Origin of the sequence: Martelella radicis, assembly GCF_014196625.1 — a bacterium.
GTDB classification, from domain to species: Bacteria; Pseudomonadota; Alphaproteobacteria; order Rhizobiales; family Rhizobiaceae; genus Martelella; species Martelella radicis.
The window spans coordinates 1-50722 of the sequence record NZ_JACIDZ010000024.1 but is presented as its reverse complement, the minus strand read 5'-3'; the positions used below and the strand labels follow the sequence as shown (position 1 = coordinate 50722).

General features: G+C 61.3%; 48 protein-coding genes and 1 other annotated feature. Of the genes, 28 read left to right on the top strand and 20 right to left on the bottom strand.

What is annotated here, in order from left to right:
• Positions 1 to 425 precede the first annotated feature (425 nt).
• Positions 426 to 932 carry an antirestriction protein ArdA gene (locus tag GGR30_RS22170; protein WP_183491274.1) on the top strand — a complete coding sequence of 169 codons (507 nt, stop codon included), beginning with the start codon at positions 426 to 428 and terminating at the stop codon, positions 930 to 932.
• A 33-nt stretch (positions 933 to 965) separates the two neighbouring features.
• On the opposite strand, the gene GGR30_RS22165 is transcribed toward GGR30_RS22170, so the two are convergent.
• Positions 966 to 1148, bottom strand: coding sequence for a hypothetical protein (locus GGR30_RS22165; protein ID WP_183491272.1), 183 nt, complete (start codon positions 1146 to 1148; stop codon positions 966 to 968).
• Positions 1149 to 1394: 246 nt separating this feature from the next.
• Here GGR30_RS22165 and GGR30_RS22160 point away from each other — a divergent pair, with 246 nt between their 5' ends.
• From GGR30_RS22160 to GGR30_RS22150, 3 genes are all read left to right on the top strand, one after another.
• A complete protein-coding gene (locus tag GGR30_RS22160) occupies positions 1395 to 1670 on the top strand; it encodes a ribbon-helix-helix domain-containing protein (protein ID WP_183491270.1) in 276 nt (91 codons plus the stop codon).
• A gap of 6 nt (positions 1671 to 1676) precedes the next feature.
• Positions 1677 to 1994 carry a type II toxin-antitoxin system RelE/ParE family toxin gene (locus GGR30_RS22155; RefSeq protein ID WP_183491268.1) on the top strand — a complete coding sequence of 106 codons (318 nt, stop codon included), beginning with the start codon at positions 1677 to 1679 and terminating at the stop codon, positions 1992 to 1994.
• Positions 1995 to 2151: 157 nt separating this feature from the next.
• On the top strand, positions 2152 to 3042 hold the full coding sequence (locus GGR30_RS22150; RefSeq protein ID WP_183491266.1) for a hypothetical protein: 891 nt from the start codon (positions 2152 to 2154) through the stop codon (positions 3040 to 3042).
• 43 nt (positions 3043 to 3085) lie between these two features.
• Here the strand turns inward: GGR30_RS22150 and GGR30_RS22145 are convergent, their stop codons facing one another.
• The 6 genes from GGR30_RS22145 to GGR30_RS22120 all read right to left on the bottom strand — a co-directional run bounded on the left by GGR30_RS22145 (position 3086) and on the right by GGR30_RS22120 (position 10922).
• The gene (locus GGR30_RS22145; RefSeq protein ID WP_183491264.1) at positions 3086 to 4378 is read right to left on the bottom strand and encodes a relaxase/mobilization nuclease domain-containing protein; all 1293 of its coding nucleotides are present in this window, start codon (positions 4376 to 4378) and stop codon (positions 3086 to 3088) included.
• Positions 4375 to 4797: a hypothetical protein gene (locus GGR30_RS22140; protein ID WP_183491262.1), complete on the bottom strand. Its 423-nt coding sequence runs from the start codon at positions 4795 to 4797 to the stop codon at positions 4375 to 4377. Before GGR30_RS22140 ends, GGR30_RS22145 begins: the two co-directional genes overlap by 4 nt.
• Before the next feature lie 288 nt (positions 4798 to 5085).
• Entirely contained in the window at positions 5086 to 6546 is a 1461-nt protein-coding gene (locus tag GGR30_RS22135; protein ID WP_183491261.1) for a mannitol dehydrogenase family protein, read from the bottom strand.
• A 98-nt stretch (positions 6547 to 6644) separates the two neighbouring features.
• The gene (locus tag GGR30_RS22130; protein WP_183491259.1) at positions 6645 to 9020 is read right to left on the bottom strand and encodes a glycoside hydrolase family 31 protein; all 2376 of its coding nucleotides are present in this window, start codon (positions 9018 to 9020) and stop codon (positions 6645 to 6647) included.
• 19 nt (positions 9021 to 9039) lie between these two features.
• Complete coding sequence (locus GGR30_RS22125; RefSeq protein WP_210288141.1) at positions 9040 to 10350, bottom strand: TRAP transporter large permease; 1311 nt, start codon at positions 10348 to 10350, stop codon at positions 9040 to 9042.
• A 14-nt stretch (positions 10351 to 10364) separates the two neighbouring features.
• The gene (locus tag GGR30_RS22120) at positions 10365 to 10922 is read right to left on the bottom strand and encodes a TRAP transporter small permease (RefSeq protein ID WP_183491256.1); all 558 of its coding nucleotides are present in this window, start codon (positions 10920 to 10922) and stop codon (positions 10365 to 10367) included.
• Between the two features lie 218 nt (positions 10923 to 11140).
• On the opposite strand from GGR30_RS22120, the gene GGR30_RS22115 reads away from it, so the two are divergent.
• From GGR30_RS22115 to GGR30_RS22085, 7 genes are all read left to right on the top strand, one after another.
• Positions 11141 to 12133 carry a TRAP transporter substrate-binding protein gene (locus GGR30_RS22115; RefSeq protein ID WP_183491254.1) on the top strand — a complete coding sequence of 331 codons (993 nt, stop codon included), beginning with the start codon at positions 11141 to 11143 and terminating at the stop codon, positions 12131 to 12133.
• A gap of 79 nt (positions 12134 to 12212) precedes the next feature.
• Positions 12213 to 14021, top strand: coding sequence for a glycoside hydrolase family 2 protein (locus GGR30_RS22110; RefSeq protein ID WP_183491252.1), 1809 nt, complete (start codon positions 12213 to 12215; stop codon positions 14019 to 14021).
• The gene (locus tag GGR30_RS22105) at positions 14006 to 14773 is read left to right on the top strand and encodes an FCD domain-containing protein (protein WP_183491250.1); all 768 of its coding nucleotides are present in this window, start codon (positions 14006 to 14008) and stop codon (positions 14771 to 14773) included. Before GGR30_RS22110 ends, GGR30_RS22105 begins: the two co-directional genes overlap by 16 nt.
• Positions 14774 to 14885: 112 nt before the next feature.
• On the top strand, positions 14886 to 16046 hold the full coding sequence (gene uxuA / locus GGR30_RS22100) for a mannonate dehydratase (RefSeq protein ID WP_183491248.1): 1161 nt from the start codon (positions 14886 to 14888) through the stop codon (positions 16044 to 16046).
• A 237-nt stretch (positions 16047 to 16283) separates the two neighbouring features.
• A complete protein-coding gene (locus tag GGR30_RS22095; protein ID WP_081725756.1) occupies positions 16284 to 16427 on the top strand; it encodes a DUF1127 domain-containing protein in 144 nt (47 codons plus the stop codon).
• 369 nt (positions 16428 to 16796) lie between these two features.
• Positions 16797 to 16940 (top strand): DUF1127 domain-containing protein, encoded by a 144-nt coding sequence (locus GGR30_RS22090; protein ID WP_183491246.1) that lies wholly within the window; start codon positions 16797 to 16799, stop codon positions 16938 to 16940.
• A gap of 392 nt (positions 16941 to 17332) precedes the next feature.
• A complete protein-coding gene (locus tag GGR30_RS22085) occupies positions 17333 to 17542 on the top strand; it encodes a cold-shock protein (RefSeq protein ID WP_138749904.1) in 210 nt (69 codons plus the stop codon).
• A gap of 98 nt (positions 17543 to 17640) precedes the next feature.
• Here GGR30_RS22085 and GGR30_RS22080 read toward each other — a convergent pair whose 3' ends face one another.
• From GGR30_RS22080 to GGR30_RS22070, 3 genes are all read right to left on the bottom strand, one after another.
• On the bottom strand, positions 17641 to 18495 hold the full coding sequence (locus GGR30_RS22080; protein WP_183491243.1) for a universal stress protein: 855 nt from the start codon (positions 18493 to 18495) through the stop codon (positions 17641 to 17643).
• 11 nt (positions 18496 to 18506) lie between these two features.
• Positions 18507 to 20009 (bottom strand): SulP family inorganic anion transporter, encoded by a 1503-nt coding sequence (locus GGR30_RS22075; protein ID WP_183491241.1) that lies wholly within the window; start codon positions 20007 to 20009, stop codon positions 18507 to 18509.
• Positions 20010 to 20079: 70 nt separating this feature from the next.
• Positions 20080 to 20135 (bottom strand) — a sequence feature (sul1 is cis-regulatory element that is thought to sense ions involved in sulfur or methionine metabolism; They are found in Alphaproteobacteria).
• Between the two features lie 137 nt (positions 20136 to 20272).
• Positions 20273 to 20884, bottom strand: coding sequence for a TetR/AcrR family transcriptional regulator (locus tag GGR30_RS22070; protein ID WP_183491239.1), 612 nt, complete (start codon positions 20882 to 20884; stop codon positions 20273 to 20275).
• 111 nt (positions 20885 to 20995) lie between these two features.
• Between GGR30_RS22070 and GGR30_RS22065 the strand changes: the two genes are divergently transcribed.
• The 4 genes from GGR30_RS22065 to GGR30_RS22050 all read left to right on the top strand — a co-directional run bounded on the left by GGR30_RS22065 (position 20996) and on the right by GGR30_RS22050 (position 25200).
• Complete coding sequence (locus GGR30_RS22065) at positions 20996 to 21715, top strand: SDR family oxidoreductase (RefSeq protein ID WP_183491237.1); 720 nt, start codon at positions 20996 to 20998, stop codon at positions 21713 to 21715.
• A 401-nt stretch (positions 21716 to 22116) separates the two neighbouring features.
• Positions 22117 to 23061, top strand: a complete 945-nt coding sequence (gene ligD, locus GGR30_RS22060; RefSeq protein WP_183491235.1) for a non-homologous end-joining DNA ligase — start codon at positions 22117 to 22119, stop codon at positions 23059 to 23061.
• A gap of 131 nt (positions 23062 to 23192) precedes the next feature.
• Positions 23193 to 23672 carry an NUDIX hydrolase gene (locus GGR30_RS22055; protein WP_183491233.1) on the top strand — a complete coding sequence of 160 codons (480 nt, stop codon included), beginning with the start codon at positions 23193 to 23195 and terminating at the stop codon, positions 23670 to 23672.
• A gap of 49 nt (positions 23673 to 23721) precedes the next feature.
• Complete coding sequence (locus GGR30_RS22050) at positions 23722 to 25200, top strand: inorganic phosphate transporter (protein WP_183491231.1); 1479 nt, start codon at positions 23722 to 23724, stop codon at positions 25198 to 25200.
• Between the two features lie 43 nt (positions 25201 to 25243).
• Here GGR30_RS22050 and GGR30_RS22045 read toward each other — a convergent pair whose 3' ends face one another.
• Together GGR30_RS22045 and tlpA are read right to left on the bottom strand one after the other, a co-directional pair.
• On the bottom strand, positions 25244 to 29842 hold the full coding sequence (locus GGR30_RS22045) for an autotransporter domain-containing protein (RefSeq protein ID WP_183491229.1): 4599 nt from the start codon (positions 29840 to 29842) through the stop codon (positions 25244 to 25246).
• Positions 29843 to 30218: 376 nt separating this feature from the next.
• Positions 30219 to 30881, bottom strand: coding sequence for a thiol:disulfide interchange protein TlpA (gene tlpA / locus GGR30_RS22040; RefSeq protein ID WP_183491227.1), 663 nt, complete (start codon positions 30879 to 30881; stop codon positions 30219 to 30221).
• A gap of 23 nt (positions 30882 to 30904) precedes the next feature.
• Here tlpA and argH point away from each other — a divergent pair, with 23 nt between their 5' ends.
• The 4 genes from argH to GGR30_RS22020 all read left to right on the top strand — a co-directional run bounded on the left by argH (position 30905) and on the right by GGR30_RS22020 (position 36623).
• Positions 30905 to 32302, top strand: coding sequence for an argininosuccinate lyase (gene argH / locus GGR30_RS22035; protein ID WP_183491226.1), 1398 nt, complete (start codon positions 30905 to 30907; stop codon positions 32300 to 32302).
• A gap of 87 nt (positions 32303 to 32389) precedes the next feature.
• Positions 32390 to 32656, top strand: a complete 267-nt coding sequence (gene lptM, locus GGR30_RS22030) for an LPS translocon maturation chaperone LptM (RefSeq protein WP_183491224.1) — start codon at positions 32390 to 32392, stop codon at positions 32654 to 32656.
• 15 nt (positions 32657 to 32671) lie between these two features.
• Positions 32672 to 33934 (top strand): diaminopimelate decarboxylase, encoded by a 1263-nt coding sequence (gene lysA, locus GGR30_RS22025; protein ID WP_183491222.1) that lies wholly within the window; start codon positions 32672 to 32674, stop codon positions 33932 to 33934.
• A 127-nt stretch (positions 33935 to 34061) separates the two neighbouring features.
• Complete coding sequence (locus GGR30_RS22020; protein ID WP_183491220.1) at positions 34062 to 36623, top strand: TIGR02302 family protein; 2562 nt, start codon at positions 34062 to 34064, stop codon at positions 36621 to 36623.
• 72 nt (positions 36624 to 36695) lie between these two features.
• On the opposite strand, the gene GGR30_RS22015 is transcribed toward GGR30_RS22020, so the two are convergent.
• The gene (locus tag GGR30_RS22015; RefSeq protein WP_138749918.1) at positions 36696 to 37055 is read right to left on the bottom strand and encodes a response regulator; all 360 of its coding nucleotides are present in this window, start codon (positions 37053 to 37055) and stop codon (positions 36696 to 36698) included.
• Between the two features lie 163 nt (positions 37056 to 37218).
• Positions 37219 to 37761, bottom strand: a complete 543-nt coding sequence (gene hpt / locus GGR30_RS22010; RefSeq protein WP_183491218.1) for a hypoxanthine phosphoribosyltransferase — start codon at positions 37759 to 37761, stop codon at positions 37219 to 37221.
• A gap of 243 nt (positions 37762 to 38004) precedes the next feature.
• On the opposite strand from hpt, the gene ftsE reads away from it, so the two are divergent.
• From ftsE to GGR30_RS21990, 4 genes are all read left to right on the top strand, one after another.
• Positions 38005 to 38664: a cell division ATP-binding protein FtsE gene (ftsE, locus tag GGR30_RS22005; RefSeq protein WP_183491277.1), complete on the top strand. Its 660-nt coding sequence runs from the start codon at positions 38005 to 38007 to the stop codon at positions 38662 to 38664.
• A 421-nt stretch (positions 38665 to 39085) separates the two neighbouring features.
• Positions 39086 to 40099 carry a cell division protein FtsX gene (locus GGR30_RS22000; RefSeq protein ID WP_183491276.1) on the top strand — a complete coding sequence of 338 codons (1014 nt, stop codon included), beginning with the start codon at positions 39086 to 39088 and terminating at the stop codon, positions 40097 to 40099.
• A 166-nt stretch (positions 40100 to 40265) separates the two neighbouring features.
• Positions 40266 to 40952: a YdcF family protein gene (locus GGR30_RS21995; protein WP_183491216.1), complete on the top strand. Its 687-nt coding sequence runs from the start codon at positions 40266 to 40268 to the stop codon at positions 40950 to 40952.
• 5 nt (positions 40953 to 40957) lie between these two features.
• Positions 40958 to 41752, top strand: coding sequence for a lysophospholipid acyltransferase family protein (locus GGR30_RS21990; RefSeq protein WP_183491214.1), 795 nt, complete (start codon positions 40958 to 40960; stop codon positions 41750 to 41752).
• Between the two features lie 6 nt (positions 41753 to 41758).
• Here the strand turns inward: GGR30_RS21990 and GGR30_RS21985 are convergent, their stop codons facing one another.
• The gene (locus GGR30_RS21985) at positions 41759 to 42301 is read right to left on the bottom strand and encodes a gamma-glutamylcyclotransferase (RefSeq protein ID WP_183491212.1); all 543 of its coding nucleotides are present in this window, start codon (positions 42299 to 42301) and stop codon (positions 41759 to 41761) included.
• A 49-nt stretch (positions 42302 to 42350) separates the two neighbouring features.
• Here GGR30_RS21985 and GGR30_RS21980 point away from each other — a divergent pair, with 49 nt between their 5' ends.
• Positions 42351 to 43349 (top strand): DUF2125 domain-containing protein, encoded by a 999-nt coding sequence (locus GGR30_RS21980; protein WP_183491210.1) that lies wholly within the window; start codon positions 42351 to 42353, stop codon positions 43347 to 43349.
• Between the two features lie 18 nt (positions 43350 to 43367).
• Here GGR30_RS21980 and GGR30_RS21975 read toward each other — a convergent pair whose 3' ends face one another.
• From GGR30_RS21975 to GGR30_RS21965, 3 genes are all read right to left on the bottom strand, one after another.
• Positions 43368 to 44297, bottom strand: coding sequence for a prephenate/arogenate dehydrogenase family protein (locus GGR30_RS21975; RefSeq protein ID WP_183491208.1), 930 nt, complete (start codon positions 44295 to 44297; stop codon positions 43368 to 43370).
• Positions 44294 to 45403 (bottom strand): histidinol-phosphate transaminase, encoded by a 1110-nt coding sequence (gene hisC, locus GGR30_RS21970; RefSeq protein WP_246414114.1) that lies wholly within the window; start codon positions 45401 to 45403, stop codon positions 44294 to 44296. Before hisC ends, GGR30_RS21975 begins: the two co-directional genes overlap by 4 nt.
• 124 nt (positions 45404 to 45527) lie before the next feature.
• Positions 45528 to 46271 (bottom strand): class I SAM-dependent methyltransferase, encoded by a 744-nt coding sequence (locus tag GGR30_RS21965; RefSeq protein ID WP_183491205.1) that lies wholly within the window; start codon positions 46269 to 46271, stop codon positions 45528 to 45530.
• Positions 46272 to 46357: 86 nt separating this feature from the next.
• Between GGR30_RS21965 and gloB the strand changes: the two genes are divergently transcribed.
• Both gloB and GGR30_RS21955 read left to right on the top strand, forming a co-directional pair.
• Entirely contained in the window at positions 46358 to 47128 is a 771-nt protein-coding gene (gene gloB, locus GGR30_RS21960) for a hydroxyacylglutathione hydrolase (RefSeq protein WP_183491203.1), read from the top strand.
• On the top strand, positions 47128 to 47565 hold the full coding sequence (locus GGR30_RS21955) for a cupin domain-containing protein (protein ID WP_183491201.1): 438 nt from the start codon (positions 47128 to 47130) through the stop codon (positions 47563 to 47565). The genes gloB and GGR30_RS21955 overlap by 1 nt, the downstream gene beginning before the upstream one ends.
• Before the next feature lie 6 nt (positions 47566 to 47571).
• Here GGR30_RS21955 and yddG read toward each other — a convergent pair whose 3' ends face one another.
• Positions 47572 to 48438, bottom strand: coding sequence for an aromatic amino acid exporter YddG (yddG, locus tag GGR30_RS21950; RefSeq protein ID WP_183491199.1), 867 nt, complete (start codon positions 48436 to 48438; stop codon positions 47572 to 47574).
• Positions 48439 to 48456: 18 nt separating this feature from the next.
• Complete coding sequence (locus tag GGR30_RS21945; protein ID WP_183491197.1) at positions 48457 to 49197, bottom strand: DUF3108 domain-containing protein; 741 nt, start codon at positions 49195 to 49197, stop codon at positions 48457 to 48459.
• A gap of 269 nt (positions 49198 to 49466) precedes the next feature.
• Here GGR30_RS21945 and rpmB point away from each other — a divergent pair, with 269 nt between their 5' ends.
• Complete coding sequence (gene rpmB, locus GGR30_RS21940; protein WP_106307561.1) at positions 49467 to 49763, top strand: 50S ribosomal protein L28; 297 nt, start codon at positions 49467 to 49469, stop codon at positions 49761 to 49763.
• Positions 49764 to 49858: 95 nt separating this feature from the next.
• Positions 49859 to 50494, top strand: a complete 636-nt coding sequence (locus GGR30_RS21935; RefSeq protein WP_183491195.1) for a VUT family protein — start codon at positions 49859 to 49861, stop codon at positions 50492 to 50494.
• Positions 50495 to 50722: the final 228 nt, after the last annotated feature.

Sequence of the window (50722 nt, the reverse complement as noted above, 5' to 3'; positions counted from 1 at the left end):
AGGAACTTGACCACAACCGCAGATCCGAAACATACCTAGCAGGCGGGTCAATTCTAGGTGGAAACGCCGGGTCAGTTCTCAGTGGCAATCAACACGCCGACTTTATCCCGCGTGTGTCACACGCTCTTGGGAACCCAGATTCCAGCTTAAACCGTCACATCCCACCTGATCCAATAGCCCTGATCCTGCCTGCCCGCTCCATTCGCTTTGCTCCCGTGTTGGCAGGACCGCCTTCGGCGTCGCAAGCGACAGGACTTTGGGGTGTTCTGTTTACGGTACTCCCGTCCTCTTAAATGGTCACCGTCCCGGAACGAAACGTTGCCTTTTTCACTCGTTTTGTCTCGGACGCTCGCCGCTGGGCAAGGGTTCAAGCGCGGGGTGAAAGGTTTCTCGCGCTGCTCAAACCCTAACCAATTGAGGCAGCAATGATCCTACTACATGCACAACCCTATGACATTTCCGCAAAAGGCTTCTATTTCGAAAGCGCTGAGGATTACGAGGTCAAGGCGGAAAACAACGAGAACGACTACGGCGAGCCAGTCGAGGAATATGAAATCCAGTTTATCGACGGTGAGGACATAGACTGCGCACTGGCAGAAGCGTGGAGCATCAATCAGGCCAATTTCGCCGCCTATCTGGAAGCTGCCGGGGATTGGGATGAAGACGACAAGCACCGCTACATTATCGCGGTTGACGAGTGCGGCTATTCCCACGAACAGGTAGCGGGCGATCCGAGCAGCATCGATATGACGCTCTATGTGGTTTCCTCCATGAGCGAATTGGCTGAGCAGTTTGTCGAGGAAGGGTTGTTCGACGAAATCCCCGATAGCCTTAAGTTTTACATCGACTATGAAGCCATCGCCCGCGACCTGTCGGCTGATTATTCCGAAATTACGATAGCGGGAACCAATTTCATTTTTCATTGCGCGTGATTGCGGCCAAGCCTAATGGCTTGGCCATTTTGTCTACGGGTCGCTTGATGGGCGAAGAGCCAGTTCGGCTTCGATGTTTCGCAGCGATGCCAGAGCGTTTTGATGATCTTGCGATCCACGTAGTGCCAATGCCTGCGCGTTGAATGCTTTGCGGTAAAGGCCGCACAGTTCATTTGTTGGAAGCGCTGCTGCCTCAAAGCGAGTGACGAGTTTCATATTTTCCTCCTTTTGATCGGAGGCCCCGAACCATTCAGGGCCTTTCGGCCCTCACGTCATCCTCGGCTCAAGGAAGGCCTGGATGGTTCGGCGGTAGAACGGAAACAAAGGAGAAAAGTGGAGCTGTCAAAGGGGTTGAAGACGCACTTGACGACTGAAATGCGCGTCTGGAGCGCGCTTAACGCGCAAATATTGACATCCGACTGGCATGCATGAGATCATAGGAATAATAGAAAGGAGGCCGTCATGGGACAAGCTGATGAAAGCAAGATGGTCAAACGGTTGAACACCACGCTTCCTGATCCGCTGGCGGCTTATGTCGGCGAGATCACTGGCAAGGGCGCATTGTATGAGACGCCGAGCGAATTTATCCGCGATCTGGTGCGCAGGCACATGGAGCGGGCGCTTGAGCAAGAACGCCACGATATCCGGTCTATGCTGGCACAATCCCTTCGGGAAAACGACTATGCGGACCTTTCCGCGAATGATTTCGATGATGCCCGCAGGGTTGCGAGCGAATAGGTGCCTATGTCCGGATTGAAGCGCAGCGCCTTATTCAAACGTCAGCTTTTGGAAATAACCCGAAGCTATCGGCAACGCGCTGGATCAGAGATTGCCCTCAAATTCGTTGATCAGGTCGAAGAAAGCACCCGCTTTGTCGTCTCCAAGCCGAAAGCTTGCCCCGTCTACACGCATTTGGAGGGAAAAGAATTTCGCAAGTGGGGCGTTCGTGATTTTCCGGTGTCGCTGTTTTTCCGGGTTGAACAGGATGGCGCCGTGATTCTGGAAGCCCTCTATGCGCATCGCATGAATATAGCTTCTCGGTTTCAGGGTGATATCGAATGATATCAGGATTTTTCATCCGATCTTGCAAGCAATGATTTTGATTGGATTTCAAGGCTCGTTGAGTATGGTGAGGAAGTAAATAGCGCGGCTTACAAGAGTTGCACCTGAAATTCGTTCAAACTCATTTTTGCCTGAAACAACCTTTGCGAAGAACCAGATGTCTAAATCCAGCTTTGTTGAGAAAGCCCAAGGCGAAACAAAAATATGTCAATCTTGTGGGGCCAAGATTGCTGCAGAATTTCCGATTTGTTCTTCCTGCGGAACTAGGCAACACCCTTTTTGGCGTCCGTTCTTTCGAATTTCCGGAACATTGGCGGCTATCTTGGTGGTGGTGTCTTTCTTTACGACTGCGGCTGCACTCGCTCCTCAAATGTGGGCCACATTTTTTCCTGATCCAGAACCGCATCTCCTACGTCTAGTTTTTGATTCGAGCGATATCGGAAAACGTAAGTTTGCCGGACTTGAACTGGCCAACACTGGGAACGTCGACGTCTATGTTATCGCGGCTGAATTTAGGCCAAGTGAGGCGGCGCTCGCAGATTTGGGTGATCTTTCAATAGCAATTCGCAAAACAATTAAGTCTGGCGAGATTTTGGACACGCGCATCGCGATGATTGGAACACATGTCGGCGCGCGTCGCGCACCTGCGCCAGTTCTTATTTTGCCGCAATACTACCCGGTTGTACGTGAACTGGTTCATGCATCTGGTCGCCCCCTGGATCGGTGCTTTATTCTGGCTCCGCAAAATGCATTTGTCGACGTCGGCTCCCCGGAAAATGGTGACTTTCGGTACGCTGAGGCTTTAACCCGCCTTGAAGGTCAACTGATATACTACGATCCAGAAGACCTTCGGAGCCGCTGCACTGCTCGGTTGCGCAACCTCTATCTAGAAGGTTCGATCTATTTGGAACAAGCATGCCTGGAGGCGATAGGTGGGCAGTCCGCAATGTTTCAAGCAATTGGCAAGGCACAGGAAACGGGCAGGCTTTCAAGGCCGGTGTATCCTATGACACGCAATCAATACGAGCCTCTCAGTCATTGCGAATAGTTTTCAAAACGACTTCCTCTCGACGCTACCCATGAAACTCACGTCATAGCTCCAATTCAGGTTTCGGCCCGCTATTGCGTTTCATTTCCTGGTTTTTGCGTTGCTGCACGAGTTCGCGTGCTTCCTCACCCATGGCGAGGTAGTCTATTACGTCGCGGCTGAGCCTTGAGAGCATTTTATGCTCATGTTTACGACGCAGTACGATCATGGCTTGCAGTGCGCGGCGTTCGGAAAGCTGTTTTTCAGTGATAGCCTGTTTCTCCTGACGGTCACGCTTCTGCGCCTCCGCAGCTTCCTTCTCGTTTTGTGCGCGGATTTTTCGGCTGTTGCCGGTGACCCAACTCCACAAGCCCTTCAGTCCGCGTGGCAGGCGAGCGGCACGCGTGCGCTCTTCTTCCTGCCAGCGTTCTGCATGTTGCTGTTTAAGTTCGGCGCGGGCAGCGCGATGCCGGTCCACCATATCTTTACGCTGGAAGGTCAGCGAAAGGCCTTTCTTTCGATATTTCACTTCCAGTTCCCGGATATAGGACTGCACCTGCTTGGTCATCTTCGCGGCAATCCACTGCCGGGTTTCATCGACGGTTAGAAGTTTAGGAGCTTCGCCTAGGCGCTGTTTGACTTCTTTGCTTTTCACACCAGTAAAGCGGGATAGCGAAAAGGCCTCGCCGCGATAATCCAGAACGACAAAGCCACGCCGATCACCATGTGCCAGAAAATAGCCATGCTCGAAGAGTGCGTTGCGCAGGGCGGATGCGGAATCGGATTTTTCCCAGCATTCCTGCATGATCTCTTTCATCCGCTTCGGATCATGGCCGAGCCGTTTGGCTTGCTGCCACTCCGCAAGCGTGAAGTTCAGCGGGCTGGGTGACCGAACGCGCTTGAATCCGTCAGGCATTTCCCACCCGTGTTCAATGTAGAGTTCACGAGCGATGCCGTTCAGCTTGTTCTTGTAATGCGGCAGGTTAATCGCCTTGAGTTCTCGAACATCAATCCGCGACCAGACCGCGTGGGCATGTCGTCGTCCTTCCTTTTCGTGAAACACGATAGCGCGGGGCTGATCTTCCAGTCCCAAGCGCTTCTCGATCCGGTTCACGGCAGCCTCAAACACCTCCACTGGTACGTTTTCGGTTTCAGGAGGGCTGAGTGAAAGTGAGAATAAATAATTCTGGCACCGTGTCCCTTTGGCTATGGCCTTTACCTCGTGCAATGCGCCATGCAGGCTGTCAGCGGCGAAGCCTCGCAGTTCGTGCAGCTCAACATGCTCATTGTCTTTCTCATTCATCAAATGCCGTGCCAGATTGGCGGCATTGGCCCTTTCGCTGGCTTTCAGGATCATGGACCCTCGCTTTCTAGCCCAAGGGCGACAATCAGCATTGATCGCATTTCCGCGATATTCGCACAGGCTGAACGCAAATCGCTTTCAGTGTCAGGATTTACAGGCAAGGAGCCGGTGTTGACGGCCTTTGCGAGCTGGTTGACATTGTTGCTGAGGCGCGAAGAACCAAGCGCGGACAGAACCCGCGCCAACTCCCGATGGTCTGCAACGGGATGGGTTCCACGTCGCCGGACCTTCTTCAAATCCTCCTGAAACAGCACCGCCTTGATATAGGTGCCGAGCGGAAGCCCATTTGCGGCATTTTCCAGTTTTGTGCGCTCTTCAAACGTCAGACGCAGCGAGAACGGCGTAGGAGTCTTGGGAGCGGACTCCTGCGGTCGACCGGAATATGTATTAAAATCAAGGTGCTGGTTCGTCATCGTCGCACCTCAGATCGTTTAGATCATAGTCTGCGAGATGGGCTTCCCATTCCTCTAAAACCTCAAAAAGAGAGTTCAAGTTCTCTCTTTCAAGGTGCACCATTTTTCCGTATCATTCTTTGACGAACGTGCAAGCGGCATCGATCTGTCGCGTTTGGCGTTCAGTTTCGGTCTTAACTTATCGAAACAATGCCTGAAGCGCTTGAATATGCCGCGGACAGCCAGAGGCAGTTCCGATGACACCACCGAAACTGCCTGTTCTCCAAAGCTGTTATTGTCAGGATATTCCTAGCCGAGTTGGGCGACCATTTTCCGTGCGCCGATCCTGCCAAGGCCTTCGAGGCTTTCGGCGAGGCTTTGCCTGAAGTCGACGCTTTCCCGGAGTATTTCGGGGAAAATGCCTGAGCCCGAGAGGACGCGCTCGACCTTCTCTCGCGACGATCCGCCATTGGCGAGCGTCTTCAGCCTGTCGGCCAGCGGGTCGCGCACGTCGATCGGTGCGCCCTTGTCATCCGTGCCGGCGACATAGCGGATCCAGCCGGCAACGAGCAGCGTGAGGCGCGGGCAGGGCGATCCGCTCTTCAGATGATGCGCGATTGATTCGAGCGCGCGTTGCGGCAGTTTCTGGCTGCCATCCATGGCGATCTGCCAGGTGCGGTGGCGGATCGCGGGGTTTTCGAAACGCGTGATCAGCGCATCGGCATAGTCATCAAGATCAATGCCTTCCGGAGCCTCAAGGGTGGGGATCTGTTCCTGGCCCATCAGGTCGCGGGCGGCCTTGCGGTAGGCCGGATCCTGCATGCATTCGGCAATGGTCTCATAGCCGCCGAGATAGCCGAGATAGGCAAGGAAGGAATGCGAGCCGTTCAGCATCCTGAGCTTCATGTTCTCATAGGGCACGACATCATCGGTGAAGGTCGCGCCGGCGCGGTCCCAGTCCGGGCGACCGGAAACGAAATCATCCTCGATCACCCATTGGCGGAAGGGCTCGCAGACAATGCCCGCGGGGTCTTCCGTGCCGATCCGCTCGGCAAGCAGACGGTAGCTTTCCTCGGTCATCGCCGGGACGATGCGGTCGACCATGGTGGAGGGGAAACGGCCGTGTTCCTCGATCCAGTCGGCGAGCCCCCTGTCGCGGGCGCGGGCGAAGTCGATGACGGCGCGGCGGGCGAGCTTGCCGTTTGAGGGGAGGTTGTCGCAGGAAAGCACGGTGAAGGGCTTCTGGCCGGCGCGCTTGCGGGCGGCAAGGGCCGCCACCAGCGTACCGACGACCGAGCGCGGCTGATCAGGGTTTTCGAGATCGGCCTTGATCGCCGGATTGTTGAAATCAAGCCCGCCGTCAGCGCCGAGCGTGTAGCCCTTTTCCGTGACGGTGATGGAAACGAGCGCGATCTTTTCATCGGCAATGGCGGCGATGATGCCCTCGGAGCCGCATTCTTCCATGTGCCGATGATCGACCACAGCGCCCGAAATGCGCGCCTTCTGCCCGTCGGCGGCATTTTCGACGACGCTGTAGAGATAATCGCGCTCGGCGAGCGCCTTCAGCGGCGCGGACGGGCCTCTCAGCTCGATCTCGCGATAGCCCCAGGTGCCGCCGGCGCGCAGAACGTCGTCGGTATAGACGGCCTGGTGGGCGCGGTGAAAGGCGCCGAAGCCGATATGGCACATGCGTGCCTCTATCTTCGAGCGATCGTAATCCGGGCGCAAAACATCGGCTGCGGCCTGATCAAGGAGCGGATTGGAGGACATGGCGGTTCCTTCCGTAAAACGGCGCATTGGGGCTGGCGCCGACGGCAATGGGAGGTGTGAAAAAAAGCGGGAGGGCATATGCCCTCCCGAAATGCCGGTCAGCGACCGACAGTCTTGCCGTTGGCGTCGGCCATGCCGTTCACGGCAATTGAGCGTTCTTCGCCTTCGGGCAGGAGTATCCGGACAGTCTCGTAAGGCGGCTTGTAGTCGCCTTCATGCTGCCAGTTGAGGGTAAGACCGGCATCATCGCCGGAAAGGGCGTAATGCGTCTGGCTGTGGCCCGCGGCCTCACGCCAGTTCACCGTGTCGCCGTCATCCTCATATTCCACCGATGTCGCCTCGAAGCGGCCGGGAACAGGAAAGACGGCGAGCGTGCGCGCCGTGTCGGCCTTGGCATTGGCGCGGTTTGCGCCATCGGAAAGCGGGATCACCGCACCGGCGCGGACAAAGAGCGGCATGCTGGCAAGGTCCACCGGAAGCGTCGCTTCCGTGCCGGGCGCGTGATATTCGCCCGACCAGAAATTCCACCAGCCGGTTTCATTCTTCGGCAGATAGACCGTCCGCTCGGCAGCACCCTTGTCGACGACATTGGCGACCAGGAGATCACGGCCAAGCATGAAGTCGTCGGTCTCCTCGAATGTCCGGGGATCGTGCGGATGGTCGAGGAAGGTCGGGCGCAGCATCGGCTCGTCGGCCGTGGTCGCAAGCCATGTCAACGTGTAGAGATAAGGCGTCAGCCGGTAGCGGAAGGCAAGCGCCTCGCGGATCAGCGGCAGAACTTCCGGATACATCCAGGCCTCATTGGCCGTACCGTCATCGTTCCACGAGTGGATGGTGAAGCGCGGATGGAAAATGCCGTTCTGGACCCAGCGGACGAAGAGTTCCGGCTCCGGCTTCGGGCCGGAAAAGCCGCCGACATCGTGGCCGACATTGTAGATGCCGGAGAGCGACATGGAGAGGCCCATGCGGATATTGTAGCGCACCGTTTCCCAGCGCGTGTAGTTATCGCCGGACCAGGTCTGGGCGTAACGCTGGATGCCGGGGCAGCCGGCGCGCGAGATCAGATATTGCCGGTGATCCGGATCGAAGGCTTCCTGCGCTTCCTTCGAGGCGCGGCTCATCAGCAGCGAATGCAGCGGACGGATCAGCGCGACCGGGATCTCCTTGCCGAAGCCGTTGCAGCGGGCCTCGTCATCCCAGATCTCATACTCGTTATTGTCGTTCCAGGTGCAGGCGATGCCCTTCTTCAGGAGCTGCTCGGTCACGCCCTTCTGCCACCAGGCGATGGAGGCCGGATTGGTGAAATCGAGATGGGCGCCGCTGTCGTCCCAGTAGACCGCATCCGCATAGGAATTGGTCTCGCTGTCGGTGACGAACAGCCCGGCATCGAGCGCCTCGTCGAAGCGCGGATGGTCCTGCAAGAGCGCCGGCTTGATATTGGCGATCAGCGTCACGCCGGCATCGGCGAATTTCTTCGTCATGCCCTCGACGTCGGGGAATTTTTCATAGTTCCAGTTGAAGACATAGCGCTTCGAACCGATCGAGGTATAGCCGGACGACATCTGGAAACTGTCGCAGGGGATGGCGTGCTCGGAAAGTTTTACCAGAAAGCCTTCGAGCTCCTCCTGCGCATTGGGGCGGTCGGTATAGGCCATGGTGGAGCCGGAATAGCCAAGCGCCCAGCGCGGCATGAAGGCGGTTCCGCCGGTGAGCCGCGTGTGACCCTTTACGAGGTCCAGCATCTCCGGCGCCCAGGCGAAATAATAGTCGAGATCGCCGTCGAGCGCGCGATAGGCACGGAAGGGCTTGTGGTAGTTGTCGAACTCATTGCCGAGGTCGAACCAGCAGGAAGCGAGATTGTCGTAGAAGACCGAAAAGGCGCCCGCGTCCGGCGTCACGGTGAAGGTGACGGGCAGGTGCTTGTAGAGCGGGTCGGTGGTCCTGGCATCATAGCCCATGGCATCGAGATTGCGCATCTCGTAGCGGCGGCCGGAGCGTTCGAGTTCGCCCGCCTTTTCGCCGAGGCCGTAGACCTTCTCTCCGGGTTTTCTCAGCAGGAAATGGCTGTTGCGGTGATCGCGGATGCCGAGCATGTAGGCGCCGGTCGGGCGCTCCTCGGCAACCAGCTTCCATGTGCCGTCAGCCTGTCTCGCGTCCCAGCGCATGGTCAGCGGGTTTTCGACGGTGAGCCTGAGGGCGTCGGTCTCTATGGTGAGCGTCTCGCCTTCGGTGCAGGTGAATTCCGGTAGCGAAAAACCGGAAAGGTCTTCGCGGGAACGGCCTTCGAACGGCACGTCTTCTTCAGGGGCGACTGACCAGGTGCGGTCGAGCCGCCATTCGCCGGCTTTCTTCAGCGAGACGCGAAAGAGCGCCTCTTCGAGCACGGCGATGCGGAGGGTGTGGGTGCCGTCTACGGTGAGCGTGACGCCATTGGCGTCACGCGCGTCGAGCGCCCAGGTCTTGAGGGTACGCATAGTCTATCTTCCCTTGTCGTTAGCCGCCATAGCCCAGAAGCAGGCGGGGCAGGCCCAGGCTGACTGCAGGAACATAAGTAACCAGCATCAGGACCGCGATCAGGGTGAGGAAGAAGGGGATCAGAGGCTTGATCACCTTCGGGATCGTGGTGCCGCCGACCGAGCAACCGATGAAGAGCGCCGATCCGACAGGCGGGGTGCAGATGCCGACGCAGAGGTTGAGCGTCATCATCACACCGAACTGGACCGGGTCCATGCCAAGCTGCTGAACCACCGGCATCAGGATCGGGGTGAAGATCAGCAGCGCCGGCGTCATGTCCATGAAGGTGCCGACAACCAGAAGGACGACGTTCAGGATCAACAGGATCAGGATCGGGTTGTCCGACAGGCCGAGCATGAAATCGGAGATCATGTTCGGGATGTTGCCGAAGGCCATGGCGCGCGACATCGCGATCGAGCAGCCGATCATCAGCAGGACCACGGCAGTGGTGATCGCCGATTCGAGGATGATCGAGGGAAGCTGCTTGATCGAGGTTTCGCGATACCAGACGAAGGCCAGAAGCAGGGTGTAGACGACGGCGATCGCCGAGGCTTCGGTGGCGGTGAAGATGCCGCCAATGATGCCGCCCATGACGACGACGATCAGGCCGAGCGGCAGGAGCGCATCGAGACCCTTCCTGACGAATTCGCCGGCGGTCGGGCGCGGCTGGGTCGGGTAGCCGCGCTTCTTGGCGATGATGCCGGCGACGATCATGATGCCGACGCCCATCAGGATGCCGGGTACATAGCCGGCGACGAAGAGGGCTGCGACCGAGGTGCCGCCGGAAATCAGCGAGAAGACGATGAAGGTCGAGCTCGGCGGGATCAGGAGGCCGGTCGTGCAGGACGAGATATTGACGGCGGCCGAATAGGCCGGGTCATAGCCTTCCTTCTTCTGCAGCGGCGCCATGACGCCGCCGACGGCAGCCGCCGAGGCTACGGCCGAACCCGAAAGCGCGCCGAACATCATGTTGGCGAGCACGTTCACATGGGCGAGCGAGCCGGGAAGGGCGAAGCCGAGCACTTTGGCGAAATCGATGAGCCGGCGGGCAATGCCGCCGCGGTTCATGATGTTGCCGGCCAGGATGAAGAAAGGAATTGCCAGAAGGGTGAAACTGTCGAGGCCCGAGGACATTTGCTGGGCGACGATGAAGAAGGACTGGTCGATGCCGACGAAGAGCGCGAAGGTGACGGCAGCCGAGACACCGATGGCAAAGGCGATCGGAACGCCGAGAACCATCAGCAGGATGAAGCTGCCGAACAGGACCAGCGGGGCGTAGGACATAAGCATGAAAGGAACTCCCCTTAGTTCAGTGGTCCGCCGGCCTCGGCGGGCGCGGCTTCAACGGGCGTCTTGCCGGCAAAAAGGCGGACGGCCATCTGCAGGCAGTAGAAGAGAATGACGGCGCCGGAGACTGGAATGGCGATGTAGATGTAACCCATCGGCATCTGCAGGGCGGGCGAGACCTGGCCGTTGGCCAGCGTGCGACCAACGAGCGCGCCGCCGCCATTGATCATCACGGCGATGGCGAAGAAGGCGATGACGGCGACGACCAGAAGTTGGGCAAGCTGCTTGCGCCAGCCCGAAAGCGCCGGCGCCAGGATCTCGATTGCGAGATGCCGGCCCTTGCCGAAGGTGTATGCGCCGCCGATCAGCGCCATCCAGATAAACAGGAAACGGGCGATTTCGTCGGTATAGATGGACGGCGCGCGCAGGATGTAGCGGCTCATGACCTGCCACACCACGCAGACGACCATGCCGGAGAAACCGGCGACGATGATGACGCGCAAGATCGCGTCGATCACATTGGCAAGGCCGTCGACAAGACGGCTGATCGTGTCGGGTTTTCCTTGTTCGGACATCCGACCCTCCCTTGAGCGAGTTCTTTGTGCAGCCTTCTGGTTGATACCTTTGGCCGATGGTTGGAGCATGAACCAAAACCAAAAATTGGTCAACCAATTTATCTATTTTGGTTGACACCTAAAATAATTTGGTCAACCATAAGGCCACCCGCTGCAATAAGGCACTCTGTGGCGGTCTGACAATCACTCCTCAAACGAACGGGTGCCGGGAGGAAGATATGAACATCTTTTCCAAAGTCGCTTTGATGACGGGCGTCGCTGCTGTCGCCTTTGCCGCAACCGCCGAAGCGCGCACGCTTCGCCTCAACCACAACAACCCGCCGGACCATCCGCTCCACATCTCCATGGAATTCATGGGCGATCGCCTGTCCGAACTGACCGATGGTGACTGGGACATCCAGGTTTTCCCGAACGGCCAGCTTGGCAATCAGCGCGAATCGATGGAACTGGTCCAGAGCTGCGTGCTCGACATGGCCAAGAGCAATGCCAGCGAGCTGGAAGCCTTCGAGCCGACCTATTCGGCCCTGAACCTGCCCTATCTCTTCCTCAGTGAAGATCACCAGTTCGACATTCTGACCGGTGAAATCGGCCAGGAAATCCTTGATGCCTCCCATGACAAGGGTTTCCAGGGCGTTGCCTTCCTGATCGAGGGTGCACGCTCCTTCTACGGCAACAAGCCGATCAACACGCCGGCAGACCTCCAGGGCATGAAGATCCGCGTTCAGCCGAGCCCCTCGGCCATCCGCATGGTCGAGCTTCTGGGCGGCAGCCCGACGCCGCTTGCCTATGGCGAGCTTTACAGCGCCCTGCAGCAAGGCGTCGTTGACGGTGCGGAGAATAACCCGACCGCGCTCACCACCGTGCGTCACGGCGAAGTGGCGGACTTCTTCTCGCTCGACGAGCACACCATGATCCCCTCCGTCGTGGTGATCTCGAACTGCGCATGGGATTCCATGTCCGATGACGACAAGGCCGCCTTCCGTCAGGCCGCCCAGGAAGCCATGCAGTTCCATCGCGAACAGTGGGACGAAATCGTTTCCACGACGATGGGCGAGATCGAGGAAATGGGCGTGACGGTCAACACCGTCGACAAGGCGCCCTTCATCGAAGCCGTTCAGCCGATGTATGACGAAGTCAAGGGCAGCTCTCCGGCTGTCGCCGACCTGGTCGACCGCATCCAGGCCGAAGGCGCAAACTACAGCGACAACTAAGTCGCATGAAAAATTGGTCGGCCACTTCGGGTGGCCGGCCGGTTAAGGCAGCATTTACAGGTTTTGGTGGAGGTTTTTCATGCTCGAGCGATCAGAATTGGCGGAGAACGCGCTGCAGGCGCTGCATGACGAGGACTATGATCGTCCCTTCAATCCGCAGAACCTCAACCACACCACCATGATCTTCATGGGTGACCGCGAGCAGGTCTCGCTCGATGGCGACTGGAATTTCTGCGTCGATCTTCTCGATACGGGCCTGCGCCAGAAATGGTTCGCCATGGAACCGGCTGCGCCGCGTGACCGTGAGGAACCCTGGGATTACGACCCCTATATGGGCGAGACCGTGCCGGTGCCCTCCTGCTGGCAGATGCTCAAGGAGAAATGGTATTTCTTCGAGGGCAGCGCCTGGTACACCCGGCCCGTCGACTTTTCGCCGAAGCCCGGCAAGCGCACCTTCCTGCGCGTCGGCGCCGCGCAGTATGACTGCAAGGTGTTTCTGAACGGCGAATTCATCGGCAATCACTATGGCGGCTCGACGCCGTTCTTTGCTGAACTGACCGATCAGTTGAAGGATGGCCGCAACTGGCTGATGCTCTGCGTCAACAATCAGCGCACTACCGACCGCGTGCCCATGCGCAATACCGACTGGTTCAACTATGGCGGCGTCTATCGCGAGGTTTCGCTGATCGAGACGCCGCAAAGCCTGATCCGGGACTTCTTCATTCACATGAAACCGAGCGCCGAACGCACCGGACTTGTCGCAAGCGTTGTTGCCGAAGGCGCGGAGACCGCCGAAATCGCGATCCCCGAACTCGGGGTCAGCGAAACCGTGACGCTGGTTGACGGCCGTGGGACCCTCGCGATCGACGCCGCGCCGTTGCTCTGGTCGCCGGAGCGCCCGAAGCTTTATAATGTGCATGTCACCGCCGGCGACGACCGCGTTTCCGATCGCGTCGGCTTCCGTACGATCGAGCGGAAGGGTCGTGAGCTTTTCCTCAACGGACGTCCGCTCTGGCTCAGGGGCATTTCGGTGCATGAGGATGACGCGAAGCTCGGGAAGGTCATCACCGAAGACGACCTGCGCCGGCGCTATGCCCATGCCAAGGAGATGGGCTGCAATTTCGTCCGTCTTGCCCACTATCCCCACCACGAACGCGCCGTTGAACTCGCCGATGAGTTCGGGCTGCTCGTCTGGGCGGAAATTCCGGTCTACTGGGCCATCGATTTTGCCAATCCGGCAACCGAACGCGACGCGCAGAACCAGTTGATCGAGCTCATCCGCCGCGACCGCAACCGCGCCAGCGTGGCGATCTGGTCTGTGGGCAATGAAAACGCCGATACCGATGCGCGGCTTGCATTCATGAAGGGGCTTGCCGAAACCGCCCGCGCCGAGGACCCGACGCGGCTGATCGCCGCCGCCTGCCTCGTCAACCACACCAAGCTGAAGATCGAGGACCGGCTTGCCGCCTATCTCGATATCATCGGCATCAACGAATATTATGGCTGGTATGACGAGGACTTTTCCGAACTGCCGAAAATCCTCGCCAATTCCCAGCCCGATCGCCCCGTCGTCATCTCCGAGACCGGCGCCGATGCGGACATCACCGAGCACGGGCCCAAGGATGGCCTGTTCTCCGAAGATTACCAGGCGGAAGTCTACGAAAAGCAGATTGCCACCTTGCGGGACCTCGATTTCGTCAAGGGCATGTCGCCCTGGATCCTCTATGATTTCAGGACCGAACGCCGCCAGGGTATTTTCCAGCGCGGTTTCAACAGAAAAGGTCTGATTGCTGCTGACAAGGTAACCAAGAAGAAATCCTTCGCTATAATGCAGGAATTCTATCGGACGGTTGCCGCAGGGGAGGTTGACGAATGGGAGACACCGTAAAACGCCGTTACCAGGAGGTGGCTGCCGAAATCCGCGATCTGATCGCGCGCTCGAACTACAAGCCGGGCGATCGTCTGAAGACCGAGCGGCAGATGGCCGAGGAACTGGGCGTCAGCCGTTCGCTGGTGCGCGAGGCGGTGATTACACTGGAGCTTGAAGGCCTGGTCGATGTGCGCAAGGGTTCCGGCATCTACCTCGCCACCCCGCCGGAAGAGGCTGCACATGACGAGCCGGCGCTCGAAGATCTGCCGGATGATTTCGGTCCGTTCGAACTGCTGCAGGCCCGCCAGCTTCTGGAATCAACCATTGCCGCCTTTGCCGCCGAAATGGTCTCCATGGCCGACATCCGCCGCATGCGCGAAGCGCTCGACATGGAGCGCGAGGCGATCGAGAAGGGGACCGATGACGGCTATGAGGCGGATGAGCTGTTTCACCGGCTGATCGCGGTTGCCACGCAGAACGCCGTGCTGGTCGATCTTCTCGACGAGCTCTGGGGCAAGCGCAAGAAGAGCCGCATGTGGGCGCAACTCCATACCCGCGTCTTCGATACGGATTATCGCCGCCGCTGGCTGCAGGACCATCAGGAAATCCTGCAGGCGCTGCAGATGAAGGATCCGGCACGCGCGCGACAGGCGATGTGGACACACCTTCAGAACGTGCGCGAGACTCTTATGGAACTTTCGGATGTCGATGACCCGGCTTTCGACGGCTATCTGTTCGGCTCGCGCGAACTGGGCCGGATCGTGGGCTAGCCTCACCCGCGGCCGAGAAGCGCCCGAAACAACAGTTTTGACAGTCTGCCGCGCGCGTTCCCCAGGCGAGCGCCGTCCCCGGACTGCCTTATGAAAATGACAGGAGAATACGATGAAGGAAAGCTGGCGCTGGTTCGGACCCAATGATCCGATTTCACTTGCCGAGGTGCGCCAGACCGGCGCGACCGATATCGTTACCGCGCTGCACGAGCTGCCCAACGGCGTGTTGTGGGAGCGCGAGACGATCGCCGCCCGCCGTGACATGATTGCCGAGGCCGGTCTCACCTGGTCCGTCGTCGAGAGCATTCCGGTTCACGAGAAGATCAAGACGGCCGAGCCCGGCTGGGAAAAACTCGCCGAAACCTGGGGGCGCTCCGCCCAGAACCTCGCGCGCGAAGGCGTGAAGACGATCTGCTACAATTTCATGCCCGTGCTCGACTGGACCCGCACGGACCTGACCTATCCGCTCGAAGACGGCGCGCTGGCGCTCCGGTTCGACTATCTGCTTTATGTCGCCTTCGACGTCTTCGTTCTTCAGCGCAAGGGTGCGGAGGCCGACTATCCGGCAGATGTGGTCGCAAAGGCCGAGGCTCGTTTCAAGACGCTGAGCGAGGATGCGATTGCCAAGCTCACGGGCACCGTGCTGGCCGGCCTTCCGGGCGCGGAGGAAAGCTATTCGCTGGAAGACTTCCGGGCGCAGCTTGCCCGTTATGATGCGATCGATGCGGCAGCGCTTGCCGAGCAGCTTTCGCGGTTTCTCGAGATCGTGGTGCCGATGGTGGAAGAGGCGGGCGCCGTGATGGCGATCCATCCCGACGATCCGCCGCGTCCGCTCTTCGGCCTGCCGCGCGTCGTCTCCACCGTCGAGGATATGGACCGGATTGCCGCCCGCGTGCCGAGCCTTGCCAATGGCTTCACCTTCTGCACCGGCTCCTACGGCGTGCGCGCCGACAATGACCTGCCAGCAATGCTGAAGAAGCACGGCGAGAGGGTGCATTTCCTGCACCTGCGAGCCACCAAGCGCGAGGACGATGGTCTGAGCTTTCACGAGGCGCCGCATCTTGAAGGCGATGTCGACATGGTGGCGGTCGTCAGGGCGGCGCTTGAGGTGGAAAAGGCCAGGGGCGTCCAGCTTCCATTCCGACCGGATCACGGCCATGCGATCCTGGATGACCAGTCGCGCAAGACCAATCCCGGCTATCCGCTGATCGGCCGACTGCGCGGCCTCTCGGAGGTGCGCGGCATCGCCCGGGCGCTTGCCTCGCTCCAGTAGCTGCAAGAGCGGCGGGGACGCCCGGCGGCCCTGCTTTTCCCTTTGCTGCAAGTTGTTCGCGCCTTTGGGCGCGGCCGCTTGCGGGGTTCCTGGCGCGCCTTCTCCGAGCCTTGCGTTTTTTGCATAGGGGCATTGCTGAAAAGGGTCTGCCTCAATCGGAATGAAACGATTATATCCGGTTTAACAGCAAATGATGAGCGTCCCTCAAAAACGACGCTCCAGCGAAGAGACAGAAAAATGAACGTCACGCGCAGCTTCAACAACTGGATGAAATACCGTCGCACCGTCAGCGAGCTGGATCGCATGTCGACCCGCGAACTGTCCGACCTCGGCATCAACCGCGAAGATATCCGCCGGATCGCTCGCCGGGCCGCATTCTAAGCGAAGCACAAGAATTACAGGAATTCGAAGGGCATTCTCCTCCTCCTCCCAAAATGCCCTTCGATAGGTCGGTGATACTCCTCCTCCTCCCAATCACCGGCCACATCAAATGGCGCTCACCGGATCCTCCTCCCCCGGTGAGCGCTATTTTTTTGCGCTGTCGCCAGTCGATAAGTGCTCCCGGGCTGCACTGCCTGTTTTCTGGTCAAAATTGAGGCAGGTTCTCCAAGCTTTGCATAGAATGCATAGGACTGTTGACGCAAACCCTCTGCCTCAACCCCGCGCAAGCCTCTATATCTCGCATTGTCAGGAACAGAGATGCGTCGCACGGATGCGGCGCCGAGACCTTCAAGCGAAGGGAGATATGATATGAGCATGGCACATAGCTTCAACAACTGGATGAAGTATCGTCAGACGGTCAGCGAACTGAACCGCATGAACAACCGCGAACTGGCCGATCTCGGCATCAATCGCGAAGACATCCGCCGGGTTGCCCGCAAGGCTGCGAAGTAACCAGCCTCTCGCGGGGCCGCCGCTTCCTCTGCTGAAGCGGCCTGCAGCCCCCGGCAAAAGACGGTGAAGCGTGGGCGAAACGGCCCCGCATCAGCGCAAAAAAATCCGTATCGCCCTCTGTCCTTCCTCCCGGACAGAGGGCGTTTCTCGTTCGGAACAACGGCATGCATGCAAGGGCTTTCGGCCGGACAGCAGGCCGCAACCGTACCGAAAAATAAAAATTTAGCGTCTTGCTCCAGTCATAATTGTCGCGTAACAAAAGGCGCATCGAATTGGTTTGCTAAGTTACGTCTGCGCGAAAGTGCTGGAAACGGTCTTCCTATCAAAATCGAACGACACTGCATGATGGATATCATGTGATCTTGGAACGCACGATTTGAAAGGAAATCGTTATGAGCGTCGGCACTGTAAAATTCTTCAACACCACCAAGGGCTATGGCTTCATCGAACCGGAAGACGGCGGCAAGGACGTTTTCGTCCACATCTCCGCTGTTGAGCGCTCCGGCATGACCACCCTGGCCGAAGGCCAGAAGGTCAACTTTGAAGTTGTTGCTGATCGCCGCACGGGCAAGAGCGCCGCTGAAAACCTCAGCGCTGCCTAATTCCGAGCGCGGCCGGCCCCAAAGGCCGGACACGAAAAAAGACCCTCCGGAGCGTGCGTTCCGGAGGGTCTTTTTATGTTCGAGATCCGTATTCGTGCTCAGCGCACCAGGAAAACCGGAATCTTGCAAGCCCGCAGCACCGCTGTCGTGGTCGAGCCGATGACAAGCGTGCGGATGCGCGAATGCCCGTAGGCGCCCATCACCAGAAGGTCGGCGCCGGTCTCTGACGTCACTTCCTCGATGACCTTTTCCGCGTGGCCCGCGCGCATGACGAGCTTTGCCGTCACGCCGGCATCCCGCAGGCGCTTCAGCGCGGCCTCGGCCTTGCCGGCCATCGGGTCGCCTTCCTTGCACACGGTCAGGAGCGTCGCATCCGTTTCCTGCAGAATGTGGCTCGAGATCACGCGATCCACGGCCTTTTCGGCGCTGGGACCCCCGTCATAGGCGACCAGAACCTTGTGGATCGGCTTGAAGGCGCGGGCGGCAACGAAAACCGGCTGCTTCGCGGTTCGGACCGCGCGCTCCAGATTGGAGCCGAGGTGACCGGAGGCAAAGTCCGCCCCTTCGCCGCGCTTGCCGATGACGATGACGCGGGAATCCGCGCTGACATCCTCGATGGCTTCGACGAAATCGCCATTGCGCAGCCGGGTCTTCACATCGGTAACGCCCTCGGCCGCAAGTCGCTCGAGCGCGCCTTCAAGCAGCAGGCGGCCGCGTTTCTGCGCCACCTTGGCGTTTTGCGCATCGAGTTCGGCGAGTTCCTCCAGCAGCGCGGTGCGCGCGCCAAGGCCGATCGAGCCGGAAAGATCTGCCGGCGCGTGATGGCCCTTCTGGCGCTCCAGCACATGGACGAGTTCGACCGAAAGGCCGAGCTGTCCGGCAATCCAGGCGGCATGATCGCACACGCTCTCGGCGTAGTTCGAGCTGTCGATAAAGGCAGTCAGCTTATCCATGATTGATCTCCCTAGTGCCCCTCTTTCATGAATTCTTCGAGCGCGTCGGGCTTGTCGTGGACGGCAAGCCGGTCGACGATTGTTGCGCTTGCCTCATTGAGGCCGACGATCTCGACGTCGGCGCCCTCACGCCTGAATTTCATCACTACCATATCGAGCGCTCCGACACTTGATATATCCCAAATGTGGGCACGCGAGACGTCGATGACCACCTTCTCCAGCGCTTCGCGGAAGTCGAAGGCGGCGTTGAAATCCTCCACCGAGGCGAAGAACAACTGGCCCTCGACATGATAGGTCCGCTGCGTTCCGTCCTCGGAAAGCTCCGAACGGACGCCGAAGAGCTGGGCGATCTTCCAGGCGAAGAAGATACCGGAGAGAAGAACGCCGACGAGCACGCCGATGGCGAGGTTATGCGTTGCGACCACGACGGCAACCACCGAGACCATGACGACGGAGGAGGAGCGCGGATGATCCTTCAGGTTCTTGATCGAGGACCAGGAGAAGGTGCCGATCGAGACCATGATCATCACGGCGACAAGCGCCGGCATCGGGATCTGGCGCACCCACTGGTCGAGCACGACGACGAGGATCAGCAGGACGATACCGGCGATGAAGGTCGAGAGCCGGCCACGACCGCCGGATTTCACGTTGATCATCGACTGGCCGATCATGGCGCAGCCGGCCATGCCGCCGATGAAGCCGGTGAAGAAGTTGGCGATACCCTGGCCGGCGCATTCCTGGTTGCGGTTGGAGCGCGTATCGGTGAGGTCGTCGATGAGCTGCGCCGTCATCAGGCTTTCCAGGAGGCCAACGACGGCAACCGCCAGCGAATAGGGCAGGATGATCATCAGCGTTTCAAGCGTCAGCGGCACCATCGGCAGGTGGAAAACCGGGAAAGCGTCCGGCAGTTCGCCCATGTCGCCGACATTGCGCACGTCGAACTGGAAGATCATGGTCAACACGGTGATGACGATGATGGCGACGAGCGGGGAGGGTACCGCGTTGGTGACGCGCGGCAGGAGGTAGATGATGGCAAGGGCGCCGGCGACCAGAACATAGGTCATCCATGTCACATTGGTCAGTTCCGGTAGTTGCGCCATGAAGATCAGGATCGCCAGCGCATTGACGAAGCCGGTCATCACGGAGCGCGAGACGAAGCGCATCAGCGCGCCAAGCTTCAGCAGGCCGAAGACAACCTGGATGACGCCGGCGAGCACCGTTGCCGCCAGCAGATATTCCAGCCCGTGGCCGGCAACCAGCGGCGTCATCAACACGGCGGTTGCTGCGGTCGCGGCGGAAATCATGCCGGGCCTGCCGCCGACAAAGGCGATGATCACGGCGATCGAGAAGGAGGCGAACAGGCCGACCTTGGGGTCGACGCCGGCGATGATCGAAAAAGCGATGGCCTCGGGAATGAGCGCCATGGCAACCACAAGGCCGGAAAGCGTGTCGGCGCGCACATTGCCGAACCACTCCTGCCGGTACTGGGCGAGCGAAAAATGTCTGGTGTTCATCAATGGTCCCTGAAAATCTGTTTGCGGCCGGCAGGCAAAGGCTGGCCGGGAGGTAAAAAACAGTTTCAATGGTTGTCCGGCGGATCGGCGGCCGGAAGAGCCACCCGGAGTTTCACCGGGTCCGGGGTTCATTGACGACAGTCAATACGGATTTGGGCGTTGAAGGGCAAGGTTTGCAGCGCAAAATATGGCGGAAAGGGGGCGGTGATCTGCGCCTGGACGCAAATTTCCGGAAGGAAACTTGTCATCATACACCGCCGCAATCACAGGGTTTGCGCGATCGAGCTCCTGTCCAGAGCCTTCAGATAGGCATCGCACATCAAGTGCAACTGACCCTGCAGCTTCTCGGCATCACCGCTATCGAGGCCGCGTTCGAAGGCGTTGCGCACCGTCCCGAAGATGACCGTGACGAGGGTCAGGTTCACGCTGGCAAGGTCGGCGAAATCGGCATCGCAGGCACTCGCGAACATGGCCGTGGTCGCAGTATCGACCCGGCGGGCGAATGTCTCGATGAGCGCTGAGTTGTCGAGGTCGGCGACCGAGCGATAAAGCGCCCGCGTCACTTCCGGCCGTTCGGTCTTCGCCTGCCAGTAGGTGTCGATCAGGGTCTTGAGCATGTTCGGGGCAGTTTGCCCCGCCTGAGCGCTGCAGGTCGCCTCGATCCTCTTCGCCAGAGCCTCGAGATAGCGCTCGTTCAGGGCATAGATCAGCGCCTGCTTGTTCGGGAAATACTGATAGAGCGTGCCGACGGAAACGCCGGCGCGTTCGGCCACGCGTGTGGTCGTCAGGCTGTCGGCGCCCGCACGGGTCAAAAGCTGAATGGTCGCCTCGAAAATGGCATCGACTGTTGCTTCCGCACGCGCCTGACGCGGCATTTTTCGGGGTGTCAGAGAGAGGCGGGCGGGAGCAGGCAAATGCGAATCCAAAAACTGAACAATGCTTCATATATTAGGCCCGAAACGCATCGCATGAAAAGGATTTGATGAATGACTGATCAAAAAACGGTACTCGTCACCGGTGCCAACAAGGGCATCGGTCTGGAGATTGCCCGCAAACTCGCCGCTGCCGGCATGCAGGTGATCATCGGCGCGCGCGATGACGCCCGCGCCCGGAAGGCAGTTGACGCGCTTGGAGGCGAGGGGCTTTACGTCCAGCCGGTTCATATCTACATCAACGACGCCGAGACGATTGCCGCGGCGGCTGCCTGGATCGAGGAACGCCACGGCAGGCTGGACGTACTCGTCAACAATGCCGGTATCTTCGACTTTGCCGATGGTCCGCCGGACACTGCCGCAATCAGCGCCGTTCGCCGGGTCATGGAGACCAACTTTATCGGCACGCTGGCGGTGACGCAGGCCATGCTGCCCCTGCTGCGCAAGGCGGAGAATGGACGGATCGTCAATATCTCGAGTTCACTTGGCTCATTGACCCTCAATGGTGATCCGACGTCGCCCTACTACGCTTCGCAGTTCATCGGCTACAATTCCTCCAAGGCGGCATTAAACATGTTGACGGTGCAGCTTCGCGAAGCCTTGCGTGGAAGCGAGATCGTCGTCAACTCGGTCAGCCCCGGCTTCGTAAAGACGGATTTGACCGGTTTCGGCTCCATGACGCCGGAAGAAGGCGCGCGGCTTCCCGTCCGTTTTGCCCTTGAGGGGGAGGAAACTGGCGGCTTCTTCGAGCCGGATGGCGAGACGCCCTGGTGAGGCGACGGCGGCGGTGAAACCAAGGCGGTCGCCGCGCTGGCGACGGCGGCCAATCAGAGCCTTGCACCGGTTCGCTCGTTGATACAGCAAAGAAACCGGGGTGTGCGACATGGTTTCGAGTGCGATATGGAAAGGGCAGGTGCGGCTGTCGGCACGGTCTGCTATCATGGGGACCTAGGTGCCGCCTTTTCTGAGGATGAGCTTGACCGACTGGACGGCAGGCGGAACGGCCTTGTCCGCAAGACCGCTCCCTTTCAGGATGAGCCGGGAAAGATCGCGCGTGAGCGGAGTGGATCACGCCGGAACGTTTGGTCGAAATCGGATTTGCGGAACTGACCGCCGAAGGGCAAGTGCGCCACGGCGCCTGTCCCGCTCTCGGCAAGGACAAGGAGGCGCAAAGGGTGAAGTCAGAGAAAGGGACGCACCAGACAAGTTCTGTAGCAAAGAATGATGGCGGCGATGTGGTTGAAGGCATCACCATTACCCACCCGGATCGCGAACTCTATCCGGGAAGTGGTGTGACGAAAATCGACATAGCCAGTCACTACGGCTTGGTCGGTGACCGCATGACCGAAGTGTCCGGAGAACGCCCCGTCTCGCTTCTGCGCTGCCCCGCCGGCATTGAAGGCGAGTGCTTCTTCCAGAAACATGCGGGCAAGGGCTTTCCCGGTGAACTGACCCGCATCGACATCGAGGAGAAGAACGGCGAGATCGGAGAATATCTCTATGCAACGGGCCCGGAAGGTTATGTCGCTGCCGCCCAGATGGGCACGATCGAGTTTCACGGCTGGGCGGCGCGCGCCGACCGGCTGGAGCGGCCCGACCGGATGGTCTTCGATCTCGATCCCGACGAGACGCTCGGCTTTGCCGAAACGAAGCAGGCGGCTTTCGACCTGAAGTCCCTGCTCTTAGATATCGGCCTTGAGGCCTATGCGATGGTGACCGGCGGCAAGGGCATTCACGTTGTCGTGCCGCTTCGGCGCACGGTCAGCTGGGAGACGCTCAAATCCTTCGCCAAGACGCTCGCCCATCTGATGGCGGACAGGGAGCCGGATCGCTTTACCGCCACCATGTCGAAGGACAAGCGCAAGGGGAAGATCTTCATCGACTGGCTGCGCAACGAACGCGGCGCAACCGCGATCCTGCCCTATTCGGTGCGCGCCCGGCCCGGTGCCCCAATCGCCACCCCTGTCACCTGGGACGAACTGAAGAACCTGAACTCGGCCGCCGCCTTCGGCCTGGGACATATGGCCGACCGCCTGAAACACGACGACCCGGCGCTTGCGGTCAAGCCGCAAACGCTCGGCAGGACGGTGATCGACAGGCTCGAAAAACGGGTCGGATGAACGGCGCTTTGCCGGTGCTGACCGGACCGCTGAACGCTTCGCGCCAGAGGCGGTTCGTCGATTGCGGCTTGTGATCCGGCGCCTTTTTCACTAAACCACCCCCACTTTTCCGCTTTATGACGGTTTTATGAATGCTTTCCCGTATCTGGAATAATTATCTCGCTCCGCTGCTGGGCCGGCCCGCCCGCGTTCAGATCGCAGCCCTATGCCACCGCGAGGGGGCAGACGGCCCGGAAATCCTGCTGATCACGTCCCGAACGACGAAGCGCTGGATCATCCCGAAGGGCTGGCCGGTGGCCGGGACAGACGGCGCCGGCACGGCGTTGCAGGAGGCCTGGGAGGAGGCCGGGGTAAAACCCGCTGAAACCGACCATCTCCGGCTCGGGCGCTACCGCTACAAGAAGATCGTTGGCGGCCAATTGCCGGTGACGACCGATGTCTATGTCTACGCCGTCCGGGTCGAGACGCTGCTCGACAGCTTTCCGGAGATGGACGAGCGCAAACGCGCATGGATGACGTCTGACGACGCGGCGCGCGCCGTGCAGGAACCGGAGCTCAAGGCGATCCTGAAGGACTTCCCGAAACGTATCGACGAAGCGCGGCGCGGCTAGGCCGCGTGCGACAGGCCGCGACGGCCTCTTGACTGCAAGGACATTCACAGTGACCGAAGATGCCACGCCGCAATGGAAGACGCTCGACAAGGACCTGAACCGTCTGACGCGTCTGGAAGAAGCCACCATGTACACCGCCCGCCCGCTGGTGGGCGTCGGCGTCAGCCTCGTTTTCGTGACGCTGACCGTGGTGGCGGCGGCGATCTTTACCGGCGGCGAGCCGCAGAGCCTGGCGGTGATCGTGGCGGCCGCCTTCGGCGCCTATATGGCGCTCAATATCGGCGCCAATGACGTCGCCAACAATATGGGCCCGGCGGTCGGCGCCAAGGCGCTCTCGCTGTTGGGCGCGATCGCCATTGCCGCCGTGTGTGAGAGCGCCGGCGCGCTGCTTGCCGGCGGCGATGTCGTTTCCACCATCTCCAAGGGCATTATCGATCCGTCGGCGCTTGCCAGCACGGCCGTGTTCGTGCGGGCGATGATGGCGGCCCTGCTTGCGGCCTCCGTCTGGGTCAATGTCGCCACCTGGATCGGGGCGCCTGTTTCCACCACCCATTCCATGGTCGGCGGCGTCATGGGCGCCGGCATCATGGCGGCGGGACTTGCGACCGTGAACTGGCCGACCATGGGGGCGATCGCGGCAAGCTGGGTGATCTCGCCGCTTCTCGGCGGCGTCATCGCGGCGGCCATGCTCGCCTTCATCAAGTGGCGGGTGATCTATGTCGAGGACAAGATCGCCGCAGCGCGCGTCTGGGTGCCGGTGCTGATCGGTGTGATGAGCGCCGCCTTTGCCGCCTATCTGGCAATGAAGGGCCTGAAGAAGGTCATTTCCATCGATATCGGCACGGCGCTGCTGATCGGTCTTGTCGCCGGGATCGCCATGTGGCTCGTGTCCATGCCCTTCATCAGGCGTCAGTCGGAGGGGCTGGAAAACCGCAACCGCTCGCTGAAATCCCTGTTCCGCCTGCCGCTGGTGGTCTCGGCAGCGCTTCTGTCCTTTGCCCATGGCGCCAATGACGTCGCCAATGCCGTCGGCCCGCTGGCGGCGATCGCCTATGTGCAGAAGTCTTCCGCGGTCGCCGGCGAGGTCGCCATCCCGCTCTGGGTGATGATGATCGGCGCGCTCGGCATTTCCTTCGGCCTCGTGCTGTTCGGGCCGAAGCTGATCGGCATGGTCGGCAGCCAGATCACCAAGCTCAACCCGATGCGCGCCTATTGCGTCGCGCTGTCGGCCGCCGTGACGGTGATCGCCGCCTCATGGCTCGGCCTGCCGGTGAGCTCCACCCATATCGCCGTCGGCGGCGTCTTCGGCGTCGGCTTCTTCCGCGAATGGTACATGGAACGCCGCGCCCGGCGCGTCGAGATGGAGCGGCCGGTCGCCCGCCGCATTCCCGGCCAGGAGCGCGCGCGGCGCAAGCTCGTGCGGCGCTCGCATTTCATGACGATCATCGCCGCCTGGGTGATTACGGTTCCGGCGGCAGCGCTTCTGTCGGCCGGGTGTTTCTTGCTTCTGCGGGCGATCGGGTTTTGAGGGGGTTGCCGGGCGTTTTTTTGGAAACGCCCGGGCCATGTTCTCAGAACTTGAACGAGAACCTTGCCATTGCGGCGGAGTCAGCCACGCCGGAGCCGAACTGGCCGTCATAGGAGAGCGACAGGCTTGCGTCCTTCAGGCCGCTTTCCGCCAGGCTGTCCAGGTCGAACGCGACGCCGGCGCTGACGAGCGCCACATCCTCGCCGACCGGAACGCCCGCCACGGTAAACGGTGCGCCGCCAGCAAAGGCGTTGACCGAATTCGGGGAAAGCGTGCCATAGGCATGGCGCCAACCGAGCATGCCGGTCACCCGCGCCGCCTCGTCAAAGGCCACCGACCCACGCACGCCGAGCGTGGAATAGGTCATGTCCGTGGTGTCGGAAGCAATGGCAAGGGCTGCCGCGCCGCCGCTCTCGCTATAGGCATCGGTATGGACCGAGACATAGGCCAGGCCCGCAAACGGCTCGATCGTGGCCATGCCCAGATCGAATTCATAGCCGACCTCGCCGAAGACCTGGGCAACGCCGCCATTGGTGGAGCCTGTCAGATAATCGGAGAAGCCCGGGAAGGCCGCGGTGCGCTTGGTGTCGATGTCGGACCAGGCATAGGCCGCGCCGCCGGAGATGTTGAAGCCCTCGAACGACGTGCCGCCATAAATGCCGATCTGGTAGCTGGTGGCGTCGGCGGAAGAGGCGCGCTCATCGACATCATAGGTGGATGACTGGTAGCCGGCCATGACGCCGAGAACGCCGGCGTCGCCAAATCCCGCATCGCCGCCGATGATGAAGCCGCCGGTATTGCTGTCGAGCTTGGCGGCATTGCCGTCGCCGTCGATATGGCCCATGCCGCCGAAGGCCTGCATCCAGGCGCCGTAGGCAGGGGCGGAAAGGTCGTCGATGCAGCCATTGGCGTTCCGCTCGGCCGTCTGCGCCGCCGTCAGCGGCACGGAACCCGAGGGCTCTGAGCAGGCCGAGCCGGTGGCGGCCCGCACCCGGCCAAGGGCGGCATCGCGGATGAAGCGGCTGTCCTCGATCATGCCGGTCTTCAGGCTGGCATGGATCTCGCCGGAAACCGCATCGAAGGCCGCGGGGACATCCGTTGTGTTGAGGCCGAGGATCGCATCATAGACAGCGTTGCCGGCGCCGAGACTTTCGACGCCATAGGCTGCTGCCCGCTGGTTCGGCGTCTGGGCATAGCGATCGAAGGCGGAACCATTGCGGATCAGGCGCAGCAGCACCGAATTGGAGGTGTAATCGAGGAACGGATCGAGATAGGCAAGCGTCGTGGTCACGCCGTCAAACGTGCCGGAAACGCCGCCGTCCGCTGTCAGGATCGTGTATTCCGATTCCGCCGCATAAAGGCCGTCAAAGCCGATATGGGAGACATCGCCGCCGGAAAGCGTTGCGGTTCCCGTCGCCGCGATCAGGTCGGCGGACGTGCCGCCCGGTTCGGTCTCGACCTCATAGGTCGATCCGGGACCGAAGGAGACGTTTCCTGCGACATTGATCGTGCCGATCGAATTGCCGGGCGAGACCGTGCCGCCATTGCCGACGGAGGTGGAGCCGACCGTGCCGTTGCCGGTGAGGCGACCGGAGCCGGTGAGCGAGACCGTGCCGCCGACCGTGCCGTCGAGATGGAGCGTAAAGTCGGTGACGGTGCTGTCGCCGGTATAGCCCGACGAATTGCCCGTCAGCGTCACCAGACCGCCGCCGGTGAAGAGAATGTCGCCGGAACCGGAGATCGTGCCGGCATAGGTGCCGTCGAAGGCCTGGTCGAAGGTCATCGCGGCGCTTTCGGCGACATCGAGATTGCCGAAGAAGAGGTTGGTGTTGGAGACGAGCCCGCCTTCTTCCACCGACCAGTCGAGAGTGCTGCCGCCGGTCAGCCGCAGATTGCCCGCGCCGGACTTGACCATCGTTCCGCTGACGCCGTTATAGCCGCCGATCGTGCCGGCAAATGTGCCGTCTGCGTCCTGCGCGAACTCGACCACGCCCTGGGTGGCGATATCGCCGCGGATCGAACCGGTATTGCCGACAAGGCGACCGGCCATGACGCGGGTGCCGCCGGTATAGGTGTTGGCGCCCGTCAGAGTGAGGGTGCCGTCACCGGCCTTGATCAGCAGGCTCTTGGTGCCATCGACGATCGCTGAGGACACCGTGGTCAAAACGCCGTCATCGATGTTGAACGTGCCGCCGTCGCCGTTTACCGGCGAAAGCGCCAGCGCGCCGTCCTGGATGAGATAGCCGTCGGTCTTGAACTGCAGCGTGTCGAATTCCTGCGTGTCCTCGACGGTGACCGTGCCGGCCGCGGCCGTGAAAATGCCGACCTGGCTGCCCCAGATGTCGTTCTTGCCACCGTCAGACGTCGTCCAGTTGGTGTTTGCCGCGTTCCAGATGCCATCGCCGCCATCGACGGTCTTATCCGCCTTGAGATCGCCGCCATCCCAGAACTGCATGGTCTGCGGTTCGCCGCCGCCCGTGGTCACGGCAAGGTTGACCTCGCCGGCAACGTCCGTGTCGATGGCGCTTTCGGCATCGGCGACGCCGGAGACATCGAGCACATCAAACTCGCCGGAAAGCGCGCCGCCATATTCAAACAGATAATAATAGCCTGCCGCCGCAACCGTCGCATCCAGCGTGCCGCCAAGCTTCAAATCACCGCCAACCGAGATAAAGTCATTCGTTTCTCCTCCGGCAACATCTGCGGTGTTGAGCTGGAAGACGGTGGTCGAGCCGGTGTTGAGCGACAGGTTGCCGTCGATCGTCAGCGTGCCCGTGCTGTCGGCGGCGCCGGGGGACAGCGTGCCGGTGTCCAGGACATAGACCTTGCCGCCCAGCGTACCGCTGCCGGAAAGCGTGCCGGAACTGGTGACATAGACCTGCGAGCCGCTGTCGCCGAGCGTGCTGTCGACCTGCAGCGCGCCGCCGAAAACGCTCGTCTGGCCGGAGAAGGTCGAACCGTCGCCGGTCAGGATTGTCGTGCCGGCATAGTTGGCGATTTTCGGATTATCGGCACCATAATCTACCAGATCGGGAGCGAAGGTATAATCGTCACTGGTGTGGTTGAAGGCGAGCAGGGCCTGTTCGCCATCTTCCGCGAACTGCACGCTCGGGGCGTCGAGCGTTCCGGGCGCTGCGGCGGACTGCAGTTCACCGAAAATCGCCTGGCCCCCGCCGATGAAGAGCCAACCAACATCCCCCGAGCCCTCTGTGCCCTGGCTGAGCCACAGGTCGTTGGTTTTGAGCGTGCCGCCGTCTGCAAGCGTCACGACGCCGTTATCGTTGCCGTAGCCGATTCTGAACAGATCATTTCTGACGGTTGATCCCTCTCCGCTGACGCGCAGGTAGGCGCCATTTCCCGAGGCGACAGTGATCGATTCGGCAACAAGGACTTGGCCGCCGTCCAGAACATCAAGGTTCGCGAAGCCCTGGCTGCCGCCGACAAGAACGCCGCCCGCCGTCAGTTTCGAACCGCTGCCCGACACGGTCGCGTAGCCCGATCTGGCGCCGCCGACCGTCATCTGAAAGGGGACATCGACCTCTCCGCCCTCAAGCACGGAGAGTGTTGCGGTTCCTCGCTGGCCGACGACCAGATTGGTGTCGACCTTAAACGAAGAAGGCGTGGCCGGATCAGAATCGGAAGCGCCGGTGACGATCACGGTTCCCTTCGAGCCGGTCTCCTTGGCGATATAGGCTGTTTTGCTGGTAACGGCGCCGCCTGCGGCAATATAAAGCCTTCCATCACCCTTGGAGCCGACAGCAAGTTCGTCCTTAGATGCCCATTTCGAGCCTGCGCCACTAACTTCTACCACACCTACACCGGATGATTGCGCAGCGATGGTGGCTGGGTCGGTATTCGTAACGCTGCCGCCGGCCTTGACCGTGAGTGTTCCTTTTCCGTACACGCCCACTTGGATGTGATATTGGTTCGTCAGTTCCGCGTTTTCGCCATAGAGTTCTACCGTGCCTTCACCAATATCGGGGTCGCTTAAGGAACCGTAGCCGATATTGGTGAAAGAATTCTCCACCTTGCCGCCGGTCCTGATGGAGACCCGGCCCTTTCCGCTCAGGCCGACGGTGAGGCCATAAGTGTTGCTCCATTTCGAGCCGGCGCCTTCGACCGTCACCAGGCTGTTGCTGGTATCCTCATAGCTGACGATACCCTGCTGATTGCTGACGACGCTGCCTCCCGTTATTTGAAGAAGACCATTGCCGGACTCGCCAACAACGAGCTTGCCTTCACCGCTTGATCCGGGTCCGGTGAGCGTCCATTTCGAGCCGGTCCGCAGAGTGACCGTTCCATCAACGTCTTCGGCGCCCGCGATTGTGCCGTTCTGGCTGCTGATGCTGCCGCCATTCAAGATCAGCAGCGTGCCCTTTGCCGTTTGGCCGACTACGAAGCTATCGCTGCCGAAGTCACAAGTTCCGCTAAACTGGTTATCGGTAGTGTTGATCGGGTTTGGCGGGCAGGTGGGAGCAGGGATGGCCGCCGCCGGGCCGGCGCCGATGACGCCGGCGACGATGCCAGCGAAGGCGGCCTGGGCGAGGAGCAGGGAGCGCCGGCTGCGCAAAAGGCCACCGGCCTCGAAACGCGGCCCGCCTACTTCTTTCTTCCCGTCGATCGCAACAAATCTGATGTTCATTTTCTGCCCCCCAATGACCGATCCGTCAACGCCTTGGCCTGTTGTCCCCGGGCCGGGTTGACGGAAATGCTAACGCAACCATAGTTTGAGGTAACAGAAAGCCCGCGTGCATGACAACGCGCGGCTAACGTTTTATTCTTCGTTAACAGGTGAAATCTGAGGTGGGTGTCACCCGATTGCAACAACCCGTTTGATGCTACCCAAGAGCGCCCATGGTCTGGTCGGAAAACCTCTGGAAGGCTGCCGTCACTTGTGGGCTAGGGGCACGAATTTATTGGGTTTTTCATACGTCCCTCAACTATGGTAGACGGAATTTCCCAACCCGGTGCTTGCCTGAAATAGTGATGGCGGTCGCCGTTGCGGTCACATGCAGGCGTCAGCGCCCGAGAGCCGCCCCCACCAGCGCCTTGGCATCGTCGCTTGCCCATTCGGCCGGGCCGTTCATGGAGCCGAGCAGACAGCCGTTCTCGTCGATCAGGAGGGTGGAGGGCAGGCCGAAGGCGAGGCCGTCCTTTTTCAGCGTGTTGAACGCGCCCATCGTGCCGTCGCGATAGAAGGCCAGTGACGAGATGCCGATCTCGTCGAGAAATTTCTTCGGCTTTTCATCCGAGCCCGTATCGATGTTGACGGCGACGACCTCGAAATCATCGCCGCCCATCTCCGCCTCGAGTTCGTCAAGCGCCGGCATTTCCTCGCGGCAGGGCACGCACCAGGTTGCCCAGAGGTTCATCAGCACGGTCTTGCCCTTGAAGGCGGAGAGCGATGTCTCTCCGGCGTCGGAATTGAAGGCGAGGTTCTGCATCGGACGCGGCTTTTCCGCCGGAATGAAGGCCGCGACCTCGCCTTTTGACAGCGGTTTGAGCTTGGCTGCGGTCTCAACCGCCATTTCACACTGGCCTGCCGTCGCCAGTTCACCCGCGCCATTGCCAGTGAACGTATTTTTCACGTATACCGCCACAGCGCCGGCGATGAGCCCGGCAACAAGCGCGATAAGAACAAGTCTGGCGGAGATGGGGCTCTTGCGGCTCTTCTTCGTCATGTCACTCTCCAGATAGGCACGTCATGGCTTCCGACAACAGCACCTCGAACACAATGTGGGGCGGGCGTTTCGCCTCCGGCCCCGACGCGATCATGGAGGAGATAAATGCCTCCATCGATTTCGACAAGGCTCTCTACAACGAGGATATCGACGGATCGATCGCCCACGCCACCATGCTGGCCGAGAGAAATATCATTTCGGAAGAGGACAAGGCCTCAATTCTGGAGGGGCTGACAACAATTCGTCGTGAGATCGAGGAGGGTCGCTTCACCTTCTCGCGCCAGCTCGAAGATATTCACATGAATATCGAATCACGCCTGCGCGAACTGATCGGGGCTGCGGCCGGACGGCTTCACACCGCGCGTTCGCGCAACGACCAGGTGGCGCTTGATTTCCGCCTTTGGGTGAAGAAGGAACTGATCAAGACCGAAGCGGCGCTGACGCGCCTGATCGGCGTTTTCCTGACCCGCGCCGAAGAGCACGCCGATACGGTGATGCCGGGCTTCACCCATCTGCAGACCGCCCAGCCGGTCACCTTCGGCCATCACTGCATGGCCTATGTCGAGATGTTCGGCCGCGACCGCGCCCGCGTGCGCCACGCAATCGAGCATCTGGACGAGAGCCCCATCGGCGCCGCAGCACTTGCCGGCACGGGCTTTGCCATCGACCGGCACATGACGGCCGAAGCGCTCGGCTTTTCCGGCGGTCCGACGCGCAACTCGATCGACACGGTTTCCGACCGTGATTTCGCTTTGGAATTTCTGTCGGTCGCGTCGATCTGCGGTACGCATCTGTCGCGTCTTGCCGAGGAGATCGTGATCTGGTCGACGCCGCAGTTCAATTTCGTCCGGCTGTCGGATAGTTTCTCCACCGGTTCCTCCATCATGCCGCAGAAGAAGAACCCGGATGCCGCCGAACTGGTGCGCGCCAAGACCGGCCGCGTCAACGGCGCGCTGGTGGCGCTGCTGACGGTGATGAAGGGCCTGCCGCTCGCCTATTCCAAGGACATGCAGGAAGACAAGGAACAGGTCTTCGACGCCGCGAAAAGCCTTGATCTGGCGATTGCCGCCATGACCGGGATGATCGGCGACCTGACCGTCAACACGGCCTCGATGAAGGCTGCCGCAGGCTCCGGCTTCTCCACCGCGACCGACCTCGCCGACTGGCTCGTGCGCGAGGCGGGGCTTCCCTTCCGCGACGCTCACCACGCGACCGGCCATGCGGTGGCGCTCGCCGAGAAGAAGGGCTGCGACCTTGCCGAGCTGTCTCTCGAAGAACTTCAGGCCACCAATCCGGCGATCACCGCCGGCATTTTTGACGTGCTGACGGTCGAAGCCTCGGTGGCGAGCCGCAAGAGCTTCGGTGGCACGGCGCCGGACGAGGTGAGAAAGCAGATTGCCTGGTGGCGCGAGCGCGTTTGAATTCGCGCGTTTGAGGGTGCACAAGCCTCGCCTGATCGGCTATCAGGAGAGGCATCGGGTTTGTTCAGGCTTGCGGTGGAAAGTGCCATGAGAAAAGACAGGATCGCCGTTGCGGCATTATTGGCGAGCGCACTGGTGCTGACCGCCTGCGGGCGGCGTGGCCCGCTGGAAGTGCCGCCGGCAACGCCGAAACAGGCCGAGCGCGAGGCGAAAAACGCCAATACGCCTGCCATCCGCATCGCGCCGAACGACAAACCGATCGTCCTCGACGGTTCCGGCGACAATGTCATCAATGCCGGGCCGGACGCCGCAGTCGACGGCGAGCCCTTCATTCTCGATTCCCTTCTCAACTAGGCCAGGTCTTTCCTCGTGAACCATTTCGAATATCGCGACGGCGTGCTCTTTGCCGAGGGTGTTTCCATTCCGGCAATCGCCGAGGCTGTCGGCACGCCCTTCTACTGCTATTCCACGGCCACGTTCACGCGCCACTACAAGGTCTTCGCCGAAGCCTTTGCCGGTTCGGACGCGCTGGTCTGCTATGCCGTGAAGGCCAATTCCAACCAGGCGATCCTGAGGCTTCTGGCCAGTCTCGGCGCGGGTATGGACGTGGTCTCCGAGGGCGAATTGCGCCGCGCGCTGGCCGCCGGCGTCGCTCCGGAAAAGATCGTGTTTTCCGGCGTCGGCAAGACGGTGCGGGAAATCGATTTCGCGCTGGAAACCGGCATCTACTGCTTCAATGTCGAATCCGAGCCGGAGCTTGAGGTTTTGAGCGCGCGCGCCGTGGCCAAGGGTCTCGAAGCCCCGGTTTCCTTCCGCATCAATCCGGATGTGGATGCGAAGACCCATGCCAAGATTTCGACCGGCAAGAAGGAAAACAAGTTCGGCATCGCCTTTTCGCGCGCCGAGGCCGTTTATGCCCGCGCGGCGGAACTGCCCGGTATTCGCGTGACCGGGATCGACATGCATATCGGCAGCCAGATCACCGAGCTCTCACCCTTCCGCGATGCCTTCCGGCTGATGAAGACGCTGGTTTCGGATCTGCGGGCAAAGGGCCATGCGATTGATCACGTCGATGTCGGCGGCGGGCTCGGCATTCCCTATCAGTTCGACAACAATCCGCCGCCGGAGCCCACGGCCTATGCCGCCGTCATCCGCGAGGAACTGGCGGGGCTTGATTGCCGGATCGTTGCCGAGCCCGGCCGGATGATTGCCGGGAATGCCGGCATTTTCGTTACCGAAGTGATCTATGTGAAGGATGCGGAAGCGAGGAGCTTCGTCATCGTTGACGGTGCGATGAACGACCTGATCCGCCCGACGCTTTACGACGCCTACCACGCCATCCGTCCCGTGGTGCTGAACCCGAAGGCGGATCGACTGACGGCCGATGTCGTCGGCCCGGTCTGCGAGACGGGCGACTATCTGGCGCTTTCGCGCGAGATGGGACGGCCCGAGCCGGGCGATCTTCTGGCGGTCTCGACGGCAGGCGCCTATGGCGCGGTGCAGGCCGGCACCTACAATACCCGCCTTCTGGTGCCGGAAGTGCTGGTTGATGGCGACCGCTACCATGTCATCCGCCCGCGCGGCTCCTATGAAGAGCTGATCGGGCTTGATTCCGTGCCGGACTGGATGTGACCCTGCTCGCAAAGTCTTGAAGACGGATTTCTCCAAATTCGTCTTCGTCTCCTCGCTATCGTCATAAACCGTGCTATGGTTTTCGTATCGCTCACGCCGCCGCCGAAAGGCGCGACAAACGGGACCCATGACCGCGCGACAGCAAGACACCGGCACGCAAGACCCGGACCAGGGCAGACAAGGCAGGGCGCTGATGCGGCGCATTGCCCGCGGTCGCGCCTTTGCCCGCTTCAACCTTGTCGTTGAACGCCTGGCTCCGGGCCTCGTCTGGCCCGCCTGTGCGCTTGCGCTCTACCTTTCCTTTTCCTGGCTCGGCCTGTTTCACGCCGTGCCGTTTGCCCTGAGGGTCGTTCTCCTTCTGCTGCTTGTCGGCGGCTTTTTTGCCGGTTTCTGGCCGCTGCGGCGTTTCAAAATGCCATCCCGGGCAGATGCCGAGCGGCGTCTGGAGCGCGAGAACGCGCTTGCTCACCAGGCCATTTCCGTTGCCGGAGACAGGCCGGCGCGCGAGACGCCGGAGGCGCTTGCCCTGTGGCATGCCCACCAGCGCCGCATGGCCGAGAAACTCGGCAGTATCGACAGCGGCCATGCCCGGCCGGACCTCGCAGCCATCGATCCGTACGGCCTGCGCGCCGTTCCCGCGCTCTTGCTGTTCGTCGCCTTCTTCTATGCCGGGGCGACAGGCTCTGGCCGGCTTGCCGATGCCTTCCTGCCGCCGGCGGAAGAAAGCGAGACGGCGCTGGCGCTCCGGTTTGATGCCTGGATCTCGCCGCCGCCTTATACCCGCAAGGCGCCGGTCTATCTTCAGGCCGACGGCGTCGATCAGGTCGAGAACATTCCCGAAGGCTCGGTGCTGACCGTGCGCCTTTCCGGCGAGGGGGCCGATGCTCCGATCTCCTTCCAGCCGGATAACGCAGACGCACCGCAGACCCCGAACGAGGCCGAAGAGGGCGCGATGATGCGCGGCGCAAGTTTTACGCTGTCATCAAGCGGTCTGCTGGAAGCGGCCGGGCGGCAATGGATGATCGGAGTTGTGCCGGACGAAATGCCGGTTATCGCCTTCAAGGGCAGGCCGAAGGCCGCCGCAAACGGCGCTCTGGAACTCGAATACACCGTGTCCGACGATTACGGCGTGACGGCGGCCCGCGCCAGGATCATTCCGGCGGGCGATATCGATGAGCACGCCGAGCCGCTTTATGCTGCGCCGGAGTTTCCGCTCAACATGCCGTCGCGCTCAAGCGAGGATCATTCGGCCTTCACCAGCCGCAATCTCACCGAACATCCGCTTTCGGGCAAACCGGTCGCGATCACGCTGATTGCCGAAGACGCCGCAGGCCATGTGGCTCGCAGCGAACCGCTGGAAATGGTGCTTCCGGCGCGCAACTTCTACAATCTGCTGGCAGGCTCCGTCGCCGAGCAGCGGCAGATCTTCGCGCTCGACGTGCGCGCCATGCCGGAAGCTCTGCAATACAGCGCCGCGATCACGCTTCGCCCCGAAGAAACCATCCCCGATATCACGCAGTATCTGCTCATCAAGTCGGCACAGACGCGCATGTTGCTGGCTCACGACGAGGAGAGCTATCTCGATACGGCAGACTATCTCTGGGAGATCGCGACCGGGATCGAGGACGGCGCATTGTCGGATGCCGAACGCCGCTTGCGGGAGGCGCAGGACGCGCTGAGCGAGGCGCTGCGCGACGGCGCCTCCGATGCCGAGATCGCCCGGCTGATGGAGGAATTGCGCCAGGCGATGCAGGAATATCTTTCCGAAATGGCAGAACGCATGCAGCCCTCCGACATGCAGCAGGGCGCGCAGCAGGCGCTGCGCCAGCGCGATCTCGACAACCTCCTGAACCAGCTCGAAAACCTCGCCCGCTCCGGCGATCGCGCTGCCGCTCAACAATTGTTGTCCGAACTGCAGCGGATGATGAACAATATCCAACCGCCGTCTTCCATGGCCCAGCAGGGCGGGCAGCAGAATTCGGAGATGCGCGAACAGATCGACAAGCTCGGCGAGTTGATCCAGGAACAGCAGCGGTTGATGAACGAGACCTTCGAACTCGACCAGCAACTGCGCGATCGCGAGCAGTGGGGCGACCCGCCGCCGCGTCAGGACGGCGAACAGCAGGGTGAGAATGGTGGCGAGCGTCCCCCGCAGGAGATGACGGCGGAGGAACTGCGCGAGGCGCTGCGCCAGCTTCGCGACCGCCAGCAGGCGCTTTCCGAACAGCTCGGCGAGATGCAGCAGAAGCTGTCCGAGCTCGGCATGCCGCCCGCCGAGGGCTTCGACCAGGCCGGCGAGGCGATGGACGGCGCCGCCGAATCTCTGGGTGAAGGCGAAGGGCAAGGCGCGCTGGAAGGGCAGGGCAATGCGCTGGAAGCCCTGCGTCAGGGCGCCCAGCAGATGATGAATTCGATGATGGCGCAAGGCCAGGGACAAGGTCAGCAAGGCCAGCAGGGACCGAACGGCCAGACCGGCTGGGGCTCGCAGGCAGGCCGCGATCCGCTCGGCCGCAACCAGGGCACGGACGGGCTCGATTTCGGCGATGACGTTCAGGTGCCGGACGAGTTCACCGTCGAGCGCGCCCGCGAGATCCTCGACGCCATTCGCGAACGCCTCAACGAGGACGCGCCACTGCCGTCAGAACCGCCCTATCTGGAGCGGTTGCTGGAACCGGAGACGGGGAACTGAGATTATTTTCTGGCACCAATGACCGCTGCTCCGCAGTCCCGGTACGCTTGGCTCGATAGTATTGGTGAAAACCTAAGCCGCCAGCGCGCGGGCGACCGCCTTGCGGATATCCGGCAGGGCGAAGGGCTTCGGCACCACGTCGACGATCTTTTCCATCAGGTCGTCGGCGCGTTCGCGCTGTTCGGCAAAGCCGGTCATCAGCAGGATCTTCATGCCCGGATGGGTGCTGGCAGCCTGATGGGCAAGGGCGATGCCGTCCATGATCGGCATGCGGACATCGGAGAGAAGCAGGTCGTAATTGCTCTCCGACAGGAGCTCGAGGCCTTCCGCGCCATCACAGGCCTCGACCGTCTCATGGCCGTCGAGCCTCAAGGCGCGTGCAACGAATGCCCTCAGAGATGCCTCGTCTTCCGTGATCAAAATCCTCGCCATGGCGCTGTCCAGTTCTTTCTGTCTTGTCAAAACCCTTGAGGCTGACCCGTTGTTCCGGGCCTTGTTGCCCTAGAGATCACCAGAACTTTCCTAGCGAGAGGTAAACATCGAAAAATGGCAATTTATGTAGTTAACAAGCTCTGTTACCGCGATTTAACCTTGGTTAAGCATCACCGGTAATCACGCCCACAAAGGGAAGCTCGCGAAAGGCGTAGGCGACATCCATGCCGTAACCGACGACGAAGCGGTCCGGGCAATGGAACCCGGCATAATCGGCCTCCAGAACCTCTTCGCGCTTATTCTGCTTGTCGAGGAGGACGGCGATCGAGACATTGGATGCGCCGCGCTCCAGCATCAGGTTGCGGGCAAAGCGCAGGGTCCGGCCGGATTCGAGAATATCGTCGACGAGCAGCACGTCGCGGCCTTCCACGACGCTGTCGATATCCTTGACCAGGCGTACGCCGCGGCTGATGGTACCTGTGCCGTAGCTCGAAAGCGTCATGAACTCGACTTCCGGTGCCAGTCCCACCTTATGGAGCGCGCGGATCAGGTCTGCGGCAAAGACGAACGAGCCCTTCAGGATGGCGATGACGAGAAGATCGTCGGAGGGGCCGCTGGCGATCTCGTTTGCGAGTTCCTCATTGCGTTTCGCGATGTCCTCGGTAGAAAACAGGACCTCGATCGTCTTTCCGCGAACGACGTGCATGGCGCGCTCCTCTTGCCTGCGGTGCGCCGTGGCGCCGCTTTCATTGCCTATCGGGAAGTTCGGTTTTAGTGGCTTTGCAACCGGGCGGCAATCAAAACACCGGCAACGGGCGTGGGCATCCGCCGATTCGCCGTGGATAATGCCACAATCCTGCCGCTCTTGCGCTTCGTTCACCTCCTGTTATGCATAATCGGCGATGATGGCGCTGATCGGAAAGATGAAGGCTGCCTGCTGACCATGGCGTTGATCCAGTTTGAAAATGTGGGATTGCGATACGGAATGGGTCCGGAAGTCCTCAGGGACATGACCTTCGATATCCCGAAACATTCCTTCCAGTTTCTGACGGGCCCCTCTGGCGCGGGCAAGACGACGTTGCTCCGGCTGATGCTGATGGCGCTGCAGCCGACGCGCGGCCTTATCCGCCTGTTCGATCGCGATGTCGCCGTCATTCCCCACAAGGAACTGCCGATGCTGCGTCGTCGCGTCGGCATCGTTTTCCAGGATTTCCGCCTGCTTGACCATATGACGACCTATGAAAATGTCGCGCTGCCGCTGCGCGTGCGCGGCAAGGATGAAGTCTCCTTCCGCAATGATGTGATCGAACTGCTGAAGTGGGTCGGGCTCGGCGAGCGCCTCCATGTCCGTCCGCCCGTTCTTTCCGGCGGCGAGAAACAGCGCGCGGCGATCGCGCGGGCGCTGATCGATCAACCGGAAGTGCTGCTTGCCGACGAGCCGACGGGCAATGTCGACCCGCCCATGGCGCGGCGCATCCTCAGCCTTTTCGTCGAACTCAACCGGATGGGCACCGCGGTGGTGATCGCCACGCATGATATCGCGCTTATGGATCGGTATGACGCAAGGCGGATGATCCTCTCGGAGGGAAGGCTCGATATCTATGACTAGGCCGCCCCGTTCGATCCGAGACCCCCGTCTGGAGGAGGACCGCCTTCAGCGACAGCGCGAGGAGGAGCGCCGTCGCGCGGCCGCGCGCGCGCGTGAGGAACGCCTGCTTGAGGAGAGGATCCTAGAAGAGCGTCGCCGCGAGGAGATCCGCGTGCACGAGGCCGAAGCGGCGCGCAAGCGCCAGATGCAGCAGGAAGCTGCCGCGCGCGAAGCCGAGCGGGAGAGGGGGGAAAGGGAGCGAGCCGCGGGCGAAAGGGCCGAGGCCGCGCGGACTGCGGCAAGGCGCGTTGAAGAGCAGCGGCAGGCGCGTAATCGCCCGATCCCCTCCGGCACTGACCGGACGTCCTTGCCGCGCGCGGAGCGCCGTGACGTCCCATCGGGCGAAAGACCGGCACGTCGGCAGGATGGCATTCGTCCGGCAATGCCGACCCGGGGAAAGGAGCGTGAAGCTCAAGCGGAAAGACAGACCGCTCGCAAGCCGCCGACGGCCGGCCGGCAGCACGGCAAGCCCACACCGATCGTACCGCCTTCGAACGTCCAGTCGCGGGCGCTGATGGCGGTGATCGCGATCATGGCCTTTCTCGCCTGCCTGACGCTCGGCGCGGTTTCGATGGTGCGGGCCACGGCCACAAGCTGGCAAGGCGGCATCTCCCGTGAGGTGACCATCCAGATCAAGCCGGCCGAAGGGCGCGACATGAATCAGGCTCTCCTGACCGCGCGCGACGTGGCGTTGCAGTTCGTCGGTACGATCGACGGACAGGTGGTGGATGAGGCGGCGACCGAGCGGCTTCTGGAACCCTGGCTCGGAACCGGACTCGATTTCGACGAACTGCCGGTGCCGCGCCTGGTGATCGTGACCATAGACGAAAACAATCCGCCGGATTTTTCGGCGATGGCGGAGGCGCTTCAGGGCGCCGTGCCCGGCGCCTATCTTGATGACCACCGCGCCTGGGTGAACCGGCTTTCGGCCATGGCGGACGCGACGACGACGATCGGCGCCTCGATCATGGCTCTGGTGTTTTCGGCCATGGTGCTGACGGTGGTGTTTGCAACGCGCGGCGCGCTTTCGGGAAGCCGCGACATCGTCGAGGTGCTGCATTTCGTCGGCGCAGAAGGCAGTTTCGTTGCGCGCCAGTTCCAGAACCATTTCCTCAATGTTGCGCTCAAGGGCGCGTTTCTGGGGGGCGGGATGGCCTGCCTGTTCTTCGTGGCCGCGCGCTTCTGGCAATCGCGCTTTCTGGCGACCCCTGGCGCAGACCAGGCGACCGCATTGTTCGGCACGATCTCGATCGGCTGGGGCGCCTATGCGGGCATCCTCCTGACCATCGTCATCATCGCCGCTCTGACCACGCTGACCGCGCGCCTGACGGTGATCCGCACGATCCGGGAGATCGATCGCATCCGTTCGGATCCGGCGCGCACCGATACGCTTTAGCCCCTCCCGATTTTCAACTTATCCGTCGTCGTCGTCCGGCCCGAATTTCAGCTATATCGTCTCTACTGTATGAAAGGCGGCTGAGTGATTCGGTCGGCCGTTGATTCGTGATGAACTCCGGAATGCGCGGAATTTGTGGTCGTCAGGCATCCGGAATGGAAGGACTATGGAAAACGAGCTCGGCAAGCCGCCGGAAAAGAGCGGCCACGGGGATGGTGCGCGAGGACGGGAGGTCACGCGTGCAAGCTCCGTGCTGCGTTTCTTTCTGGCCGCATTTCTTGCCGTGCTGATCGCATTCGGCGGCGGTTTTGTTTGGTTTTCCGCCAATATTCTGTCCGCCAAACCGCCTCCGATCTACGAGACCGACGCGATCGTGGTGCTGACCGGGGGCGCGCGCCGCATCGACGAGGCGCTTCTTCTGCTGGCAGAAGGCGCAGGCGAACGTCTCCTGATTTCGGGCGTCAATCCCTCGACAACGCCGGAAAGCATTCGCAAGACCACGGGTGGCGACAGCCAGTTGTTCGAATGCTGCGTCGATGTCGGCTATGAGGCGCTCGACACCTACGGCAATGCAGTGGAAACCCGCAAATGGATCGAGGAGCACGACTACAGGCGCGTACTGGTGGTTACCAGTGCCTATCATCTGCCGCGCGGCCTGTTTGAATTGCGCCATATCGATCCCGATACCGTGTTTGTCGGCTATCCGGTCCCCATGGGCGAGGGGGATGGGCCCTGGTACGGCAATCTGCGTTATGTGAAAGTGCTGGCCTCGGAATATCTCAAATTTCTGGGCGCGCATGTGCGCGCGGTGACCGGGCTTCGGGTTCTGGGGCCCGCAGAGCAGGAGACATGATCAGCATGGGTGTTCTTCGTTCTCTCGCTTTCAATACGACCTTTTACGTCGGCACGGCGCTGAGGATGATCGTGCAGTCTCCCTATTATTTCTCGACCTCGCGCGAAAACGCCTATCGCGTCGTCGTCCAGGGCTGGGGGCGGTTCGTCAACCGTCAGATGCGCCTTTGGGTCGGCACGACCTTCGAAATCGAGGGGCTGGAGAATATTCCCGACGGACCCTGCATCATCACGCCGAAACACCAGTCCGCCTGGGACACGATCATGCTGCTCCCGTGGATCCCTGATTCCGTCTTCATGCTGAAGCGCGAACTGATCCAGATGCCGCTCTTCGGCTGGTACCTGAAGAAACAGCGGCAGATCGCGGTCGACCGCGCGGCAAGCGGCCGGGCGATGGCGGATGCGATCAAGCGGACGAAGGCCGAGGTGGAAACCGGGCGGCAGCTCATCATCTTTCCCGAAGGCACGCGACGCCCGCCTGGCGCGGAGCCGGACTACAAGCGCGGCATCCAACTGATCTACAGCGGCCTTGCTGTCCCTGTTGTACCGGTGGTCATGCATCCGGGCCTGTTCTGGCCGCGCGGCAATTTTCGACGCCAGAAAGGACATTTCAAGGTGAAGATCCTGCCGGCGATCCCGCCGGGCAAGCCGCCGAAGGTCTTCTTCGCTGAACTGGTCGAGACCATGGAGCGGGAAAGCGACCGCCTGCTTCTCGAAACCGTCGCCGAAAATCCGCATCTCGACCTTCCCGAAGTGACGCGAAAGCGCGTCGCGGAACTGAAGGCAGCCGAAGGGCCTTGAGGGCGCTCAGCCGTGCCTGGGGCGTGGTTGCTCGTTGAGCAGAAGCTTGGCGACCGATTCCAGCGCTGCATCGCCGATGCGCATCTGTTTCAGGTGGTCGACGGTGTTCAGCACATAGTCCCGGTTCGGGCCCGACTGGCCGTGGCCGCGCCGCACGATGTCGGCCGCCCTGTCGATGTCGACCTTGCCCGCATATTGCTTGTGGGAATGGTCGACCACATAGGTGACAGCGGGAACGGTATCGCCATTGTCGAGCCGGATCGGCAGGACAAGTTCGCGATAGACCCTTGTGACCAGTTCGCGGGCGCGCAGATAGGCCATCACCGCCTCCTCGTCATCATTCTTTGCGGCAAAGGCGACGCCCTCGCAAAAGCCGCCCCGGTCGAGACCGAGCACAAGGCCGGGAATTTCCGCGGTTCCGCGATGGACGTAGGAATAAACGCAGAGGCTTCTGTGATAGCCGGAAAGGCGGGCGTTGGCGCGTTTGTGGCTCGGGAAACCCGGATTCCACATCAACGAGCCGTAGCCAAAGACCCAGAATTCGTCCATATGCTATGCCATACTCCGATTGAAACGTAGGACAGAATGGGAAGCCACCATGGCAGGTTCAACCCGCACGCGCAAATATCTGAAATGGTCGCTGATCGTGCTGGTCATCATCCTCATTGCCTATGCGCTCGGCTGGTTCTTCATCGCCCGCACGGTGAAGGCCCGGATTTTCGAACTTCTGGAGGGGCAGAAGGGCAATGAAACGGTCGTAAGCTGCGAGGATATCGGCTATCAGGGCTTTCCTGCAAGCTTCGGCTTTTTCTGCGACAGTCTCCATGTGCGAGACCGGCAGACCGATGCCGTTTTTGATACGCCGCGGCTGCTTGCCGAGGCGCCGGTCTATTCGCCCTGGTCGGTGATGGCGACGGTCACCGGGCCGGCAACGCTTGATAATGACGCAGGCATGATCCTGCGTTCGGAATGGGAACATCTCGGTGGAAAACTGATCTATGGGCGCAGCGGCCCGCGTCTGATCTCCTATGACATAGAGGGGTTGACTGCGCGCTTTGCCGTGCCTGCCGGCCAGCAGGGGACGCTGACGGCCGAATATGCGCAAGGCCTGGTGCGAAACGATGACGGCGATCTCGATCTCGCTTTCACGGTCACCAATGGCGTCTTGCGTCCGCAGAACAATGCCGAGGCCCTGCCGTCCGTCTCCGTCAATGTGCTGGCGACCGTTGATGATGGAGGAGAGCTTCTGGCGAAAAAACAGATTCGCGCCAATGGGCTTCGCGGCAAGAGCGGCATCCTCAACCAGGCGACGCTTGCCATCGGCGATCGCGCCTCTCATATCGCGATTTCCGGACGGTTTTCCTTCGATCAGGGAGGCTATCTGGACGGACGCTTCAGCGTCGAGCTGACCGGCATTGACGGCATTTCCCAAGTCCTGCAGCTCGCCTTCCCGCAGGCAGCGCGGCCGGTCGACACCGTCACCGGGCTGATCAAGTCCTTCACTGGCGGCCAGCGCACCATGACGCTTGATGTGCGGGTGAACCAGGGCCGGGCGATGCTGGGCTTCATCCCGCTCGGCCAGATTCCGCCAGTCTGACGGGATCGCCGTTGGGCTTCAACCCTTCTTGTCGAGCGTGTGGCGGCCGAAGTCCGGCACATCCACATCCTGTCCGGCCTCGATGATCGAGCGGCGGACGTCGCGCGTGCGGGAGAAGAGTTCGAACAGCTTGTCGCCCTCGCCCCAGCGGATCGCCCGCTGCAGATAGGCGAGGTCTTCGGAAAACCGCGCCAGCATTTCCAGAATGGCATCGCGATTGTGCAGGCAGACATCGCGCCACATGGTCGGGTCCGAGGCGGCAAGGCGGGTGAAATCGCGGAAGCCTGAGGCCGAATACTGGATGACTTCCGACTGGGTCACCGTTTCCATGTCGTCGGCCGTTCCGACGATGTTGTAGGCGATGATGTGCGGCAGGTGGGAGACGATGGCCAGCACCTTGTCGTGGTGCTCCGGCACCATCCGGTCCACCGTCGAGCCGAGCGCCTGCCAGAAGGCCGTCAGCTTCTGAAGCGCATCCTCGTCAACGCCTTCCGGCGGCGTCAGGATGCACCAGCGTCCTGCGAAAAGGCCCTCGAAGCCCGCGTCCGGACCTGAATGTTCCGTACCCGCGATCGGGTGGCCGGGAATGAAATGCACGCCTTTCGGCACGAAGGGCGACATCTGGGCGATGACCGAGGCCTTGGTGGAGCCGACATCGGTCAGGATCGCGCCTTTCTTCAGATTGGGCGCGATCTTTTCCGCAACCGCGCCGGACGCGCCGACGGGAACGGAGACGATCACCAGATCGGCGCCCCGGACGGCATCTTCGGCAGCGGCCGTATAGCGGTCGCCGAGCCCCAGCTCTTCCGCGCGCCTCAGCGTTTCCGGCGACCGGGTGGAGACCACGATTTCGCCGGCAAGGCCCCTGGCGCGGATATCACGGGCGAGCGAGGAGCCGATCAGGCCGATGCCGATCAGGGCGATCCGTTCAAACATAACGCTGCTCATGCCACATCCGTTTTCGCGCTTTGGGCCATGAAGTCCTTCAGCGCCGCGATCACGCCGCGATTGGCCTCTTCCGTGCCGACGCTCATGCGCAACGCGTTCGGGAAGCCGTAGCCGGCGACCATACGCAGCACATAACCGCGCGACGACAGGAAGCGGTCGGCATCCGGCGCGCGCAGGCCGTCTTCGTCGGGGAAGTGGATCAGGATGAAATTGGTGACCGACGGCGTCACGGTCAGGCCGAGCGCGGTCAGTTCCCGCGTCAGCGTCTCGATCCATTCGGCGTTGAACGCGGCGGCGTGCTGGGTGAAGCCGTCATCCTTGATCGCGGCCGTTGCCGCCGCGATTGCCGCCGCATTGAGGTTGAAGGGGCCGCGCACGCGGTCCATCGCGCCAACGATCTCGAGCGGGCCGTAAAGCCAGCCGACGCGCAGCGCCGCCAGCCCATAGATCTTCGAGAAGGTTCGGGTCATCACGACATTGGCGTTTTCGGCGACCAGTTCGAGGCCTGCCTCGTAATCATTGCGGCGGACATATTCGGCATAGGCGGCGTCCAGCACAAGGATGACATTCTTCGGCAGGCCGGCATGCAGGCGGCGGATTTCGGAGAAAGGCACGTAGGTGCCGGTCGGATTGCCCGGATTGGCGACGAAGACGATGCGCGTCTTGTCGGTAACCGCTGCAAGGATCGCGTCGACATCGACGGTCGCGTTCTTTTCCTTCACGGTGACCGGCGTCGCGCCATTCGCCATGATCTGGATCTTGTAGACGAGGAAGCCGTGCTCGGTGATGATCGCCTCGTCGCCCTCGCCGAGATAGACATGGGCCAGCAACCCGAGCAGTTCGTCCGAACCGTTGCCGCAGATGATGTTCTTCGTGTTGAGGCCGTATTTGGCGGCAATTGCCTCGCGCAACTGAGTCGCCTGACCATCGGGATAGAGCGCGAGCGTCTGGCTCAGGTTCCGCATCGCCTCGATCGCCTTCGGGCTCGGGCCCAGCGGCGTCTCGTTCGACGAAAGCTTGTACACCTTGGCAACGCCCTCAACATGGTCCTTGCCGGGGACATAGGCGGCAATATCCATGACACCGGGGCGGGGTGTCGGCTTCATCGACTGATCAGGCATAGGAAACCTCGAAAACAACATGTGGCCTCAAGGGCCGTTTTTGAACGGAGAAGGAATAATCAGGATTGGACGCTTTGTCGAGGGCGCGCGGCCCATGCCGGCAAGGCTCTCAGGGCCGGTTGCGCGTGGTCGGCACGCCCTGGGGCGCGAGGGCGGGCACCAGAACCTTGCGCGCGGCGCGCGCTGCAACCGGCAGGCCCTGATAGAGCCGCTTCTGCGCCTCGACGATATTGACGCCGGAAAAGGCCGGCCAGAATGTGCGGCCCGAGCGTTCGAAACTGGAGCGGAATTTCAGCACCGCCCGGCTCTTCGACGGCGGGAAGAACAGCGCCTCGGCAAAGGCGCCGGGGGTGAAATTGGTTTCCCGCAGCAGTTCGGTGATCTGGCTCTTGGAATAGGGCCGGCCATTGCCGAAGGGCGTATGCTCCAGCCGTGCCCAGACGCCGCGCCGGTTGGGCGCGACGATGACGAGACGTCCGCCGGGCGCGAGAATGCGCCAGAGCTCGCGCATGGTCTCGCGCGGGCTTTCGGAGAACTCCAACGCGTGCACCATCAGCACGCGGTCGATCGAGGCGTCGGGCAGCGGCAGTTCGTCATCCATCACCAGCGCGGTGGCCGAAGCCGCATGCGCCGGCCAGTTGATTGCGCCCTGCGAGGCGGGCATGAAGGCCATTACCCGTTCCGCATCCGCGCCGAGCCGGTCGAGATAGGGCAGGCAGTAGCCAAGCCCCACCAGGCGTTCGTCCGGTAGTTTCGGCCAGACGGGAACGAGCGCCATGGCGATCGAGTGGGCGGCAAGCCGTCCAAGCCGTGTGTGATAGAAGGAGCGAAGGTCAACGATATCGGCGTTCATGAGCGAAGTTCAGGCGGCCCCGGTTGGACTTGAGACCGCACAGTACTACATTGAAGCCGACTGGGTAAGCAATCGCGAGGCTTGAGATGACTTCACTGGAAATCGCCGTTTTCATGTGCCGATCCGACAATTACGGGGTGCTGGTCCATGACCCAGAGACGAAAAGGACAGTCAGCATCGACGCGCCCGATGGCGAGAAGGTCATTGCGGAAGCCGAAGAGCGCGGCTGGGTGGTTACCGACGTCTTCACCACCCATCACCACAAGGACCATGTCGAGGGCAATCTTCTTTTGAAGGAGCGTTACGATTGCCGCGTCGTCGGGCCGGTCGAGGAGGCGGTGGTGATCCCCGGTCTCGATCTTGCCGTGGGCGAGGGCGATGAACTGGATTTTGCCGGCCACAAGGTGGATGTCATCGAAACGCCTGGCCACACGGCAGGTCATGTCTGCTATCACTTCGTCGATGACGGTCTGCTGTTTTCCGCCGACACGCTGTTTGCCATGGGCTGCGGCCGCCTGTTCGAGCGCCCGGCCTCCGACATGTGGCCGTCGCTGCAAAAACTGCTGGCGCTGCCGGACGAAACCGAAGTCTATTTCGGCCATGAATATACGCTGGCCAATGCCAAGTTCGCGCTCTCGGTCGATCCGGACAATCAGGTGCTGAAAGAGCGCGCCGAGGCGGTGGCCGCGCTGCGCGATGCCGGCGATTTCACCATTCCGACAACGATCGGACTGGAAAAGAAGACCAATCCCTTCCTGCGGGTCGCCGATCCAGCAATCCGGGCGAAGCTCGGCATGGCCGATGCGAGCGATGCCGAGGTTCTCGGCGAGGTCCGCCGGCTGAAGGACAATTTCTGATGGCCGGCGCTCCGACAGCCGAAGCCATCATCGATGCATTGGGCATGCAGCAGCATCCGGAAGGCGGCTGGTATGCGGAAACCTTCCGCGACACGGCCGGCGAACCGGGACGCGGCGCCTCGACGCTGATCTATTTCCTGCTGAAGGCCGGCGAACGCTCGCACTGGCACCGGCTTCTGACGACGGTCGAGATCTGGCACTATTATGCCGGCGCGCCGCTGAAGCTGATGGTCTCGCCCGACGGGAGGGCAACCGAGACGATGACGCTCGGGCCGGATATCATGGCCGGCGAACGTCCGCAGGGCGTCATCCCCGCCGGCCAGTGGCAGGCGGCGGAAAGCACGGGCGACTTCACGCTGGTGGGCTGCACCGTCGCCCCCGGCTTTATCTTCGATGATTTCGAACTCGCTGCTCCGGACTGGGCGCCGGCCGGCTGAAACGCCTCAGGCCTTTTTCCGGACGATCATGTCGCGCGCGGCAAGAACCGCGCCGCCGGTGATCAACAGGCAGGCGACGATCACGCGCCAGCCCGGCTCGCCGAAGCGGGCGACGAGGAGCACGATGGTCGAAAACAGCGGCGCGGCATAGCTTGCCGCCCCCAGAACCTGGATATTGCCCCTCTTCACGCCGTAGTCCCAAGCATAAAAGGCGATGCCGACCGGAAACAGGCCAAGGCCGACAACCGCCAGCCACTCAGTTGCCGTCTGCGGCCAGACGGTTGTTTCAAGCAGCAGGTGGCAGAAAAGCGAAAGCACCGAGGTCGCGAGGCAGAAGCCGGTGACCACATCGGTCGAGACCTTGGAAAAGGACCGCGAGATCAGCGAATAGCCCGACCAGGTGAAGGCGCAGAGAAAGGCGGCGATATAGCCGAGCGTGTATTCGCCGCTGATCGTCAGCCCGCCGCCGCGGGTGATCAGAAGCGCTGTTCCGGCAAAGCCGGCGATCGCGCCTGCGATGTGATGGGCCTTCAGCTTCTCGCCCGGCAGCAGCGCCGATCCGACGACGATCAGGAGCGGCCAGAGATAGGCGATCAGTCCGGCATCCACGGCGGGCGCGTTGCGCAAGGCGGTGAAATAGAGGAAGTGGTAGCCGAACAGGCCGGCAATGCCTGCGATCCATACCTTTGCCGGCTGGCGCAGCGCATGGCGGCGTTCCGGCCGCGCGATCAGGACCGCAATCCCGGGAAGGCTGGCGATGGCAAAGGCGATGGCCGAAAGCTGAAATGGCGGCACATCGCCGGAGGCCGCCGTGAACAGAGCCAGAAACGACCACATGATGACGGCCGAGAAGCCGATCAGCGTTGCGCGCATGATGAGACAGCCCGTGTATCAGACGCCGAACTTCGAGGCGTAAATCGTCAGCCTGCCGATCTTCAGCGGGATTTGCGCGGTGACCGGGGCATAGACATTGAGTTCATCGTTGAAGGCGAACCAGACGACCAGCTCACGCGTGTTGGCGAGATACTCGATGTCGTCGTCCATGCGCTCATAACCGGCGATCGGGCGGAAGCGGATGGCGCAGCCGACCGCGCGGCCGGAGAAGCCTGTGGTGGAAAACGGCTTGGTGCCGGCGGACGCCAGTTCCAGGTTCAGCCGCGTCTCGCCGTCGAAGATCGCGATCTTGCCCTGGCAGGGATTTTGGGACGGCGGCAGCAGCAGGGCCGAGATCGGATCAATCACGCCGCGCAGATGCTTTGCGGTGACGTCGACCCAGTCATCGCCGCGCGGACCGGGATCCGGCTCGATCGTTGAAGACACAACGCGCTTGCGGGAGAACTCCGCGCCGTAGTCGCGGGCATAATCGCCGTCGCGGTAGCTCAGATCGAATTGGCGGGTCTCGGGGCGGCCGTCCTTCCAGTCGCCTTTAGCATCGACCTTGACCGCGATCGAGGTGAAGAGATTGCCGATTCCCGCCGCCTTGATGTCGGCGGCAATCCGGTAGTCGCCGTCATTGACCGTGGTGTTGAATACGGCATCGGCAATCTTGATGCCGGAGAAGGCGATGGTATAGACGGTCTGCTGGGTGATATCATCGGCCCTGGTTGCAGCCGACGTAAATAGAAAAACCATAGCGATTACAGTCTGATAAATGATGGTTTTTCTCATGTCGCTCTCTCGCACCCGTGATATGGTCGTTCCTGCTCACCTGTTTATGCGTCAGGCGGGCTGAAAAAAACAGCGGTAAATTTTCGCGTCCCCGTGAAAATCCGGCTTCCTGCCTTGACCTTTGCGTGTCGCCCGATTATAGAACCGCAACTTTCCAATTAGCCGCCAATTGGATCGCGGGACTAGGCCGTCCCGTTGTAAGCCGTTGGCTGAAGACGAGTATAGGTGAAATCATGTCCCGCACGTGTGAATTGACTGGCAAGGGCGTGCTGTCCGGCAACAATGTCAGCCACGCCAACAACAAGACCCGCCGCAAGTTCCTGCCGAACCTGTGCCGCGTGACGCTGATGTCCGAAGCCACCGGCCAGAGCTATCGCCTGCGCGTTTCCGCTGCAGCGCTGCGCTCGGTTGAACATCGTGGCGGCCTCGACGCATTCCTGATCAAGTCCGGCGAGGGCGATCTGTCGCCGCGCGCGCGCCTGATCCGCAAGGAAATCATCAAGAAGACGGCTGAACAGGCCGCCGCCTGATCTTCAGGCAGTTTTGAAACTGGAGAGCCTTGCTGCCCGGCAGTAAGGCTTTCTTTATTTGTCCTCCAACTGGTGGCATCACCCAGGATAAAAAAATGCGACAGTCGCAATCCGTCATTATCTACAGCCTGCTGATGGCAGGCGTCGTTCTCGCCTCCAACATTCTGGTTCAGTATCCCGTTCAGGGCATGGTCTACGGCATTTCGCTTGCCGACCTACTGACCTGGGGCGCGTTCACCTATCCGCTTGCCTTTCTCGTCAACGACCTGACCAACCGTCAGTTCGGTCCGACGGCCGCGCGCAAGGTGGTCGTCGCCGGCTTCGTCGTCGGCGTCGCCTTTTCCTTCTACGCCTCGGTGCCGCGCATCGCGATCGCCTCCGGCACGGCGTTTCTGGTGGGCCAGTTCCTCGACATCACGCTGTTCAATCGCCTACGCCGCCAGAGCTGGTGGAAGGCGCCGCTTGTCGGCTCGCTGTTCGGCTCGATCCTGGATACGGTTCTGTTCTTCTCCATCAGCTTCGCCGCCATCTTCGCCTTCATCGGCGCCAATGATGAATTCGCCCTCGGCATCGCGCCGCTCTTCGGCGTCTTTTCGTTCATGGAGGTGCCGCGCTGGGTTTCCTGGGCGCTGGGCGACCTTTCGGTCAAGCTGATCTTCAGCCTCGTCATGCTGCTGCCCTATGGCGCGCTGATGACCTGGCTGAGGCCGATGCGGCCGGTGAATGCGTAAAGGCTTGGTTCCGCGTTCGCGCGTCTTGCTACATGGCCTCCGGCACACTCTACCGTCATCCCGGCCTTGAGCCGGGATCCAGGGCCATACGACTGGCCTTTCGGCGTGGTGTGAACGGATAAGTTTGCAAGAACCGCCCTGGCAACTGTATTGTTTTGTACCTGTTCAGGCTGGTTTGTACATGGTCTGATCTCTTAGCATTGCGTTTGCAAGGGTTAGGATTTTTCG

Excerpts from the sequence above, each read along its gene's own strand:
- GGR30_RS22170 (WP_183491274.1), top strand. The coding sequence starts at position 426 with ATGATCCTACTACATGCACAACCCTATGACATTTCCGCAAAAGGCTTC.
- GGR30_RS22165 (WP_183491272.1), bottom strand. The coding sequence starts at position 1,148 with ATGAAACTCGTCACTCGCTTTGAGGCAGCAGCGCTTCCAACAAATGAA.
- GGR30_RS22160 (WP_183491270.1), top strand. The coding sequence starts at position 1,395 with ATGGGACAAGCTGATGAAAGCAAGATGGTCAAACGGTTGAACACCACG.
- GGR30_RS22155 (WP_183491268.1), top strand. The coding sequence starts at position 1,677 with ATGTCCGGATTGAAGCGCAGCGCCTTATTCAAACGTCAGCTTTTGGAA.
- GGR30_RS22150 (WP_183491266.1), top strand. The coding sequence starts at position 2,152 with ATGTCTAAATCCAGCTTTGTTGAGAAAGCCCAAGGCGAAACAAAAATA.
- GGR30_RS22145 (WP_183491264.1), bottom strand. The coding sequence starts at position 4,378 with ATGATCCTGAAAGCCAGCGAAAGGGCCAATGCCGCCAATCTGGCACGG.
- GGR30_RS22140 (WP_183491262.1), bottom strand. The coding sequence starts at position 4,797 with ATGACGAACCAGCACCTTGATTTTAATACATATTCCGGTCGACCGCAG.
- GGR30_RS22135 (WP_183491261.1), bottom strand. The coding sequence starts at position 6,546 with ATGTCCTCCAATCCGCTCCTTGATCAGGCCGCAGCCGATGTTTTGCGC.
- GGR30_RS22130 (WP_183491259.1), bottom strand. The coding sequence starts at position 9,020 with ATGCGTACCCTCAAGACCTGGGCGCTCGACGCGCGTGACGCCAATGGC.
- GGR30_RS22125 (WP_210288141.1), bottom strand. The coding sequence starts at position 10,350 with ATGCTTATGTCCTACGCCCCGCTGGTCCTGTTCGGCAGCTTCATCCTG.
- GGR30_RS22120 (WP_183491256.1), bottom strand. The coding sequence starts at position 10,922 with ATGTCCGAACAAGGAAAACCCGACACGATCAGCCGTCTTGTCGACGGC.
- GGR30_RS22115 (WP_183491254.1), top strand. The coding sequence starts at position 11,141 with ATGAACATCTTTTCCAAAGTCGCTTTGATGACGGGCGTCGCTGCTGTC.
- GGR30_RS22110 (WP_183491252.1), top strand. The coding sequence starts at position 12,213 with ATGCTCGAGCGATCAGAATTGGCGGAGAACGCGCTGCAGGCGCTGCAT.
- GGR30_RS22105 (WP_183491250.1), top strand. The coding sequence starts at position 14,006 with ATGGGAGACACCGTAAAACGCCGTTACCAGGAGGTGGCTGCCGAAATC.
- uxuA (WP_183491248.1), top strand. The coding sequence starts at position 14,886 with ATGAAGGAAAGCTGGCGCTGGTTCGGACCCAATGATCCGATTTCACTT.
- GGR30_RS22095 (WP_081725756.1), top strand. The coding sequence starts at position 16,284 with ATGAACGTCACGCGCAGCTTCAACAACTGGATGAAATACCGTCGCACC.
- GGR30_RS22090 (WP_183491246.1), top strand. The coding sequence starts at position 16,797 with ATGAGCATGGCACATAGCTTCAACAACTGGATGAAGTATCGTCAGACG.
- GGR30_RS22085 (WP_138749904.1), top strand. The coding sequence starts at position 17,333 with ATGAGCGTCGGCACTGTAAAATTCTTCAACACCACCAAGGGCTATGGC.
- GGR30_RS22080 (WP_183491243.1), bottom strand. The coding sequence starts at position 18,495 with ATGGATAAGCTGACTGCCTTTATCGACAGCTCGAACTACGCCGAGAGC.
- GGR30_RS22075 (WP_183491241.1), bottom strand. The coding sequence starts at position 20,009 with ATGAACACCAGACATTTTTCGCTCGCCCAGTACCGGCAGGAGTGGTTC.
- GGR30_RS22070 (WP_183491239.1), bottom strand. The coding sequence starts at position 20,884 with ATGCCGCGTCAGGCGCGTGCGGAAGCAACAGTCGATGCCATTTTCGAG.
- GGR30_RS22065 (WP_183491237.1), top strand. The coding sequence starts at position 20,996 with ATGACTGATCAAAAAACGGTACTCGTCACCGGTGCCAACAAGGGCATC.
- GGR30_RS22055 (WP_183491233.1), top strand. The coding sequence starts at position 23,193 with ATGCTTTCCCGTATCTGGAATAATTATCTCGCTCCGCTGCTGGGCCGG.
- GGR30_RS22045 (WP_183491229.1), bottom strand. The coding sequence starts at position 29,842 with ATGAACATCAGATTTGTTGCGATCGACGGGAAGAAAGAAGTAGGCGGG.
- tlpA (WP_183491227.1), bottom strand. The coding sequence starts at position 30,881 with ATGACGAAGAAGAGCCGCAAGAGCCCCATCTCCGCCAGACTTGTTCTT.
- argH (WP_183491226.1), top strand. The coding sequence starts at position 30,905 with ATGGCTTCCGACAACAGCACCTCGAACACAATGTGGGGCGGGCGTTTC.
- lptM (WP_183491224.1), top strand. The coding sequence starts at position 32,390 with ATGAGAAAAGACAGGATCGCCGTTGCGGCATTATTGGCGAGCGCACTG.
- GGR30_RS22020 (WP_183491220.1), top strand. The coding sequence starts at position 34,062 with ATGACCGCGCGACAGCAAGACACCGGCACGCAAGACCCGGACCAGGGC.
- GGR30_RS22015 (WP_138749918.1), bottom strand. The coding sequence starts at position 37,055 with ATGGCGAGGATTTTGATCACGGAAGACGAGGCATCTCTGAGGGCATTC.
- hpt (WP_183491218.1), bottom strand. The coding sequence starts at position 37,761 with ATGCACGTCGTTCGCGGAAAGACGATCGAGGTCCTGTTTTCTACCGAG.
- GGR30_RS22000 (WP_183491276.1), top strand. The coding sequence starts at position 39,086 with ATGCCGACCCGGGGAAAGGAGCGTGAAGCTCAAGCGGAAAGACAGACC.
- GGR30_RS21995 (WP_183491216.1), top strand. The coding sequence starts at position 40,266 with ATGGAAAACGAGCTCGGCAAGCCGCCGGAAAAGAGCGGCCACGGGGAT.
- GGR30_RS21990 (WP_183491214.1), top strand. The coding sequence starts at position 40,958 with ATGGGTGTTCTTCGTTCTCTCGCTTTCAATACGACCTTTTACGTCGGC.
- GGR30_RS21985 (WP_183491212.1), bottom strand. The coding sequence starts at position 42,301 with ATGGACGAATTCTGGGTCTTTGGCTACGGCTCGTTGATGTGGAATCCG.
- GGR30_RS21980 (WP_183491210.1), top strand. The coding sequence starts at position 42,351 with ATGGCAGGTTCAACCCGCACGCGCAAATATCTGAAATGGTCGCTGATC.
- GGR30_RS21975 (WP_183491208.1), bottom strand. The coding sequence starts at position 44,297 with ATGAGCAGCGTTATGTTTGAACGGATCGCCCTGATCGGCATCGGCCTG.
- hisC (WP_246414114.1), bottom strand. The coding sequence starts at position 45,403 with ATGAAGCCGACACCCCGCCCCGGTGTCATGGATATTGCCGCCTATGTC.
- GGR30_RS21965 (WP_183491205.1), bottom strand. The coding sequence starts at position 46,271 with ATGAACGCCGATATCGTTGACCTTCGCTCCTTCTATCACACACGGCTT.
- gloB (WP_183491203.1), top strand. The coding sequence starts at position 46,358 with ATGACTTCACTGGAAATCGCCGTTTTCATGTGCCGATCCGACAATTAC.
- GGR30_RS21955 (WP_183491201.1), top strand. The coding sequence starts at position 47,128 with ATGGCCGGCGCTCCGACAGCCGAAGCCATCATCGATGCATTGGGCATG.
- yddG (WP_183491199.1), bottom strand. The coding sequence starts at position 48,438 with ATGCGCGCAACGCTGATCGGCTTCTCGGCCGTCATCATGTGGTCGTTT.
- GGR30_RS21945 (WP_183491197.1), bottom strand. The coding sequence starts at position 49,197 with ATGGTTTTTCTATTTACGTCGGCTGCAACCAGGGCCGATGATATCACC.
- rpmB (WP_106307561.1), top strand. The coding sequence starts at position 49,467 with ATGTCCCGCACGTGTGAATTGACTGGCAAGGGCGTGCTGTCCGGCAAC.
- GGR30_RS21935 (WP_183491195.1), top strand. The coding sequence starts at position 49,859 with ATGCGACAGTCGCAATCCGTCATTATCTACAGCCTGCTGATGGCAGGC.